Annotated in this window: 41 protein-coding genes and 3 tRNA genes (1 of these 44 only partly in view); 36 read left to right on the forward strand and 8 right to left on the reverse strand. The window is 39.5% G+C overall.

What is annotated here, in order from left to right:
• Positions 1–213: the beginning of an OPT family oligopeptide transporter gene (locus HMPREF3032_RS07255; RefSeq protein ID WP_062403600.1), read on the reverse strand. The gene continues 1,872 nt to the left of window position 1, outside the view; only the first 213 of its 2,085 coding nucleotides appear in the window; the start codon lies at positions 211–213; the stop codon falls past the left edge of the window.
• A gap of 194 nt (positions 214–407) precedes the next feature.
• Here HMPREF3032_RS07255 and HMPREF3032_RS07260 point away from each other — a divergent pair, with 194 nt between their 5' ends.
• Positions 408–1,187, forward strand: coding sequence for a polysaccharide deacetylase family protein (locus HMPREF3032_RS07260; protein ID WP_062403602.1), 780 nt, complete (start codon positions 408–410; stop codon positions 1,185–1,187).
• Positions 1,188–1,343: 156 nt separating this feature from the next.
• On the opposite strand, the gene HMPREF3032_RS07265 is transcribed toward HMPREF3032_RS07260, so the two are convergent.
• A complete protein-coding gene (locus HMPREF3032_RS07265) occupies positions 1,344–2,156 on the reverse strand; it encodes a transglycosylase domain-containing protein (RefSeq protein WP_062403605.1) in 813 nt (270 codons plus the stop codon).
• A gap of 366 nt (positions 2,157–2,522) precedes the next feature.
• On the opposite strand from HMPREF3032_RS07265, the gene HMPREF3032_RS07270 reads away from it, so the two are divergent.
• Together HMPREF3032_RS07270 and argH are read left to right on the forward strand one after the other, a co-directional pair.
• Positions 2,523–3,737, forward strand: a complete 1,215-nt coding sequence (locus HMPREF3032_RS07270) for an argininosuccinate synthase (protein WP_009353173.1) — start codon at positions 2,523–2,525, stop codon at positions 3,735–3,737.
• Complete coding sequence (gene argH, locus HMPREF3032_RS07275; RefSeq protein ID WP_062403608.1) at positions 3,737–5,158, forward strand: argininosuccinate lyase; 1,422 nt, start codon at positions 3,737–3,739, stop codon at positions 5,156–5,158. Before HMPREF3032_RS07270 ends, argH begins: the two co-directional genes overlap by 1 nt.
• Before the next feature lie 5 nt (positions 5,159–5,163).
• On the opposite strand, the gene HMPREF3032_RS07280 is transcribed toward argH, so the two are convergent.
• Entirely contained in the window at positions 5,164–6,222 is a 1,059-nt protein-coding gene (locus HMPREF3032_RS07280; RefSeq protein ID WP_062403611.1) for a TIGR00341 family protein, read from the reverse strand.
• 365 nt (positions 6,223–6,587) lie between these two features.
• Here HMPREF3032_RS07280 and HMPREF3032_RS07285 point away from each other — a divergent pair, with 365 nt between their 5' ends.
• A complete protein-coding gene (locus HMPREF3032_RS07285; protein ID WP_062403614.1) occupies positions 6,588–6,785 on the forward strand; it encodes a hypothetical protein in 198 nt (65 codons plus the stop codon).
• Positions 6,786–7,230: 445 nt separating this feature from the next.
• On the opposite strand, the gene HMPREF3032_RS07290 is transcribed toward HMPREF3032_RS07285, so the two are convergent.
• On the reverse strand, positions 7,231–8,241 hold the full coding sequence (locus HMPREF3032_RS07290) for a YeiH family protein (protein ID WP_062403617.1): 1,011 nt from the start codon (positions 8,239–8,241) through the stop codon (positions 7,231–7,233).
• Between the two features lie 338 nt (positions 8,242–8,579).
• On the opposite strand from HMPREF3032_RS07290, the gene HMPREF3032_RS07295 reads away from it, so the two are divergent.
• The 7 genes from HMPREF3032_RS07295 (at position 8,580) to HMPREF3032_RS07325 (ending at position 15,595) form a co-directional block, all read left to right on the forward strand.
• The gene (locus tag HMPREF3032_RS07295; RefSeq protein WP_062403619.1) at positions 8,580–9,335 is read left to right on the forward strand and encodes an exodeoxyribonuclease III; all 756 of its coding nucleotides are present in this window, start codon (positions 8,580–8,582) and stop codon (positions 9,333–9,335) included.
• 21 nt (positions 9,336–9,356) lie between these two features.
• Positions 9,357–10,022 (forward strand): ABC transporter ATP-binding protein, encoded by a 666-nt coding sequence (locus HMPREF3032_RS07300; RefSeq protein WP_062403622.1) that lies wholly within the window; start codon positions 9,357–9,359, stop codon positions 10,020–10,022.
• Positions 10,009–10,782: an ABC transporter permease gene (gene fetB, locus HMPREF3032_RS07305; RefSeq protein ID WP_062403625.1), complete on the forward strand. Its 774-nt coding sequence runs from the start codon at positions 10,009–10,011 to the stop codon at positions 10,780–10,782. The genes HMPREF3032_RS07300 and fetB overlap by 14 nt, the downstream gene beginning before the upstream one ends.
• A 419-nt stretch (positions 10,783–11,201) precedes the next feature.
• The gene (locus HMPREF3032_RS07310) at positions 11,202–12,374 is read left to right on the forward strand and encodes an ABC transporter substrate-binding protein (protein WP_062403628.1); all 1,173 of its coding nucleotides are present in this window, start codon (positions 11,202–11,204) and stop codon (positions 12,372–12,374) included.
• 15 nt (positions 12,375–12,389) lie between these two features.
• On the forward strand, positions 12,390–13,433 hold the full coding sequence (locus HMPREF3032_RS07315) for a FecCD family ABC transporter permease (protein ID WP_062403631.1): 1,044 nt from the start codon (positions 12,390–12,392) through the stop codon (positions 13,431–13,433).
• Positions 13,434–14,213, forward strand: coding sequence for an ABC transporter ATP-binding protein (locus tag HMPREF3032_RS07320; RefSeq protein ID WP_062403634.1), 780 nt, complete (start codon positions 13,434–13,436; stop codon positions 14,211–14,213).
• 125 nt (positions 14,214–14,338) lie between these two features.
• Positions 14,339–15,595 carry a Glu/Leu/Phe/Val family dehydrogenase gene (locus HMPREF3032_RS07325; RefSeq protein ID WP_062403637.1) on the forward strand — a complete coding sequence of 419 codons (1,257 nt, stop codon included), beginning with the start codon at positions 14,339–14,341 and terminating at the stop codon, positions 15,593–15,595.
• A 244-nt stretch (positions 15,596–15,839) separates the two neighbouring features.
• Here the strand turns inward: HMPREF3032_RS07325 and pyrE are convergent, their stop codons facing one another.
• Complete coding sequence (gene pyrE, locus HMPREF3032_RS07330; protein WP_062403640.1) at positions 15,840–16,427, reverse strand: orotate phosphoribosyltransferase; 588 nt, start codon at positions 16,425–16,427, stop codon at positions 15,840–15,842.
• Between the two features lie 2 nt (positions 16,428–16,429).
• On the reverse strand, positions 16,430–17,143 hold the full coding sequence (gene pyrF / locus HMPREF3032_RS07335) for an orotidine-5'-phosphate decarboxylase (RefSeq protein WP_009353169.1): 714 nt from the start codon (positions 17,141–17,143) through the stop codon (positions 16,430–16,432).
• A 143-nt stretch (positions 17,144–17,286) separates the two neighbouring features.
• Here pyrF and HMPREF3032_RS07340 point away from each other — a divergent pair, with 143 nt between their 5' ends.
• From HMPREF3032_RS07340 to HMPREF3032_RS07395, 13 genes are all read left to right on the forward strand, one after another.
• Positions 17,287–17,556, forward strand: coding sequence for an ACT domain-containing protein (locus tag HMPREF3032_RS07340; RefSeq protein WP_009353203.1), 270 nt, complete (start codon positions 17,287–17,289; stop codon positions 17,554–17,556).
• Positions 17,557–17,568: 12 nt separating this feature from the next.
• Positions 17,569–18,927, forward strand: coding sequence for a PFL family protein (locus tag HMPREF3032_RS07345; RefSeq protein ID WP_009353184.1), 1,359 nt, complete (start codon positions 17,569–17,571; stop codon positions 18,925–18,927).
• 35 nt (positions 18,928–18,962) lie between these two features.
• Positions 18,963–19,919 (forward strand): 2-hydroxyacid dehydrogenase, encoded by a 957-nt coding sequence (locus HMPREF3032_RS07350; RefSeq protein ID WP_062403643.1) that lies wholly within the window; start codon positions 18,963–18,965, stop codon positions 19,917–19,919.
• Positions 19,920–20,199: 280 nt separating this feature from the next.
• Positions 20,200–21,198: a DNA cytosine methyltransferase gene (locus tag HMPREF3032_RS07355; RefSeq protein ID WP_062403646.1), complete on the forward strand. Its 999-nt coding sequence runs from the start codon at positions 20,200–20,202 to the stop codon at positions 21,196–21,198.
• Between the two features lie 37 nt (positions 21,199–21,235).
• Positions 21,236–22,186, forward strand: coding sequence for a HaeIII family restriction endonuclease (locus tag HMPREF3032_RS07360; protein WP_062403650.1), 951 nt, complete (start codon positions 21,236–21,238; stop codon positions 22,184–22,186).
• A 109-nt stretch (positions 22,187–22,295) separates the two neighbouring features.
• Positions 22,296–24,464, forward strand: coding sequence for an AAA family ATPase (locus HMPREF3032_RS07655; protein ID WP_072270780.1), 2,169 nt, complete (start codon positions 22,296–22,298; stop codon positions 24,462–24,464).
• Between the two features lie 180 nt (positions 24,465–24,644).
• The gene (locus tag HMPREF3032_RS07370) at positions 24,645–25,718 is read left to right on the forward strand and encodes an iron-containing alcohol dehydrogenase family protein (RefSeq protein ID WP_062403653.1); all 1,074 of its coding nucleotides are present in this window, start codon (positions 24,645–24,647) and stop codon (positions 25,716–25,718) included.
• A 319-nt stretch (positions 25,719–26,037) separates the two neighbouring features.
• Entirely contained in the window at positions 26,038–27,141 is a 1,104-nt protein-coding gene (locus HMPREF3032_RS07375) for a P1 family peptidase (RefSeq protein ID WP_072270782.1), read from the forward strand.
• 59 nt (positions 27,142–27,200) lie between these two features.
• Positions 27,201–27,276, forward strand: a tRNA-Asn gene (locus HMPREF3032_RS07380).
• A gap of 5 nt (positions 27,277–27,281) precedes the next feature.
• Positions 27,282–27,356, forward strand: a tRNA-Glu gene (locus HMPREF3032_RS07385).
• Between the two features lie 3 nt (positions 27,357–27,359).
• Positions 27,360–27,435 (forward strand) — tRNA-Val (locus tag HMPREF3032_RS07390).
• A gap of 662 nt (positions 27,436–28,097) precedes the next feature.
• Positions 28,098–28,190, forward strand: coding sequence for a putative holin-like toxin (locus tag HMPREF3032_RS07705; protein ID WP_231723418.1), 93 nt, complete (start codon positions 28,098–28,100; stop codon positions 28,188–28,190).
• 409 nt (positions 28,191–28,599) lie between these two features.
• Entirely contained in the window at positions 28,600–29,541 is a 942-nt protein-coding gene (locus HMPREF3032_RS07395; protein ID WP_062403658.1) for a pseudouridine synthase, read from the forward strand.
• A gap of 209 nt (positions 29,542–29,750) precedes the next feature.
• On the opposite strand, the gene HMPREF3032_RS07400 is transcribed toward HMPREF3032_RS07395, so the two are convergent.
• Together HMPREF3032_RS07400 and HMPREF3032_RS07405 are read right to left on the reverse strand one after the other, a co-directional pair.
• Complete coding sequence (locus HMPREF3032_RS07400) at positions 29,751–30,686, reverse strand: 50S ribosomal protein L11 methyltransferase (protein ID WP_062403661.1); 936 nt, start codon at positions 30,684–30,686, stop codon at positions 29,751–29,753.
• A 462-nt stretch (positions 30,687–31,148) separates the two neighbouring features.
• The gene (locus HMPREF3032_RS07405; RefSeq protein ID WP_062403664.1) at positions 31,149–32,510 is read right to left on the reverse strand and encodes an amino acid permease; all 1,362 of its coding nucleotides are present in this window, start codon (positions 32,508–32,510) and stop codon (positions 31,149–31,151) included.
• Between the two features lie 267 nt (positions 32,511–32,777).
• On the opposite strand from HMPREF3032_RS07405, the gene fusA reads away from it, so the two are divergent.
• The 12 genes from fusA to HMPREF3032_RS07465 all read left to right on the forward strand — a co-directional run bounded on the left by fusA (position 32,778) and on the right by HMPREF3032_RS07465 (position 43,826).
• Positions 32,778–34,847, forward strand: coding sequence for an elongation factor G (fusA, locus tag HMPREF3032_RS07410; protein WP_062403703.1), 2,070 nt, complete (start codon positions 32,778–32,780; stop codon positions 34,845–34,847).
• Between the two features lie 650 nt (positions 34,848–35,497).
• Positions 35,498–35,971: a NanQ anomerase/TabA/YiaL family protein gene (locus tag HMPREF3032_RS07415; RefSeq protein WP_062403667.1), complete on the forward strand. Its 474-nt coding sequence runs from the start codon at positions 35,498–35,500 to the stop codon at positions 35,969–35,971.
• Positions 35,972–36,059: 88 nt separating this feature from the next.
• A complete protein-coding gene (locus HMPREF3032_RS07420) occupies positions 36,060–36,968 on the forward strand; it encodes a DMT family transporter (RefSeq protein WP_062403669.1) in 909 nt (302 codons plus the stop codon).
• A gap of 153 nt (positions 36,969–37,121) precedes the next feature.
• Positions 37,122–38,003: a prephenate dehydrogenase gene (locus HMPREF3032_RS07425; protein ID WP_062403672.1), complete on the forward strand. Its 882-nt coding sequence runs from the start codon at positions 37,122–37,124 to the stop codon at positions 38,001–38,003.
• 333 nt (positions 38,004–38,336) lie between these two features.
• Entirely contained in the window at positions 38,337–38,750 is a 414-nt protein-coding gene (locus tag HMPREF3032_RS07430) for a hypothetical protein (protein ID WP_062403676.1), read from the forward strand.
• A complete protein-coding gene (locus tag HMPREF3032_RS07435; RefSeq protein ID WP_062403679.1) occupies positions 38,747–40,090 on the forward strand; it encodes an MATE family efflux transporter in 1,344 nt (447 codons plus the stop codon). Before HMPREF3032_RS07430 ends, HMPREF3032_RS07435 begins: the two co-directional genes overlap by 4 nt.
• A gap of 224 nt (positions 40,091–40,314) precedes the next feature.
• Complete coding sequence (relB, locus tag HMPREF3032_RS07440; RefSeq protein WP_062403682.1) at positions 40,315–40,542, forward strand: type II toxin-antitoxin system RelB family antitoxin; 228 nt, start codon at positions 40,315–40,317, stop codon at positions 40,540–40,542.
• Entirely contained in the window at positions 40,539–40,811 is a 273-nt protein-coding gene (locus HMPREF3032_RS07445) for a type II toxin-antitoxin system RelE family toxin (RefSeq protein ID WP_231723420.1), read from the forward strand. Before relB ends, HMPREF3032_RS07445 begins: the two co-directional genes overlap by 4 nt.
• Before the next feature lie 263 nt (positions 40,812–41,074).
• Positions 41,075–42,121: a nicotinate-nucleotide--dimethylbenzimidazole phosphoribosyltransferase gene (cobT, locus tag HMPREF3032_RS07450; protein ID WP_062403690.1), complete on the forward strand. Its 1,047-nt coding sequence runs from the start codon at positions 41,075–41,077 to the stop codon at positions 42,119–42,121.
• A complete protein-coding gene (locus HMPREF3032_RS07455; RefSeq protein WP_062403693.1) occupies positions 42,114–43,178 on the forward strand; it encodes a nicotinate-nucleotide--dimethylbenzimidazole phosphoribosyltransferase in 1,065 nt (354 codons plus the stop codon). Before cobT ends, HMPREF3032_RS07455 begins: the two co-directional genes overlap by 8 nt.
• A 44-nt stretch (positions 43,179–43,222) precedes the next feature.
• Positions 43,223–43,546: a nucleotidyltransferase family protein gene (locus tag HMPREF3032_RS07460; protein WP_009352801.1), complete on the forward strand. Its 324-nt coding sequence runs from the start codon at positions 43,223–43,225 to the stop codon at positions 43,544–43,546.
• A complete protein-coding gene (locus HMPREF3032_RS07465; RefSeq protein ID WP_009352799.1) occupies positions 43,521–43,826 on the forward strand; it encodes a HepT-like ribonuclease domain-containing protein in 306 nt (101 codons plus the stop codon). The genes HMPREF3032_RS07460 and HMPREF3032_RS07465 overlap by 26 nt, the downstream gene beginning before the upstream one ends.
• Positions 43,827–44,093 lie beyond the last annotated feature (267 nt).

Raw genomic sequence — 44,093 nt, forward strand, 5'->3', positions numbered from 1 at the left:
GTTGTTTTCAAGAACATTGGAATCCTTGAAGAAGCGTAAGATTGCCATAGATATTACGGCAGCCGGAATGGAGGATGAGAACGTCAAACCTACTTTTAGCCCTAAGTATACGTTAGATGCAGTAAAGATTAATGTAATAATCGCACCTAGTAACATACCTCTGACTGTTAATTCCGGTAAGCTAATATCATGACTCATAAAATCATGCTTCATAGTTATACCTCCTTAAAATACACTACTATCTCATCCATTGTATCAGTATTCTCATAGACTTTCAATAAAAAATATAGTAAATATTGTATACATACGTCTTTTTGAGAGAATATAGTTAAAATATTCATATAAGGTTCATCTAGTTAGTGTATATATAAAGAAATAATTATTCCTATATCATAAGGAGACAGACTATGAAAAGAAAGATATTTGGCGCTCTATTCATGGCCGCTTGTTTACCGATGGCGTTACAGGCAGCAGATGTTACGGTGGTGAAAGAAACACCGATTGCTGTAGGTGAACGTATCTCTACGACAGCATCGCCAGAAACCAATCGCATCATCCGTGAGGAAACGATGAAAGCTAGACAAGATAAAAAACAAATCGTAGCACCAGCGGCAAAAGCGTTTACAGATCGTTTACAAGTAACAGTCAAACCAGAGACAGTGAAAGAGAATCATATGGATTTGACATACCCACGAGTGCAATCTGTCAGCCCTCACGTGACAAAAGCGATGAATAAGACGATTACAGAGTATGTAGAAAAACTTCGTAAGCAAGTCCACAAGATGAATGAAAAAGCAGTAGATGGAGAAAAACAAAATCTGTATATGAGTTATGATGTCAAAGCAGATGGGAATGGTATTTTTTCTGTCACTATCACATCCTATACAATAGAAGACAATGCGTCTCATGGGGTAAACGTGGAAAAGGGATTTACTTTTAATACCACCACAGGCCGTACGCTGTCCTTAAATGACTTTGGTGGGCTTCCACAAGAGAAGATTACAGCAGGAATACAACAATTACCGAAAGATGGTAAAAAAGCTATCTATGCAGATGCCACAGTAGGCAAGCCAAATAGTTTCTTTGCCCGTGAAAATCATGAGATTGTGTTGATTTACGACCAAGGGACTATTGCCCCTATGTCTAGTGGTAGCATTTATGTGCCAGTAGGAAACTTAGGGAAATAAGTTAAAAATCATAAGCCCACTCTGCAACTGTTAAGTAGTCATGCCTAGTGGTATCAAATATAGAAAGTATATGTACAGCTAGAGATTGTAAAAAATAAGTAGGAAATGAAATAGAGGAAAGTTGATAGGTTTTGTTCAACTTTCCTCTATTTTTATTTAGTGATTCTGTTGTTTCTTCGGAGCGTCAAGTCTCTTATAATAGGCTTTATCGATATCTGCATAGGAGATAATCCCTTGTTGTGCCATTAAGGTTAATACTGTCCGTTGTCGTTGTTTTGTAGCATCTATGTTGCTTACTGGGTTAAAGTAGGACGGCGCTTGTGGAATGCCTGCCAGCACAGCAGCTTGACTTAAGTTAAGGTCCTTTGGTTCTGTCTTAAAGTATCCTTCAGAGGCTGCTTTAATACCATAGTAATCGGTACCATAATAAATGGTGTTCAAATACATGGTGATGATTTCATCTTTGCTGTAATAATGCTCCATCAAATAGGCAAGAAATACTTCTTCCACCTTACGAGACATGATACGCTTGGAGGATAAGAATAAATTTTTTACTAATTGTTGGGTAATGGTACTACCACCTTCTACGGTTTGCCCGGCTATGGTATTTGTATACAAGGCGCGACCAATGCTAAAGAAGTCTACCGCTCCATGCTCATAAAAACGTTTATCTTCCGTAGCCACTAAAGCTTGTTTTACTATAGGGCTAATGTCTTCGCTGCGAACGCGATGCTCTAGTGGCACCCGTTTATCCATGGCCTCCTCTACAGCTTCTTTAAAATGAAAGAGACGTTTGATGCGGTCGATTCTGGAAAGTTGATCTTCCCCTTGTTCAATGGTTTGTTCTTTTATCGTATAAGCTACATGTTGCGTAGTCGTTTTAGCGTCCTCTGGGGTATACCCAGCGAACCAATATAAACCACCAGCAGCAATGGCAAGTACAAGAATGAGTTTAAAAAGTGTTTTCATGGGTTCATCATATCACATCTAGGGGGTATCAACAATAGGATGGATAGAATCTTATAGTAAAATGGTTTGTGCTTGTTATATACATATAAGATATTTGTAATGTAACAGAGTAGTGATGACGTTGAGATTGTTAGAGTTATAGTATTTTTATTAAAAAACAATAGACATTATGATTTAGCCCTTAGCAATTATGAAATGATAGGTTATAGGGAATGGCTATGGAATATCAATATATAGATTAAAAATGTATATAAAAGAATTTTTATAAAAAATACTTGCATTATTATGCAAGTAGTTGTATAATACGTTCATAAGATAGAAACAGGTACTGCATAGCAGTCATTTACACAAAGAAAGAGGTTTATTATGAGCAACATTAACAAAGTAGTATTAGCTTACTCCGGCGGTTTAGACACATCTGTTATTATTCCTTGGTTAAAAGAAAACTATGGCGCAGAAGTCATTGCAGTATGCGTAAACTTAGGCCAACCAGAAGATTATGACGCAGTAGAGAAAAAAGCCATCAAATCTGGCGCTACAAAAGCATACATTATTGATGCGCAAGAAGAATTTGTATCTGACTACATTTGGCCAGTGGTCAAAGCAGGTGCTGTATACGAAGGCAAATACCTATTAGGTACTTCTTTTGCAAGACCATTGATTGCTAAAAAATTAGTAGAAATTGCCGCACAGGAAGGTGCTGATGCCATTGCTCATGGTGCGACAGGTAAAGGGAATGACCAAGTTCGTTTTGAATTGACTATTAAAGCACTTTCACCAAATACAAAAATCATTGCACCATGGCGTGAATGGGAATTGAAATCTCGGGAAGATTGCATGGAATATGCAGCGAAACACGATATTCCAGTAGTGGCTACTAAAAAACACCCATACTCCATGGACCAAAACGTATGGCATTTATCCCATGAAGGTGGCGATTTAGAAGATCCTAAGAATGCACCTAAAAATGATGTATATTTAGTTAGCAAATCTCCAGAAGAAGCTCCAGATGTACCAACTATGGTGACCATCGACTTCAAAGAAGGTGTTCCAGTGGCAGTGAATGGTCAAGCCATGTCTCCACTTACCATCTTACAAACTTTAAATGAAATCGGCGCAGCTAATGGTATCGGCATCGTGGATATTGTAGAAAATCGGTTAGTAGGCATGAAATCTCGTGGTGTCTATGAAAATCCTGGTGGAGCTATCATCATGTATGCCCATAGAGAATTAGAATATCTTTGCCTAGACAGAGCCACATACCATTATAAAGAGTTGGTGGCAAACAAATACGGAGAACTTGTGTATGATGGCATGTGGTTTGCTCCATTGATGAGCGCTTTACAAGCTTTCGTGGATAGCACACAACAAACAGTAACCGGTCAAGTTACATTGAAATTGTACAAAGGTAATATTATCAGCGCAGGATCTACATCTCCATATTCCTTGTATAACCAAGAATTTGTAACATTTGAAGAAGATGATGTATATAACCAAGCTGATGCAGAAGGGTTCATCAATTTATTCGGATTGCCTTTGACAATTAATGCATTAATGAAAGAGAAAGCAGGTTTAAAATAATGGCGAAACTTTGGGGCGGACGGTTTACCAAAGGGACGGATAAGGCAGTAGAGGACTTCACGTCCTCTATTTCCTTTGATTCCCGCATGTATAAAGAAGATGTGGCAGGCAGTATTGCCCATGCCACAATGCTAGCAGCGCAACACATCATTTCTCAGGAAGATAAAAATGCCATCGTAGCAGGCTTACAGGCTATTGAAAAGCAGATCGATGCAGGAGATTTCGAGTTTTCTGTGGCCTTAGAAGACATCCATATGAATATAGAAAAACGCTTAACCGATACCATCGGTGAAGCGGGAGGACGCCTGCATACAGGGCGTAGCCGTAATGACCAAGTAGCAGTGGATTTGCATATGTATATTCGTAAAGCTGTGGTACACATGGGTGAGGAACTTGTGAATTTGCAACAAGCTTTCTTAGAAGTGGCAGAGAAGTATAAAGAGGTGATTATCCCTGGATATACCCATTTACAACGGGCGCAACCGGTGTTATTTAGTCACCACATGATGGCGTACTTCTCCATGATCAGTCGTGACTTTGATAATTTACTGTTAATCTTTAAACATGCTAATGTGATGCCATTAGGGGCAGGGGCTTTGGCAGGTACGACCTATCCTATCGATCAAAATATGACGAAGGAATTGTTGCATTTCGATGCCATCTATGAAAATAGTATGGATGCTGTCAGCGACCGTGACTATGTATTAGAGTTCCTCAGCTTTGGGGCAAAAGTGATGATGCATTTAAGTCGGTTAAGCGAAGAATTAATCCTATGGTCTAGCACAGAGTTTGGGTTCATCGAATTAGACGATGCCCATTGCACTGGTTCCAGCATTATGCCACAAAAGAAAAATCCAGACGTATGTGAACTCGTACGTGGTAAAACAGGTCGTATCTACGGTCATTTGATGGGACTTCTTACAACCATGAAAGGCCTGCCAATGACGTACAACAAGGATATGCAAGAAGATAAAGAAGGCGTTTTCGATACGATCGATACCTTGCATTTTGCTATCTCTATTACAGCTGACATGTTACGCCATATGAAAGTTAATGGAGACCATACAAAAGCAGTGTTGGACGATGATTTCTCCAATGCTACGGATATGGCGGACTACTTGGCGAAAAAAGGGGTACCGTTCCGTGAAGCTCATGCCATTGTAGGGGCAGCGGTACAACATTGCATTGAAAAAGGTTGTGTGTTGTTAGATTTGTCAGTGGAAGATTTCAAAGCTATTTCACACCACTTTGAAGCAGATATCTTGGATGCCATTACCATCGAAGCTTGCGTAGCAGGTCGCAGTAACTACAGTGGTACAGCGCCAGAGTGCGTAGCACGTCAAATCCGTATCGGCAAAGAAGTGCTTTCAGAAGAAATGGCACAAATTCAGGCGTGGAAAGAAAAAATCCATTTGCAATAATATCCTTAATCCTTGTCTGCTTCATTTTCTTTTAGAAGATCTTTTTGTGAATTTTTTTCAGAGAGTTTTTGATCGATATACTTATTAATATTTTCATAAAATTCTTTGGTCGTTTCACTATCCAATTTTGTCGAATTATGAATTTGATTCACTTGATTGACTTTTAAATGAACAGATTGAATACCGTAAGAGGCTTGTTTTTGGCGGAGCGTTTCTAATTGTTCTTCTGAAAGCGGATTGCCAACAATCGTCAAGACCAATTCATTTTTGTTTGACTTGTAGACTTGACTAATGACCGTATGATTGGTGAACTCTTTTCCTACAAACTGCTTGATTCCTTCTTTTCGTGCCTGATCTATCGTTAGCGTGACTGCTGAATAGGTGGCAGGAAGAATTAATAATACAATCAAGGATATCAACCCAATTCTCATTTTAATATTTAGTTCTTTAAATGAGCGTAAGGGCGATTTTCTCATCAAAATTCTTGTTCCAACAATATTGGTTAGCATGATAAAGACACAGTTAATTAAGAAAAGATAGAGAGCGCCATATATAAATTGTACATTTCCATTAGCTAAACCATAGCCTGCAGTACAGATAGGTGGCATCAGAGCTGTTGCAATGGCTACTCCTGGCACGATATTGTTCGCTTCTTTTTTTCTTGAACCAATGACACCTGCTATCCCACCTGCAATAGCAATGAGAACATCCCAAATGGTTGGAGAGGTTCGAGCAATCAACTCGCTACTTGCATAAGATATGGGAGAAATCCAGAAATACAGAGCTGAGACAAGCAAACTGACCACTACTTGAGTCAATAAAACATTTAGAGATTGTTTGATCAAACGGGTATCAAAAATAGCTAAGCCGAATCCCAGTCCAACAATCGGTGTCATAAGAGGGGAAATCAGCATGGCTCCAATAATAACAGCTGTTGAATTCATATTTAAACCTATAGAGGCAATAAAAATCGCGCACATCAAAATTACTGTATCGCTTAATCGAACATGAAGATCATCATATAATTTATCACGGTATTCACGTGCTGAATAGTTTCCTGTCATTGGTTACTCCTTTTATTTCATATAATCTTGTTTCCGCATGGGTGGTGGTAGAGCCTTCTGTCTAATCTTCTGTGTTTTAATTCTTACCGGTTATTCTATTGAAAGTTATCCATTACGTATCGCTCAGCCTAGCCTTAACATTATACCAAAATTTTATAGTATTTCTTTAAAGAAATTTATTAATTTAACAGATAGAAAAAGTAAGAAATTTTGCTTCATTTTCCAACAAAGATTTGCCACTGTCACCTAAAATATTGGGAAAGTAAATATCGAAAATATATGATAAAATGTAAGCGAATTCAAACAAAACGGTAATTTAGTGAATGCTGATTGCCGTTTTTCCATATGTTTAAGGAGGTAACAATATGCTTAAGGCAAAAATTTTTTATATATTTTTATTTTTGATCGTTGTCGAAACTATAGGCTTGTTGTTGTTGAAAAGAGGTCTAGAAATGGGCTATTTTGGCACAGAAGCTATTATCCTCGCAGTTTTTTCATTTGCTTTTTACAACCTATGTTCATTCGGTTGGGTCTACTTTACAATAAAAAACAATAAAAAATAAATAGAACAAATTGGAGGCTAACAACTCCGATTTTTTTGTATGCAGACCCCGAATTTTCGTTTTTTCATGCAAAAATAGCGCATTTTCGGTGCTGAGATGATGATTCTGGAGCTTTTTCAGATACTTTTGTGATGTATCTATCACTTGAAACGCCTACAGCACCAAGGACTTTGGGCACTTTTTAGATACTTTCCTAAAGGAGTACATTTTTCCGAAAAAGTACAATTTTTCGGAAAGTTGTATGTTGTACCAAAATTGTCTCTACCACAACATATAGAAAAATAAGTGAAATGGATAGGGAATATCCCTTTTTATTTTGCTTTAAATCAGATTTTTGGATGGAATAGTAGATGATAAGACAAAATATCTTTGAACATACAAAAAGACAAACGCCAAAAATGACGTCTGTCTACGTTCTGAGGTAGCCTTTAGGCTCCCTTTTTTCTTAGAAAATACCGATGTGTAATTGCATGCCAAGACTAGTCAGGATGATAGCAATCCAGCAAAGGGCTCCAAGAAGAATGGATTTTCCACTGGATTTGATCATAGCAATGAGGTTGGTTTTGAGACCAATAGCACTCATAGCCATGATGATGAGGAATTTGGAGAGTTGTTTGAGAGGTGAAAAGAAGCTATTGCTGACACCGAAAGATGTGAGAAGAGTAGTTAGCAGAGAAGCTAGGATAAAGTAGAGAATGAAAACGGGGAAGATTTTTTTAAGCTTTACTCCTTGGGTGTTTCCTTGTTGACGGCTTTGCCAATAGGAGAGGAAGAGAGTAATAGGGATAATAGCTAGAGTACGGGTCAGTTTGACAATAGTGGCAGACTCGAGAGTATTGCTTTGGTAAAGACTATCCCAAGCGCTAGCTGCGGCTGTTACAGAGGACGTATCGTTGACTGCAGTACCCGCAAAGAGAGCAAAACCTTCGTTGGAAAGATGGAGCCAAGAACCTAGAGTTGGAAAGATAAGAGCTGCCAAGACATTGAAGAAAAAGATAACAGAAATGGATTGGGCCACTTCTTTTTCCTTGGCGTGAATAACAGGAGCAGTCGCTGCAATGGCAGAACCGCCACAGATAGAAGAGCCTACACCAACCAGGATAGCTAGCTTTCTATCAAGGTTAAAAAATCGTTGGAAAAAGAAAGCTATAATCAGAGCAATTGAAATAGTTGAGAGGATGACAGGAAGGGAAGAATTTCCAACCTCGAAAACTTGAGAGATATTGAGTCCAAATCCCAGTAAGATAACAGCGTACTGAAGCAATTTTTTTGAGCTATAAGTCAAGCCGGCATCCAGTTGTTTATAGGAAGTGAGAAAGGGATGGAGAATCATTCCGATAAAAATGGCGAAAACAGGTGCTCCCACAACGGGCAGAAAGTCTCCTAAAACCCAAGAGATGATAGAAATGATCAGACAGGCTAACAGTCCTGCCCAATTTTTTGATAGAAATGACATAAAAACCTCCGAAAATAACTACTCCTTATTATAATCTTAATTTATCAGAAAAGTAAAATCGAAAATAGAAAGTAGGAATAAGGTAGTAAATTAACGGAATTTTGCGGTCAGAGAGCTTTTTGTAATATAATAGATAGATCAATTCATCATAAAAAAATGACCAATTTTTGACCTAAATTTATGGGTTAAATTTTTTTTGGCAAATAATATGGATTATACGGACAAAATCTATTGATTTTAAATAATAAATACCTATAAAAAAACTAAATAATACATAATAAGAGTTTATGATATAATCAATATATATTTTTGTTACTAAATACTATGAGGTACTAACAATGAAATTAATCTCTTGGAATGTGAATGGCTTGCGTGCAGCCATGACTAAAGGATTTATGGATGCATTCGATGCATTAGATGCAGATATGTTCTGCTTACAAGAAACAAAATTACAACCAGAGCAAATCGAAATGGTCTTGCCGAACCATGAACAATATTGGAATAGTGCAGTGAAAAAAGGCTATAGCGGTACGGCTATTTTCACAAAAGAAAAGCCAATTTCCGTAGTGAATGGCATTGGCATTGAGGAACATGACCAAGAAGGGCGTGTGATCACGGCGGAATATGAAAAGTTCTACTTAGTTACGTGCTATACACCGAATAGCCAACGTGAATTGGCTCGCTTGGAGTACCGCATGGAATGGGAAGTGGCATTCCGTGAGTATTTACTAGCATTAGATGCGAAAAAGCCGGTAATCCTGTGTGGTGACCTTAACGTAGCCCATCAAGAAATCGACTTAAAAAATCCTAAAGCTAACCGTAAAAATGCTGGTTTCAGTGATGAAGAACGTGAAAAAATGACAGAACTACTAGCGGCTGGATTTACAGATACATTCCGCTATTTATATCCTGATGCAGTAGATGCTTACAGCTGGTGGTCTTACATGGGCAAAGCTCGTGAACGAAACGTAGGATGGAGAATTGACTACTTCCTAGTATCCAACAGCATTGCTGATAAAATCCAAGAGGCAAAGATTCATGCGGATATTTTTGGATCTGACCATTGCCCGGTAGAACTAGTTATCGATTTATAATGTGTGGGGCGAGCGTATAGGATGTCAGTATTACATTTTGAACATATCTCTTTAGCGATTCATGGTCGTCCGATTTTACAAGATATTTCTTTTGAGGTTCAACAAGGTGAAAGTATTACCATTGTAGGTCCTTCTGGGAGCGGTAAGAGTACGATATTAAAATTGGCAAGTTCCTTGGTATCTCCTACGGAAGGTACGATTTTCTTTCATGGTAGGCCTATCGAAAGCTATGCACCGACAGAGTATCGCCAACGAGTGGCATACTGTTTCCAGCAACCCTATTTATTTGGACAAACAGTGCGAGGTAATCTAGCCTTTCCTTTTACCATGCGAGGTCGTTCTGTTGACGAAGCAAGAATCAAAGACCTATTCGATTTGTTTCATGTAGATCTACAGTTGTTAGAGAAGTCGAATACGGAGTTATCAGGTGGTGAAATGCAGCGAATTTGCTTGATTCGTAGTGTACTGTTTGCCCCTGAAGTGTTGCTATTAGATGAGGTGACGTCTGCTTTGGACACAGAAAATACGGAGTGGGTAGAACAAGGTCTTATGCAGTTGCATAAAGAAGGCTTAACCTTGTTACAGGTGACCCATAATCTAGACCAAAGTGTTCGTATGGGGCAACGTCGTATCACTGTGAAAGATGGACATATTGCAGATTGTGAGGGGCTACATGGGGAGTTTTAATGCCTTATCGAATGAATCCTTACTGATGGCAACAGGACTCATCGTCATGACTGTTATCGTGTCCTATCAACAACGGATGCGATTGGAACTAGAAATATTGCACAGCGCCTTACGAGCGGTCGTACAACTTGTAGTCGTAGGCTATCTATTGAATTTCATTTTTGGTGCGGACCATCCTTTGTTTACTAGCGGAGTATTGTTGGTGATGTTGATCAGTGCTGCTATCAATGGAGGTAAACGGGGACCGGGCATCAAACATGCCTCCTGGATTGCAGGTGTCAGCATTGGTATTGGTGCTGTTTTTACGTTAACAGTATTATTGAGTGCTAAGGTCTTGTCCTTTGCACCGTATCAAATGATTCCTGTAGGAGGCATGGTTATGTCGGGGTCCATGGTGGCAGTAGGATTGTGTTTCCGCCAAATTATAACGAGCTTTAAGCGACGCCAACAAGAGATTCAGATTAAGTTAGCCTTGGGAGCTACGCCTATGCAGTCCTGTAAAGCCATCTTGCGAGAAGCTCTGATATTTAGCTTAGAACCGACCATCGATAGTGCGAAAACATTGGGCATTGTGGCCTTGCCAGGGATGATGACAGGTTTAATTTTGGCAGGCATGAGTCCTATGGAGGCCATCAAATACCAGATTATCGTCATTTTCATGACTTTTTCAACCGTATCCATTGCCATTGCCATAGCAGGATACTTGAGTTGTCGACAATTTTTTAATACCAAAGAACAGCTGATTCTATCTGATTCGTGATAGAATCAGCTCTTTTGTGTATATGGCCTGTAAAAACATCATAAAAATAATCTAGTCATGAAAAATGGTAATCATAAGAATGTTTTATTTACAATACAAAACGAGTATAATTTACAGTAGATACTTCTATTTTCTTATGTATATTGGGCGATATACATGAGGAATTATGAACAACATATACGGTCTTTCATGAATAATTTTAATTATTACATATTATTATGAAATATACTTATTTAGAATAAGTATATGAATATGAATGAAGGGCTACTACGTATAATGCATGGTATATGTCGCGCATTTCTATATGAATAGTGCGTTACTTATAAGATATATATAGAAGGGAGGCCATGTAAGTATTTACATTAACGTCATATGTTAATGTTAGGTTGTGTAGTGAAATATGATGAAGGAGTAAATCAATGACTAAGAAAAAGAATTTCATAGCTTATTTGTCTTCAGTTTTCTTACTAATTGTCAGTCTTGTATTGACTGCATGCGGTGGTCCAAGCGATGGTAAAAAGGACGCCGCACAAAGTGGAAAAAATATTGAGATTACTGATGTAACAGGACAAACAGTAACACTTAAGAAACCTGCTGAACGTGTTGTTGTACAATGGAGTGCATCCGGTGGGGCTTTCTTAACTATGGCTGCATTAGAAGGGAAAGATGTGGCAAAGACTATTGTTGGGATTGATCCAATGTTATCAAAGTTCCGTACAGATATGTGGAATCAGTTTAAAAAAGATGTACCTGAATTAGAAAAAATACCTGTAATTGGTACTGTAAATGATAAAACATTTGATACAGAAAAAGTTATTTCTTTAAATCCAGATGTTATCTTTATTCCTCTTAATATGAAAGATCAATATGAATCTGACTATAAACCTAAACTTGATGCAGCAGGCATCACTACGATTTATATTGATTATCATGCTGAGAAATTAGAAAATCATCAAAAATCCATAGAAGCTATTGGTAAAGCCTTAGGAAAAGAAGAACGTGCTGAAGAAATTAAATCATTCTATACAGACCGATTAACCAAGGTGCTTGATCGTGTAAAAAATATCAATAAAACGAAACCAACTGTTTACATTGAAGCTGGAAATGAAGGCCCTGAAACATTTGGTGTATCATACAGCGAAAAAGTAGCTTGGGGCGCCTTAGCTACAAGAGTAGGTGGTGATTTAATTACTAAGGATGTAGTTAAATCTGCAGAACCAGTAAACCCTGAATTCGTGTTAGATAGAAACCCTGATATTATCATGATTACGGGATCTTACTGGCCAAAGAAAGCAAGTTCTATGCGTTTAGGTTTTGATACTGACGAAGCTCGTTCACAAGAGCTTTTAAAAGCTTTCACAACAGAACGTAAAGGATGGGATACGTTAAAAGCTGTAACGAATAAAAAAGTGTTCTCTGCTCACCATGGTTTACCACGTGAAGTGTATGATGTAGCTGTATTCGAATATTTAGCTAAAATATTCTATCCTGAAGAGTTCTCTGATGTAAACCCAGAAAATACACTTAAAGAGTTCTATGATAAATTCCTTCCATTCACTTATGGTGGTATTTGGTTCATGCAATTAAAATAAGAGAGGTCTTCCATAGTGACAGAAATCAAAAATCAGTACGACTACAAAAAGCAGACTTATTATAAGTCACTATACATTCTTATTGGATTAGTGATTTGTTTAGTTAGTTTTTTGACCGACATAGTAGTAGGCCCTGCAAATCTTACTCTTCATGATGTATGGCTTGCATTAATACAATCTCCCGATATTTCCAAGAATGCCTATGTTATCATATGGTCATTACGACTTCCAATGGCAATTATGGCATTATTAGTAGGTGCTGCACTAGGAATTGCTGGCGCAGGTATGCAGACTATTTTAGATAACTCATTATCTAGCCCCTATACATTAGGGATTTCTGCGGGTGCTGGTTTCGGGGCCTCTCTGATGGTAGTTGTAGGCGTGAGTGCACTAGAATTTTTAGGTGTGTTTATGGTTCCATTCGGAGCCTTTGTATTTGCGGCGCTCACAAGTTTTATTATCTATTCCATTAATAAAATAAAGAACTTTTCCTCTGAAACCATGATACTAGCGGGGATTGGAATGATGTTCTTATTTCAAGCCTTACAATCTCTAATGCAATATATGGCATCACCTGAAGCTTTACAAAATATTGTATTTTGGACAATGGGTAGCTTATCAAAAGCAAATTGGATTAATATTACTATTGTTTTAGTTGTATTAGTCATTATGCTACCGCTTATGATGAAAGAAGCATGGCATTTGACTGCCTTAAAATTAGGTGATGAAAAAGCTGCTGGACTAGGTGTAAATGTTGAAAAACTACGAGTAAAAGTGTTTGCTTTTATATCTATTATTACTGCAGTTGCAGTTTCCTTTGTTGGTACGATTGGATTTATCGGTATCGTAGGTCCACATATTGCACGTATGTTAGTCGGTGAAGATCAACGATTTTTCCTACCTTTATCGGCAGTATGCGGTATGGCTATCTTATCGCTTGCATCCATTGTAAGTAAAATGCTAGTACCTGGAGCTATGTTTCCAATCGGCATAGTAACTGCTATTATAGGTGTTCCTTTCTTCTTCTCATTGGTATTATCGAAAAAAAGGAGATTTTAAATGATTGAAGTTCAAAATTTAACATTTGGATATTCTTCTAAAGATGAATCTCAAATTTTGCGAGGCGTTGACTTTTCAGCTAAAACTGGAAAATTAACAGCTCTTATCGGTACTAATGGAGCAGGTAAATCCACATTATTAAAAGCAATAGTGGGACTTCTGAAATATAATGGAAATATTCTTATTAATGGAAATCCTACAACTCATTATTCGAATAAAGAATTCACTAATATGGTGAGCTATTTATCTCAAGATAATGATTGCAAGGTGAACTTAACTGTTTTTGAAGTAGTTATGTTGGGTCGCATGGGATCTATGTCTTTTAAGGTAAAAGATAGCGATATTGCGGCTACCAATGAAATTTTAGATCGACTGAATTTACAGAAGTTTGCTTCTAGAAATATAACAGAACTAAGTGGAGGGCAACGCCAACTTGTATTTATGGCACAAGCTTTAGTTAAAGAGCCACAAATTCTTATCCTAGATGAACCTACAAGTGCCCTTGACTTACACAAACAGTTCGATTTATTGACATTACTAAAAAATCTAACGGAAGAACATGGTTTTACTACATTAGTTACTTTGCATCATCTTGACCTAGCAGCAGCATTTGCTGATGAAATTATTGTTTTAAAAGAAGGTCGGGTGTATGCACAAGGCGCGCCTATAGACATTTTTACTGAGTCAATGATGGAAGATGTATACCAAGTTAAAACGAAGATTTACGTGGATAATAAAGGTTTTCCTCATGTAATACCTTTAGAAGCAATAAATTCATAATACAGAATAACCGCTTTTTCTAGTGTATGTAAAATGATATTGCATAATTTATAGTAATTTAATAGGAAATATGCTACTATAAGGGTAGATACTTACTATTATTATAAGTAAAACGAGGTGGTATTATGGCAAATTACAACCCTTATGAAAATATGCTGCAAACATTAGACTTAGCAGCGGACACATTGGGTATTACACGCAATGACTATGAAGTGTTGCGTCACCCTGAACGTGAAATGAACGTGGCTATTCCAGTACAAATGGATGATGGACATGTGGAAGTATTTACTGGCTACCGCTGCCAACATAGCTCCGTTCTTGGCGCATCTAAAGGTGGTCTTCGCTTTCATCCAGATGCAGATGAAAATGAAGTGCGCGCTTTAGGTGCGTGGATGACCATCAAAAATGCGATTGCTCATTTACCATATGGTGGTGGCAAAGGCGGCATCAAGGTAGATCCGAAAAAACTAAGTGCAAGAGAGTTGGAACGTTTAACACGTGGTTTCGTTCGTAAAATTGCTCCTATCATTGGAGTAGAACGAGATGTGCCAGCTCCTGATGTGAACACAAATCCGCAAATCATGTCTTGGATTGTCGATGAGTACAGTGCGTTAACTGGTCAATGGACACCAGGGATCGTAACAGGTAAACCATTAGCCATCGGTGGTTCTTTAGGTCGTAATGAAGCAACAGGTCGTGGCTGTATGTTTACATTACTTTCCTACTTGGAAAAACAAGGTAAATCTATTAAAGATTTGACGATTGCTGTACAAGGTTTTGGTAATGTAGGATCTGTTGGTGCTTTATTGATGCATCGTGAAGGTGCTAAAATCGTTGCCATCGGTGATGTACATGGATCTCTGTACAATGCAAACGGCATCGATGTAGAAAAAGCTTACGAATATGCAAATTCTCATGGCCGTTCTTTAGAAGGCTACGAAGAGCCAGGTATGACACGAATCCCTAATCCAGATTTATTGTTATTGGACGTAGACGTGCTATACTTAGCGGCCTTAGAAAACCAAGTGAACGAAGCCAATATGAAAGATGTAAAAGCGAAATTAATCTTGGAAGGTGCTAACGGACCATTAACGAAAGATGCAGACTTATACTTCTTTGAAAAAGGTATTCCTGTATTGCCAGATGTATTAGCGAATGGTGGTGGCGTGGTGGTATCCTATTATGAATGGGTACAAAATAAAGCTGGCTTCTACTGGTCTGAGGAAGAAGTAAACGAAAAATTAGCGAAGAATATGAAGAAAAGCTTTGAAGAAGTATGGGCTATGCAAGAAGAATTTAAAGTATACCCAAGGCTGGCTGCGTACATGGTGGCATTGCGTCGTTTAGTAGAAGCATTAAAAATTAAAGGATATAACGGTTAATATATCTGCCCTATCTGCTCATCTTAGATGATGTAATACTTACTAGAGAGCTAGATGTTGTTATCATAACTAGATAGTCAGATGGAAACATAGATTGTAACGGTATATGAGAAAAGGAACTATACAAGATCGAATGATCTTTGCATAGTTCCTTTTTTGTGCTTTGTATAGGTTTTACTAAAGAAGAAAGGTCCTCCGTCTATTTTACAATAGACGGGGACCTATTTAGGTATATATAAGAGTTTTATTTAATATGTTTACTACCACGTTCTGTCATCGGTGTGCCATTTTGGCAAAGTGGGCATGCATCAGCTTCAAATGTTGGTACTGTTAAGTTCAACAAGGCTTGTACTTTTTCTTTTGGCACACCAAAGTCTGCTTTACCACCGCTGCGGTTTACAAGAAGGCCTACGCCAACGATTTCACCGCCAGCTTCGTTTACAACATCTACTACTTCACGAACGGATCCGCCTGTGGTTACGATGTCTTCTACGATAAGAACACGTTGTCCTTTTTCAATGCGGAAACCACGACGCAATGTCATTTTACCTTTTTCTCGTTCTGTAAAGATAGCACGAGTGCCTAAGGCTTTACCTACTTCGTGAGCCAATAAGATGCCACCAGTCATAGGTCCGATCACAAGCTCTACATTTTGATTTTCAAAACGACGAGCTAACTCTTGGCATAATTGTTCTGTATATTTTGGATGAGATAAGACGTTAAATTTTTCTACATACATAGGGCTGTGAAGGCCAGATGTTAGCAAGAAATGTCCTTCTAAAATAGCTTGTGTGTCGATCAATAATTGTTTTACATTCTCTTCTGTCATCATTTTTAAACTGTCTCCATTTCCTCAACAATTAAACGAACTGCTTCTTGTGGATTTTCTGCTTGTGTAATTGGTCGTCCTACCACAATGCGAGAGGCCCCATCTTGTAAAGCGCTACTAGGGGTAGCAATACGTTTTTGGTCGTTAGTAGCGGCAAACGATGGACGGATACCTGGTGTGACGATTAAGAAATCTTCTCCGCAGGCTTCACGAATTAGTTTCGCTTCTAATGGGGAAGCCACAACGCCATCTACACCAGCCTCTTTAGCTAGTTTAGCTAGTTTTACTACATGGTCTGAAATTGGTAAAGAACCACCAATAGCGGACCAGTTTTCATCATCAAAGCTGGTTAGCGCTGTAATCGCCAATAGTTTAGGACGCTCAATGCCTAGTTCAGCAGCTTGTTCTTTGGCGGCGTTCATAGCCGCTTCCATCATCACTTTGCCACCTTGACTGTGGATAGTGATTAATTTTGCTCCCAAACGAGTTAATGATTTAATACCATGGGCTACCGTATTTGGAATATCATGTAACTTCAAGTCAAGAAATACGGATTTATTGTGGTCCCGTAAAAATGCTACAGTTTGTTCACCTGCTGCATAAAATAATTCCATACCAACTTTATAATAGCTGACGGAATCGCCTAAGGATGTTACGATGGATTTCATCTCCTCTAGTGAGGACACATCTAAGGCTACAATTAAACGATCATCTGCCATAGGAACCTCCTTGTTTCACAAATCGTACTATTATTTCATAGTTTATAGTGAAAGTCAAGAACTTTATATATTCGTTGAAATTTAAATGACTATAATTTATAATGAAACTACAATTGGATACGTATTTGATAGGAGATGAAACTATGAAATTAGTTGTGACAGTGGTAGGGCAAGACAGAGTAGGTATTATTGCGGGAGTGACTCGTGTGTTAGCGGACAATGAAGTAAATGTAGTATCCATTAACCAAACTATTTTGGATGGTATCTTTAATATGATCATGATGTGTGAGGTCAGTGACTCCGCTGATTTAAGTGGTATCCAAAAAGCGTTAGCAGCAGAAGGAGAACGATTAGGGGTTCAAATTTTAGCGCAAAATGCAGCCATCTTTTTAAGCATGCATCGTGTGGGATAAGCGAGGGTACCTATGTTAAGTATTGAAAATATTTTAGAAACGAATCGGATGATTCAAGATAATAAGTTAGATGTGCGGACCATCACGATGGGGATTAGCCTATTAGGATGTATCTCGGAAGATGGGGAGCGTATGTGCACTCGTATTTACGACCATATTACGAAGGAAGCAGAATATTTAGTGAAAACAGGGGAAGATTTAGAGCGTGAACTAGGAGTACCTATCATTAATAAACGTATTTCTGTGACACCAATTTCTTTAATTGGTGGTGCCTCCAACTTACCCAACTATGTGTCCATCGCTCGTGCCTTAGATCAAGCAGCAAAAGCAGTAGGTGTAAATTTCATTGGCGGGTTCTCTGCCTTAGTATCGAAAGGGTATACAGAGGGAGATCGCAAGCTCATAGCTTCCATTCCTGAAGCGTTAGCGACAACAGATATCGTGTGTAGCTCCGTAGGTATCGGTTCTACAAAGGCAGGCATCAATATGGATGCAGTGGCTGACATGGGGCACATTGTGAAAGAAACAGCCCGTCTCACAGCCGATAGAGATGCTTTGGGTTGTGCGAAGCTAGTGATTTTCTGCAATCCTGTAGAAGATAATCCGTTCATGGCAGGGGCTTTCCATGGGGTCACAGAAGGTCAGACAACAATTAGTGTTGGCGTCAGTGGTCCCGGAGTAGTAAAACATGCTTTGGAATCTGTAAAAGGTGAACCATTTGATGTAGTAGCGGAAACGATTAAACGGACAGCTTTCAAAATTACTCGTGTGGGACAATTAGTAGCACAAGAGGCATCACGTAGATTGAATAAACAATTTGGTATTATCGATATTTCTTTAGCACCCACACCTGCCGTAGGGGACTCTGTAGCACATGTGCTAGAAGAAATGGGGTTAGAAGCGTGCGGTACCCATGGTACTACGGCAGCTTTGGCCTTGTTGAACGATGCTGTGAAAAAAGGTGGCCTTATGGCATCTTCTCACGTAGGTGGATTAAGTGGTGCTTTCATTCCTGTCAGTGAAGATAAGGGCATGATTGATGCGGTTACATTAGGCAGTTTGTCCTTAGATAAATTAGAAGCTATGACTTGTGTTTGCTCTGTGGGACTAGATATGATTGCTGTCCCTGGGGATACGTCGGCAGCCACTATCTCAGCTATCATTGCAGACGAGGCAGCTATCGGTATGATTAATAATAAAACGACCGCTGTACGACTCATTCCTGTACCAAATAAGACGGTAGGGGATATTGTAGAGTTTGGTGGACTCTTGGGATATGCACCGATTATAAAAGTGCATCCATTTAGTTCGGAAGAGTTCATTCGCCGTGGTGGTCGTATTCCGGCGCCGGTACGTAGTTTGACTAACTAATACCTGTATACTAAGTATGAAAGTGAGGTTATCTCATGAAACAAATTGTTGTGATGGAACCATTAGGAGTATCCGAAACATTGTTACAATCCCTAGCGGAGCCTTTCAAGGCAGAAGGCTATGAACTAGTCGTATACGGCACAAAGGAAACCAATCAAATAAAATTATTGGACCGTGTTCGTCAGGCGTCTATCATTATCTTGGCGAATCAACCTTTGTCAGGTGAGATCATTCGCCAATGTCCAAACTTAGAATTCATATCTGTGGCTTTCACAGGAGTAGACCATATTGATTTGGCGGCATGTCGTGAAAAAGGTATCGTCGTGAGCAATGCGGCAGGCTATTCCACACAAGCCGTTACAGAATTGGTGTTTGGATTAGCTATTTCCGTACTTCGTCATGTATTGCCTTGCGATGGTCGCACACGGACAGGTGGTACAAAAGATGGATTACCTGGATTTGAGCTACACGGTAAAACTTTTGGCGTCGTAGGAACGGGTGCGATTGGTAGTGCTGTGGCTCGCATTGCGAAAGCTTTTGGCTGTAAGGTTATCGCCTATAACCGTTCAGAAAAACCTGAGTTAGTGGCAGAAGGGATTACTTTTACAGACCTAGACACAGTGGTACAAGAAGCAGATATTCTATCCTTACATGTACCATTAACAGAAGAGACACGCCATGTAATTGATGCAACACGCATTGATATGATGAAAGATACAGCCGTGTTAATCAATACGGCGCGTGGACCTGTGGTGGATAACGAAGCTTTGGCGAAAGCCTTGCATGCCCGTAAATTACGTGGCGCAGGCATCGATGTATTTGAAGTAGAACCGCCAATCCCGACAGATCATCCATTATGCGATGCACCTCGTACAGTATTAACGCCGCATATTGCCTTTGCTAGCCAAGAGGCCTTTGTCACACGAGCGCATATTGTGATGGATAATATTGTGGCATTTTTGAAAGGGGAGCCTGTGAATCGGGTGTGTTAAATAGAGGTATATAAACTATTTAGCTTTGTTGTTTCAATAAGAGTTATTGAATAGGTAGTTTAAAAGTTAGTGTCTAACTAAAATGAAAGAGACTATAATAATAGTTGAATGCTATTGTTATAGTCTCTTTTTATCATTAAAATAAATTCGAAAAATTGTTCGAAAAAAGTTTATTTAAATACGTATTTGTGTGTTATAATATAAATAAAAAAGTAGTATTAAAAACTTAAATCAATATATAATGGATGAAAGTTAAAGATTGATTGGAGGAAAATTTAGAGTGAATATAATAAGTTTGTTTGCAGGTGCTGGAGGATTAGATTTAGGGTTTGAAAAAGCTGGATTTAATGTAGTGGCAGCTAATGAATATGATAAAACAATTTGGGAAACCTATGAGAACAATCATGAGGCTGAACTCATAAAGGGGGATATTTGCAATATTTCTTCAGATATGTTTCCAGAATGTGATGGAATTATAGGCGGTCCACCATGTCAATCTTGGAGTGAGGCTGGGTCTTTAAAAGGCATTGATGATCCAAGAGGGCAGCTGTTTTATCAATATATACGTATTTTACAAGATAAGAGACCTAAATTTTTTCTTGCAGAAAATGTGAAAGGTATGATGGCAAAACGTCATAGTACCGCAGTAGAAAATATAATTTCTCAATTCGAAGAAGCTGGATATGATGTCTTTATTTGTTTGTTGAATGCCAGTGATTACAGTGTACCTCAAGACAGAAAACGAGTGTTTTATGTAGGCTTTAGAAAGGATTTAAATGTTAAGTTTGAGCCACCTACTCCACATGAAACTAAAAAAACATTCAAGGATGCAATTTTTGATTTAAAAGATTCGGCAATTCCAGCTTTAGAAAAAAACAAAACTAATGGTGATAACTGTAAAGTTTTAAATCATGAATATTTTACTGGAGCATATTCATCTATGTTTATGAGTAGAAATCGAGTTAGACAATGGGATGAACCAGCATTTACAGTTCAAGCGTCAGGGAGACAATGTCAATTACATCCTCAAGCACCGGTAATGCCTAAAGTAGAAAAAAATAAAAATATATTCGAGCCAGGAAAAGAAGAGCTTTACAGAAGATTAACGATTAGAGAGTGTGCTAGGGTTCAAGGATTTCCAGATGATTTTAAATTTTATTATACAAATCTTAATGATGCATACAAAATGATCGGTAATGCGGTACCAGTAAATCTAGCCTATGAGATGGCTAAGTCAATTTTAGTAGCATTAAATGGAGAAAATAAAGAAAAGAATTAACGTATAGGTAGAATAGTGTAATTATGGGAGGGCAAACATGAGCGTTAAAAGTAACAATCAAGGGAGAGCATATGAATTTGCATGTTTGAATACGTTACATGAAGAAATATCTAAGTATAGAGTTTCAAAGATTGAGAAAAATTCAACCTATGAAGCTGCAAAGAGGGCATGGAATACATTAGAGGAGTCTGAAAAAAATATATATAGAATTAGTGCATTAGCAGGAACCAATACAATTTTAGAACTTGAACCATTAATCTTGGATGATGGAGATGGGGAATTAGAGTTGAAACTGCAATCTGATGATAACGGTCAGGATGGAGATGTAAGGGATGTTCTAATTATTCGTAAAGATATTGAATGGGAAATTGGCATTAGTGTTAAACATAATCATTTTGCAGTTAAACACAGCAGGCTGTCAAAAGGGTTGGATTTTGGTAAAAAATGGTATGGAATAGAATGTTCTGATAAGTATTGGACTGATATTAAACCTATTTTTAATTATTTGGATGTAGAAAAATCTAAACAAACCTTATGGAAGGATTTACCGAATAAAGAAGATGATGTGTATATGCCTTTGTTATTAGCATTTAAAGAAGAACTAGATAGGCAGAACGAATTTGCAAATATTGCAAAAATGTTAGTAGAGTATCTTCTTGGAGAGTTTGACTTTTATAAGGTTATTAGTATAGATAGTAAAAGAACAACTCAGGTTCAGAGTTATAATTTAAGAGGCACTTTAAATCAAGAAGGCAAAAAACGTAAAAGAAGTATAAAATTACCTGTCGCATCATTACCTACACGGATTGTGAGTTTAGAATTTAAACCTGATAGTAAAAACACTTTAGAGTTATATTTAGATAGAGGGTGGCAATTTACATTTAGAATTCATAATGCATCGAGTAAGGTTGAGTCTAGCTTGAAATTTGATGTGCAAATCATTGGTGTGCCGACATCGATAGTTTCAATAGATTGTAAGTGGAAATAGGGCATAGATAATATTATTGGTGTATAGCAAATAATATGACAATAAAGAAAATAAAAGCGCAAGGAGTCAGCTAGTGTTTATAAAATTTTAGAGAAATAAAGGAGAGAAAATGAATAAGCTTATCTTTAAAAAGATAAAAAATGAAAATATTTTTGCGAAAGACTATGATAATTTTATAAAAAACAACGAAATAGAATTTTCCGATAGTGAAATTGCTGTTGTTTACGGTCCTAATGGAACTGGTAAAACTAGTTTGGTAAAAGCTTTGGCAAATGGTGAAAAAACTGCTATTCAATATTCATATAATGGCAAAGAGTATAATGACGACTCACAATTTATTATAATTAATGATCAAAATAATAGAAATATTATAAAAGGTGAGACTTCAGATTTTTTACTAGGTGATGATATTAAAAGAGAGCATGAATTATATGAGTATATTACTAATGAGTATGAAACCATTTGTACACAGAGTAATAAAATTCTAAAAGATAAATTTAAAATTACTTCAGGCAGTAGTAAATTAATAACGTATTTTTCGGAAAAGGATAATTTCCAAAAGAATATACAGGACTTAGCTAATAATAAATCTAAAGGTAAGAAAACAAAGATAGATGATTATATTGTTGGCTGGAGCAAATATAAACCATATGTGATTTCAGAATATGATGAAGCTAAATTAGAGTATTTTATGAATGATTTATCTACTTCGAAATCATTGATTCTTGAGATTGAAAGTATAGATACAACATTGGTAACCCAAAATACTCGAATTCGTGAGGTAGAAAAGAATACAGAAGCAATTAGGATACTATCACATTTTTGTGATACGGAAGAGTGTATAGTTTGTGATTCAATAAATATAGGTAGAGAAAATCTATTAGCTAAAAAAACAAAAAATAAAAATAACATTTTAGAGACACTAGAACCTAAAATAAAAGATATTTTGGAAAAATTATCCTCTAGTAGTACAGTTGAAGATCCTTTTAATATAAAAAATGTTTTGATAGCAGCTATTGAAACGGGCGAATTAGAGGGAATTTGTAACCTAAAAGATGATATTCAAGACTATAGGGATATATTCGTAAAGAAAGTGATAAATGAACTGCTAGAAATATTGAATCATTCAGATATTAGGGATAAAAATGAAGAGTATAAAAAATTGATAAATGAAAAGCCAGAAATTAATGATGAAGATTTCTTGTATATTGAAGAAATTATTAATAATAGCATGTTTAAAAAGATTCGAATTGGTAGAGATGATAAGAAGAATATTCAGATTTTTATAGAGGATAAAGAGTTTTTAGGAATAGATAGGGAAGAACTGCCTTTAAGCTCAGGTGAACAAAACTTTTTGTCACTGACGTTAGAGTTTTTAAAAGCGAAGAATTCTGATAAACCTATTGTAATTTTAGATGATCCTATCTCTAGTTTTGACTCTATTTATAAAAATAAAATTGTATATGCAATTATTAAAATTTTAGATAAAAAGAAAAGGGTTATCTTAACCCATAATGTCGACTTATTGAGATTGCTAGATGGACAACTAAAAAAATGCTTTAATCTTTTTCTATTTAATAATACTGAAAATGAGGAAAATGGTTTTATACCATTGAAACCTGATGAACGGGATATGCTCATAAGTTTAGATACATTGTTAAAAGCATTTAGAACTAAAATTTATAAATATGTAAAAAATAAAGAGTTATTTTTAATTTCTTTAATTCCGTTTATGCGTGGATATGCAACGATTATTAATAATGAAGATGTTAAAGAGAATCTGACGCAAGTTATGCATGGATTTAAAGATGAACTTGTAGATATTGGATCATGTTATCAAATATTATTTGGAAAGCATGATGGTATTCATAAACAATATGAAGTATCGGTTGATTCAATTTTGAATCAATCGATTGAGGAATGTGAAATAGTAGATAATGAAAAATACCCATTATTAAATCGTACATTAAGACACTCTTTTATATATTTATATTTGAGGTTATTGATAGAAAAAGTTTTGGTTTCGAAATATAAGATAAATACAGAGGGACGAAATGGAGCTAAGCAATTAGGGCAAATAATTTCTAAAGCATTTCCTGACAGCTCTGATAAGGATGCCATGAAGAAAAGAGTTTTCCTTACCACTAAGAAAACATTGCTTAATGAATTTAATCATTTTGAAGGAAATTTAAGTATTTTTCAACCGGCAATTGATATTACAAATCAGATATTAGAAGAAGAAGCTAAAAAAATAATAAATTTTCTGAAAAATTTGTAAGGATATTGAACTCTTAATGAAAGGTTGAGTTAAAGTAAATTATTATAAGATGGTTCATATTCTCAGGATATAGATATAATATAGTGATTGCAATTTCCTTTCAATCGTCCTATAATACTTTGTATTACGTTTTAACAAACAATGGTACGCCCTAAGTGGACTCATAGAAAGGATGATTGGATGAGACCTGTACATACATTACCAAGCTATAGCTTTGGGGGACACGAAATTTTTGACACCATAGGAGAGTATACGAAACAGTTAGGCAAGAAAACTGTCATTATCGGTGGAGATACATCGTTATCTGTGGCATTACCTTTCTTGCAACCAGCCCTAGAAACAGCTGGGGTTGAAGTACTAGAGGTGGTACATTTTGGCGGTGAATGCGCCTATGCAGTAACGAATGAATTAGCGAAAAAGGAATCTTTGCAGACGGCGGATTTCCTTATCGGTGTGGGCGGCGGTAAGGCCCTAGATACCACAAAATTGACGAGTATCGCATTAGGGGATATTCCTGTCATCACAGTACCTACCATTGCCGCCACTTGTGCGGCTACATCCGAGGCGATTGCCATTTATACTTTGGACCATACCTTTGATAGCGTAGCCTTCCTAAAACGTCCTGCAGTGCATACATTCATTGATGCAGACATTTTGGTGAAAGCCCCAAGTCAATATTTCTGGGCAGGTATGGGTGATACCATAGCGAAGCATTATGAAACGCATATGGCTACACGTGGTCGTGATTTGTCCTATAATGTACAAGTAGGCTTATCCTTGTCTAAGATGTGTGCGGAACCAATTTTCGCTCATGGTCGTGAAGCCCTTACGGCTAATGAAAAGGGAGAACGTAACCGCCTTTTTGATGAATTGGTGATGGCCGTTGTACTGACCACAGGTATTGTATCTGGTTGCATGCCAGGAGATTTCAATAGTACCATTGCTCATGCTGTGTGCTATGGCTGCGCCGAAGATCCTCATACGGAAGAACACCACCTTCACGGCGAAATGGTTGCCTATGGCTTATTGGTGTTGTTTGCAGCAGACAAGCAAGATGACGAGTTAAGTCGCTGGTTGCCAGTGTATCGTCAAATTGGGTGGCCTACGAAACTTTCAGATATGGGATTAACAAAAGAACATATCCCAATGATCGTGAAAAAAGCAGCCTCCGTTCGTGACGTGGTCATCAGCCCTTATGTAGTGACAGAAGAATTATTGACTGAAGCGATTTTGAAAGTAGAAGCCCATAACTAATCATCAACAGGTATCTCTAGTGGAAAGAGGTACCTGTTTGTGCTATGATGGGGGTATGTTTAGGATATACATTGGAATGGTATGGCGTATGTTAGAAACCTGAGTCAGATTTTGGTGCCTATGAAATACTGGTGGTAGATATACAGGTGATGCCTGTTAGTAGAAAGGTTTAAATTCCATGGGATTGATATCTAATGTAGGTAAATTGAAAAGCAGTCTAACAAGCAAATCTAATGAAATTACAATTCAAAGTAGACAGTTTGTACACATTTAGGATACTCAGTGCAAAAAAACGAGAAGAAAGGAGCAGTAAATGACGATGGAACGCATAACATGGAATGAAATAGATTTTGTAAAGGTAGGAAATGCTACAGATGCTGTAGGTAAAACGGGTTTGACCGTATTGCGCTTTCCTCAGGGTGCCCAAGGGGGACTGCATATCAGTGGTGGAGGTCCTGCGGCTCGTGAAAGTGGAGTCCTCGATCCGACGACAGCGCCAACTCCAGTGAATGCCTTGGTCCTAGGCGGAGGATCCGCCTTTGGGCTATGTGCCAGCGATGGGGTGATGCAATCTTTAGAAGCACGGAATATTGGATTTCCCACAGCTTATGGGGTGGTTCCAATTGTTTGCCAAAGTGATATTTACGATTTATCCTATGGCAATCCAAAATCACGCCCTACGGTAGAGATGGCCCGTGATGCTTGTGAAAGGACTTTCACAAGCACAGAACCTATGTCTGGCAATGTGGGGGCTGGTACAGGAGCTACCGTAGGTAAGGTATGTGGCATGGAACGGGCTATGAAGGGTGGCATTGGTTATGCGGCGGCGAAACTAGGGAACCTCGTAGTGGGCGCCGTCGTGGTGGTGAATGCCTTCGGCAATGTGTATGATCGTCATGGACATGCCTTAAGGGGCGTCATGGACGAAGGGCGCCAGAACATATTGGATGCTTGTCAGTTGATGTTTGACCAATATGAGGGACGTAGTGAAAGTAAACCTCTATTAGGTAAATTTGTGAAATCTAAGATGAGGAACGAAACTTTACAGGATGGTAACTCCCCGTGTGAAGCGGGCCTAGGTATGGAAAAAGGAAATACTACCATCGGTGCTATCGTGACGAATGCAGCCTTTCATAAAGGTGAACTAACCAAGATTGCCATGATGGCTACCAATGGCTATGCGCGGTCTATTCGACCGGTGGGGACCCTGTCCGATGGAGATACAATTTACGCCTTTTCTGTGAATGCAGAGTCTGAAAATCTGTGTGGGATAACTAAGCCTATAGTAGGCGATGTGAACGTGGTAGGCACTTTGGCTACGGAGTTAATGTGCGAAGCCATCGAAGATGCTATGCAATCTAGCAAGATAGATAATTCCGAGTTTTTAGCAAATATAATTGATTTACACGAAGTGAAAATTTAAGGTATATAAAAAATGCTTGCATTTTATATGAAAGTGCTATATAATAACTCTTGTATTATTCCTCGATAGCTCAGCAGGTAGAGCAATCGGCTGTTAACCGATCGGTCGTAGGTTCGAGTCCTACTCGAGGAGCCATACAAGGCCCGTTGGTCAAGCGGTTAAGACACCGCCCTTTCACGGCGGTATCGGGGGTTCGATTCCCCCACGGGTCACCATATGGACGATTAGCTCAGCTGGGAGAGCGCCTGCCTTACAAGCAGGATGTCGGCAGTTCGATCCTGTCATCGTCCACCATAGTAAGAACCATCCATTCGGATGGTTCTTTTTTTATGTCGTCATTTGTGTCGTCACTTATGATGCTATGTAGCCTGTGGCGTTCTTAACTTAATGGCAAAAGGGATGAGCACAGTATACTCCTCTCAAACGGCATTTCATGATGTTTGTTCGGGGCACACCGTGCTCTTCTTGTGCTTGTATGATTTAGGTAAAAAGGAACGCCATAAGGCTACTACTCGTAACGGCGTTCCTCAGTGGGAGGTTGTTTTGGACTAAGTTGTGATTTTCTGCGTGTAGGATATTGGTATGAATGCGATAAGGTGTAACTATATTATGGTACTGTTTCTATGAGAGTATTACAAGGTTATGTATGGTCATAAGTTGGGGAGTTGGTGTATACTTTAGGTAATATAATTAGAGAAAAAATCTAGGAGGGATAGCTATGAGCGGATTTGTGTAGCCAGATAAAGAGGCAGAAAAAGCATTTCGGAAGATGGTGAAGGATAGTATTCTATTGATGCTAGCATCGTTATAATAAAAAGCTGTAACACAATATACCATTGCGTTACAGCTTTTACATTTGCTTAATCAAATATATTACATATTACAAAGAACATATGTTACACTATTAATGAAGAGTAAAACGTGGTTTAGGTTCATCTCCGAAAGGGGGTGATGCTATGTCAGTATTTGAAATACTTTCCCTAGGGATTAATTTCTTAATGCTCATAGTAGCGATTATCACCTTATATGTAATGCTACGACGTAAGTAGTGTTCCTATAAAAGAAACCGTGCCTAATGTAAAGAGAAGTATCTCATCACGTTAGGCACAAAAGTCAAATTTTGATGAGCCTAACGCGCCACACGTTTTGCTCTTCTTTGTATATAGGATAGCATATTTTGTAAAAAAGGTAAATGCAATCGTCTATAAGTGCTATCATAAGAATGTATAAAAATGATGGCATGAAAATGTAATAGATCTGTTACGTAGAGACGTTTTATAAGGTTAAATATGATAAAATATAGGTAGAATAGCAGAGGAAAAGGTAGTATAAAGTGGGAAACCGTGAAAAAGTTTTTTGTTATATTTTGACCAAAGTATGGATAGACCCAATAGGAGTCAAAAGGTACGTATTGGAAGATGGCTTAGACACCAATAACGAAGATGAAATGGAAACTGTATGAAAGACAAACGAACGTTAACATATACAATTGAAAATACGATAGCACCGACGTTAGGGGAATGGCTAGATATTCATCAATTTCCTCGGAAAACGATGAAAGAACTCTTCGGGGCCAAGGCTGTTCGATTAGATGGACAGATTTGTACAGCTAAATCTGAACTTTCAAAGGGGATGGTATTAGAAATTATCCCCTTAAAAGAACGCATCGACCACGACCCAATAGAAATGCCCTTAACGATAGCCTATGAAGATGAAGATATTCTTATTGTAGATAAACCATCGGGAATCACGATGAATTCAAAAGGACAAGTCTCCTTAGCAAATGGGGTAGCTCACTATTTTAAAGTACATAACATCTGCGGAAAGGTACGGTTTTTAAATCGTTTAGATCGAGATACGTCTGGATTGGTGGTAGTAGCCAAGCATGGATTAGCACAACACTTTTACCAACAGCAGATGGATGATAATCGTTTGGAAAAGTGGTACCGAGCGACGTTGAAAGGGCGATTGGCACAACAGCATGAGGTACTAGAATTACCTATCCGCAAAAGTGCAGATGGCATCCATCAAGAGGTACACCCAGAGGGTGTGATGACAAAAACGGAATATGAAGTGCTACACTATGATGCGGCACAAGATACAACAGACCTGCGCATTCGCTTGTGGACGGGCAAGACTCACCAAATTCGAGTGACCATGGCACATATAGGACATCCTTTGGTACATGACCCGTTGTATGCTGATGAGGGAGTGTTGGAACCCAGACAGAGTGCATGGGGGATAGATGAGGCACAATGTTACAAAGGCTTACAACAAGAGGTAACAAATACATCGAAAGGACAGATAGAAGACATAGGCAAGACGTTTGCCCTTAGGGCCTATCGTTTAGTGTGCTATCAGATGCGAACAGGTGAGCAAATCGTAATAGAAGTACAATAGCCGTATATTGTTATAGCTGTAGTTACTAACCTAATTCTTACCAATGATATAAAAAACACAAAAAACACGAAAACTAAAATCGTGCGCGAAATCGCGGTTTTTGTGTGTGAAAATTTTAGAATCGTGCTTTTTTGTTCCATATTTAGTTTCTATGTGTGATATAAAAAGCTATCGCTATTATGTTGTAGGGATGACCATAGCACTCTCCACTATTTATGGCAGGTAATGCACACCCAGTTGTTTTCTGTAGTAGTAGATAAATTGATAAATCCAGCCTCTGAGGCTGCATCGATAAGTGTTTGTTCTTCTCCCTCTTGAATGCCACTCATAATGAATACGCCCTTAGGTTCTAGACAACGGTAGGCATCGTCTAATAAACGTAACAAGATAGGGGTAATAATGTTAGCCACGATGAGAGAGGCTGTTTCCGCCACGCCTTCTAATAAATTATTTGTTCGTACAGTCACAACGGATTCCAATTGATTCATTGCCACATGGTTACGAGCGTTGGCTGTGGCTGTTTCATCTAGGTCAAAGGCTGTCACAGACTGAGCGCCAAGGGCTCCTGCGGATAAGGCGATAATGCCAGACCCTGTGCCCACGTCGAAAACCGTACTTTTAGGGGTTAAATGCTGAGACATCGTTTGGATCGCCAATCGTGTAGTAGGATGGTCGCCAGTACCAAAGGCAATGCCTGGTTCGATGCGGATCACACGTTCATCATCGCGAGGACTATACTCCGCCCAATCGGGAATAATCGTCAAATGTTCCGTCATTGAAATCGGAGGATATTGTGTTTTCCAATCATCCCAACCAGACTCATCAGCCATAGTAATAGATAGATTGAGGGGGCCGAAATCCATGGTGAAAGTACTTTGTAACTGCTGAATCTCACTGTTGATGAGAGCTTCTAAGTCATCGACAGCATATAGGCCGGGATCGATATAAGCTTTCACAGTCACATCAGAGGAATCGTAGAGCTCCTCTCGGTCTGGTTTGATAATACCAAATCCATCATCTGTGAGTTGATCAAATTCATAGGGATCTTCCGTATAGCCCCCTTCTGCACCTAGTGCGAGCAATGTATCTGTTATAAGTTCAGACGCTTCATGTGTCGTGGTCAGTGTGATTTCTAGCCATGCCATAGTGGTACCTCGTAAATATAATATACATATAGTGTAATATAATATACACATAATGTAATCGTAATCATAAGCGGTTATATTATCATGTATACTAACGTATCTGTAGTTCGAAGTCGTGTTCACCGTTACTAATGACGACGTTAGTTATCACTAGTATACTATCATATCTGTCATACTTAGCGAAACCGCTTCTTGTAGGAAATTCTAAATATAGTACTATCCAATACAAAGGGAGTACTTTCATTTGCAAACATAGCGATGTTTTCCATTGAAGAAAAATTCATTTGCAAAAAGCACGAAAATTTCCATTGAAAGTTTGTCTTATTACTAAGGTGGAAAAGTATTGCATTTTAAATTAAATGTAGATAGACTCAAGTCATGCTAAAGTGTACAAATTCATACAGTAGTGACATAAAAAAAGGATAGCCGAGTCAATCTCAGCTATCCTTTTTGCGTTACATATTATTTTTTCTTAAGTCGGTACGCAATGTACAGAGCACCAATCCACACTGGGATGATGTAGATGGATGTGCGCATAGAATCCATTGTTAACATAACGCCTACTGCCATAGCGATGAAGGCAAAGCAGAAGTAATTTGTAAATGGATACAAGATGGATTTGAATTTCAATTCATCAAGGCGACCTTCGCGAGCAAAGCGTTTGCGGAATTTAAGGTGCGTCACTGGAATGATGAACCATGCAATGATGAGACCAGCTACGATGATAGCCAATAATTGTAGGAACACATCACTAGCACTTGGGAAGATGTATGTTAAGAATACAACGATCAAGGCTAAGGCTGCACAGAACAAGGTAGCGATCAATGGCACTCCTGTAGCTGTTAAATTCTTGAAGATTTTAGGTGCATCACCAGATAATGCCATGCTGTGCAAAATACGAGAATTACTGTATAGCAAGCTATTGTACACAGATAATGCGGCTACTACAACAACGAAGTTCAAGATATGTGCGGCTGCGGGAATGCCAATGTTCGTAAAGATTTGGACAAATGGACTCGCATGAGTACCTAATTCGTTCCATGGAGATAGTGCCATGATGATAGTCATCGTACCTACATAGAAAATCAGGATACGAGCTAACAACTCGTTAATCGCTTTTGGTAACGTTTTTTCAGGATTTTCAGCTTCCCCAGCAGTGATACCAATGAGTTCCACCCCACCAAAGGAGAACATCACCACAGCGATAGAGGCGATGAAACCATACGCACCATTTGGAAACAATCCGCCGTGAACCCAAAGATTAGAGAAGTTTTGCGGAAATGTACCCATATCTCCGAAGAAGATGAGGAAGATGCCGAAACCAATCATAGCAATGATGGCAACCACTTTAATGAGTGATGCAAAAAATTCCACTTCTCCATAGGCACGTACATTGATGAGATTAATCGCCGTCACTAATGTAATACAAGCTAGTGTAGTCATCCAATGGGGAATACCAGGTAACCAGAAATCTAAGTATACTGAAATAGCAGCAAGTTCCGCCATACTGGCAAGCATGTACACAATCCAGTAATTCCAACCAGATAAATAGCCAGCAAAGGAAGACCAATATTTACTTGCAAAATAAGTAAAAGAGCCAGACACAGGTTCACGAACTGACATTTCTCCTAGCATACGCATTAAAAAGAAAATAAAGATACCAGTTAATAAATAGGAGAAAATAACACCTGGTCCTACTAATTGGATTGTTGGGGCAGATCCGTAGAAGAGGCCGGTCCCCACAGAGGCGCCTAAGGCGATCATTTGCATGTGTCGACTTTTCAGTCCACGATGCAATGACGTCTTTGATTCATTATCTTTCATACTATATAACTCCCTTCCCATGTATGTTCTGAAATGATATATCTAATAGAATACCATAAACTATAGAATTAACCTAGTAAAATTTTAGTTTAGTAGAGAAGTAACGGATATATAGGTAACTATAAGTGATACTAGTTTTTTTATACATGACTCTATACTATGCGTAATTTGCATATATAAAATCCAGTATATTCAAAGGAGTTTATAAAAGTATGTAGAATTACTTAAACAATAGACTGTTTTCGGCTGTAAAGGAGGACGATGTTCATGAAAGAATATACTAGTGATTTGATCAGAAACGTGGCGGTGGTCTCCCATGACGGGGCGGGTAAAACAGCATTAGTAGAGGCATTATTATTGTCTTGTGGTGCTGTAGACTTTGTTGGTAAAGGTCAAGATAATAAACATATTATGGACTTTGAGCCAGAAGAAATCAAACGGAATGTCACTATCCAATTAGGCATGGCGCCTTGTGAATGGAAAGGTCATAAAATTAACTTCATCGATACTCCAGGTTATTCTGAGTTTCATGGGGAAGTGCGGTCTGCTTTGCGCGCAGCAGACGGTATGCTGATGGTATTATCTGCTGGTACAGGCGTAGAAATCGATACCATTCGTGCTTGGGAGTATGGCGTAGAATTGCAAATGCCTCGTATGGCTTTCATCAATAAAATGGACGTTGAAAAAGCAGACTTCTTTGGGACTTTGGAAAAAATGCGGGAATTATTTGGTAAAGCGATTATGCCATTGCAAATTCCAATCGGTGAAGGGCCTACTTTCAAAGGTGTCGTAGACGTAGCAAAACGAACTGCCTATGTCTATGAAAACGGTAATATGACAGAAGTGGAAGTGCCAGCTGAGCTATCCGATAAAGTAGAAGAAATTCGTGAAATGACTGTGGAAGCGGCTGCAGAGGGTAATGATACATTATTAGAAAAATATTTAGATGGACAAGAATTGACCTTAGAAGAAATTCGTCAAGGTTTGCGGGAAGGTATGTTGACGGGCCGTGTATGCCCTGTCATGTGTGGTACTGCTTTGAGCCGTATAGGTATGGACCAAGTCTTAGATCGTATGATTCGTTATATGCCAGATGCAACGAAAAAAGTGATGACTGCTATCGGTGTGGATTCCCAAGAGGAACATATCGTGGTGGCAGATAAACCATTTACTGGCTTCGTATTTAAAACAATTCTTGACCCATTTGCGGGAAAACAAAGTTTTATCCGCGTGTTCTCTGGGGAATTGAAAGTAGGAGATAAACTCTATAATGTGACCCGTGATGTAGAAGAAAAATGGGGCAAAATGATGACCTTAATTGGTAAACAACAAGTGCCAGTGGAAGTAGCGAAAGCCGGCGATATCGTGGTGATTCCTAAATTAGCAGAAACGAAAACAGGGGATACCTTTGGTACAGCTGAATTTAAAGTGAAATATGCACCAATCCGTTTCCCACAACCTTTATACCGCATAGCTATGGTACCTGAGAAAAAAGGGGAAGAGGAAAAATTAGCGAACGCTCTGGGACGTATTTCTGAAGAAGATCCAACTTGTGAAGTGGTGAAAGATGTGGAAGGTCGTCAAATGCAAGTGCGTTGTATGGGCGATGTTCATTTAGAACATATTTTACAAAAAATGGAACGCAAATATGGAGTACGTGCTAAATTAGAAACACCGTATATTCCATATCGTGAAACCATTCGTGGCACAGTGGAAGTAGAAGGTAAACATAAAAAACAAAGTGGTGGTCATGGTCAATATGGCCATGTGAAGCTTGGTATTGCGCCATTATATGAAGGTGAGTTCGAGTTTATCGACAAAATCTTTGGCGGTGCTGTGCCACGTCAATACATTCCAGCTGTAGAAAAAGGTGTTCGTGAAACGTTGGAAAAAGGTCTTTTGGCAGGATATCCGATGATCGGTATCCAAGTGACATTATTAGACGGTTCCTATCATACAGTGGACTCCTCGGAGTTGGCATTCAAAATGGCAGCAGCTCAAGCTTTGAAAAAAGGTGTGCCTGATGCGAAACCAATTTTGTTAGAACCAGTCTACAATGTGAATGTCATCGGACCAGAAGAATTTATGGGCGATATCATGGGTGATTTGAATAGCCGCCGTGGTCGCGTACTCGGTATGGACCAAGGTGTGCGTGAAGGAATCACTGTGGTGAAAGCCCAAGTTCCATTGGTGGAAATGCTAGATTATGTAACAGTATTGCGCTCCATGACGCAAGGACAAGGTGTGTTTAATATGGAGTTCAATGGATACGAAGAAGTGCCACATAAACAAGCAGAAACAATCATTGCGGGATTTGCGGGTCACGAAGAGTCGTAACTTGTGATGCTATGTAGCCTGTGGCGTTCTTAACTTAATGCAAAAGGGAAGAGCACGGTATACCCCTCACAAACGGTATTTCATAATGTATCGTCTCTTGTTAGGTTATGCAGCCTATGGCGTTCTTAACTGAATAGGGCAAAGGGAAGAGCACGACACATTCCTCCGCAAACTGATACAGTGGTTAGGTTTGCTCCGGAACATGCCGTGCTCTTCTTGCGTATGTGTAATTTAGTTAGTAAAGGGACGCCACAAGGCTACTACTCGTAACGGCGTTTCTCAATAATTCAACTCATTGATCTAGTAAAATAGACAATGAAAAAGCCTAACGTATAAGGTCTATCATACCTTAACACGTTAGGCAATTTCTGCTTCTATAGTTCTTGAGATGAGCCTAACGCTAGCTGCACGTTGGTGGCTCTTCCTTTGTTGTTTTTAGTATAGCATAGTTTGTGAGAGAATAAAAGTAGAGTTTCTTGTGTGGCATAATTTAGGGAATAATGGAATGCTGTAGGGTGGCTTTGTATTACTAGGATTCTCAGAATTTGTGTTTGACCTTATATGGTGTTGCTAGTATAGTAGATAGAGATAGATACGATTCATAGGGCGCTGTGGGGTGCCTTTTATATACGGAGATAAAGGAGTAAGTCATGATATATCAAAATATTGCTATAGATTATACACAGTTTCGATATCCTAAAGCGGTAGAGAGGGCTCTTGAGTTTTTGAAAGCGAATGATTTTACGAGGTTTGCAGGTGGTCGCTACCCGATTGAGGGTGACTTGATGTATGCCAATGTGGATATTGTGAACACAAGGGTCTATGAGGAGACGAAGATTGAAGGGCACAAGGATTACATGGATGTGCAATTTCTAGTGGCTGGGAAAGAAGAAATGGAAATTCTCATTCGTCAAACTTTTCCGGACGTGGTTGAGGCGTATGATGACAAGGATTGTTACTTTTACGATCCTACAGAAAGTGGCACGGTAAAAATTGATGTACGCCCAGGGGATTATTGTATTTTTTATCCTGGAGAATTGCATCGCACCTTGATTGCACCGAATGAGGTACAAGAAATTCGCAAGGTCGTGGTAAAGATTCATAAAAGTCTATTAGCCGAGTAAGATTAGGCGTTAATAGGGTGTAGCAATGATGATAATTAGATATTCCGTAGATCGGTAATAATTTGTAAGGGTAGTAAAAGGAGGGACTATGAACGCATATGTCATGAAAGGCATGTTGCTTATTGCATTAGGCGCCGTTCTATGGGGCTTTTCTGGAATGTGCTCACAATTTGTGCAACAACAGCGGATGATGTCGGCAGAATGGGTAGTAGCTATGCGCCTTGTCATTGCTGGTGTGATTACGGTAGTAGCGGCCTTTTACCAAGGAAGAGCTTCTATTTTTAAGGTTTTTTCTGACTGGAAAGATACATTGCGGTTGGTTATATTTGGGGTCCTTGGTATGTGGATGTGCCAATACACCTATTTTAAAGCGATTGCCTATGCAGGGGCAGGGATTGCGACGGTCTTACAATATGTAGGTCCTGCATTGATTATTTTATACATATCTATTACACGCTTAACGTTACCAAGGGTGGCAGAAGTAGTCAGTGTAGTACTAGCTACGGTGGGGACCGCGATTATTGCTTTACAAGGTGTGTGGGATATATCAGCGTTAGATGATACACTTCTGACCTGGGGGATGTTATCTGCTGTAGCAGTTGGTATTTATACGCTACAACCAGTGCCACTATTGAAAAAGTATGGTACGGCACCCATCGTGGGCTTTGGCATGCTTATCGGAGGGGCCTTTGCGTGGATAGCTACACAACCGAGTTCCGAAGGAATTGTATGGGACTTGTGGGCTCACGGAGGTTTCTGGAGTATCATTATTTTCGGTACCGTAGTATCCTTTAACGCCTATTTAGAAGGCGTACGCCGTGTAGGTGCGATTACGGGATCCATACTTTCCTCCATCGAGCCCATTTCGGCAGCAGTATTGGCGTGGTTGCTGTTGGGTAATCAGTTTTCCCAATGGGATGTGATCGGTATGACGTTAATCATCATTACAATTTTTATTTTGGCTTGGGATAAGCGTCGAGCTACAAATAAAAGTTGACCGAATCTATAATTCGTGGTAGAACTAATAAATACAGAATGAAGGGTACAGATACTTGTAAAAGTAGCTGTACCTTATTAGTAAGTGGGGGCATCTTAAAGCCTGTATAGGGTAGATAGATACGTTTCTCGAGGTTACGTGTAGGAGGAATAGATGGCACGAACGGTTGGTATTATTGGATTAGGATTGCTAGGGGCCTCTCTAGCAAAAGCATTACGAGCCTATACGACATATGATGTCATCGGTTACGCGCGGCGTCAGGAAATTTGCGACCTCGCCTTGGCTGATGGTTGTGTGTCACAGGCTTTCACAGCGGTGGAACCAGTTATCACCAGCGCAGACATCGTCGTGTTTGCCTTGCCGCCACAAACGAATAGCGAGCTCTTTGTGAAAGTAGCCTCACTGCTCCGACCAGGGCAGGTGGTGACCGATGTGTCCAGTGCGAAAGATGACTTTGCTCATGCCGTGTATGCTCACATCCCTGAGGGCGTTCACTTCGTGTCGGTGCATCCTATGGCAGGGTCTGAAAAAGGGGGCTATGGAGAAGCCCATAAAGACCTCTTTCAGAAAATGGGGTGGATTGTCCTAGAAGATGAAATGCAGCCAGCCTACGATGCCGCAGTGGCACAGGAGCTAGCCGATATGGGACGTGCCGTGGGGTCTCGCATCGAATACGTGGATATGAAACGCCACGATGGGTGCTTGGCCATGGTGAGTCACATGCCTCATATGTTGGCGTCCGTCATGATTACCGCCGTTGGCAATGATGAACTGGGAGATAAACGGATGAGCTTGTCGGCGGGAGGCTTACGAGACAGCACCCGTACCGCCAGTGGTCTGCCAAGTATGTGGCAAGAAATTATCTACGGAAATCGTATGAATGTGTTGAAAGCTATTGAACAAGTAGAACAAGAATTAGCGACTGTAAAACAGTTGCTCCATGCTGATGACAATGGAGATAGTTTAGGGCAGTACTTAGAACGAGCGAAAGAGATACGAGATCGCTTGCCGAGTTTGACCATAGATAAGAAGTAATTTTGGATGAACTAGGACAGTATTTGTTTCACGGTAAAGCAATTCGTGACGGCTTACTAGGTTTGACCATAGATGCGAAAAATTATGCTTGAAAGTACAACGATATTATTTATGCCTTTGCTTAGGAGTGAACTAGTATAAGGCATGTATTACAATACGAGGGAAAGCTTTCAACATAGGAGATAGGCAGAGCCTGTGATATAATAGGAATAGATGATTGAAAGAAATCGGCATAGCATATGCATGTGCATGTGAGAGCTTTCAAAAATATGTTACAAACAGGAAACATGATAGAGATAGATATAAAAGGCAAACATAGAAAGGAGCGATAGTATGACAGACGCAGCGCAAAACATTGTGGATCAAGTGCTAGAAGAAGTACAAAATACGCCAGGTGTAGGAGTAGACAATCCCTCGGAAGTGGCGAATCAAGCGTTGCAAGACACATTGGTAGCGAGTGTAATCCCTGAGGAGTATTGGCCTGAGATTGTATCTTGGGTATCCGAAACGGGTTTAGATACAGTCTATTTAGACAGTCGTGACCGTATAGGTGCATGGTGGGCGTCTAAAGAAGTGCGCTCCATGGGGTATACCTTGAATTTTACGAAATGTGGCAAGGTACCTAGTGAATGGTTCCCTGTGGGTGAACATTGGAAAGAAGCGGAAGTGGAGGCGCGCTATCGCCTGGTAGCGAGCTGGGAATCTTTAGTGGAGAACGGTGCCTTAGAGAAGGTTGAAGTAGAATGAAAGTAACAAAAAACATATCGTTATCTGTAGGGGCACTCAGTGTCCCTATCTTTATAGAATTATTTTTACTCATGTTATTGGGCAATGTGGACCAATTCATGCTCAGCCAGTATGCAGAAACGGCGGTGGCTGCTGTAGCCAATGCGAACCAGATTATCAACATTATCTTGTTTTTGCTCATTGTCATGAGTACAGCTACCACTATTTTAATTGCACAATATTTGGGAGCTAAGCGTCCCGATAAAATTGATGAAGTATATACGATTAGCGTTGCCTTTCATACGGTGTTCAGTGTCATCGCTGGGGCTGTGGTCATTATCTTTCATCAAACTCTCTGTGAATGGCTTGGGGTACCGTCGGAGATTATGGAAGAAACCGCACTCTATTTAAATATCACCGCTGCCAGCATTCCTATTACGGGTATCTACATGACCTATGTAGCAATGTTTCGGGGACACTCCATGCCTCGTATCACCATGTGGATTGCCCTTGTCATGAACGTGGTCCATATTATTCTGAACTACGTACTCATCTACGGTTGGGGGTCCATCCCAAGCATGGGTGTCTTAGGTACATCCGTATCAAGTGTGATTAGCAAAGCATTGGGACTAGGTCTTATCATCTGGTGCCATCAATCGCTGTTGACAGCCCGTCTGAAAGTAGATTATTTGCGCCCATTCCGGTGGGCTACATTACGACAATTGCTGTTTATCTCCGTACCATCAGGTGGGGAAACTTTGTCGTACCAACTGTCCCAGACAGTCATCATGAAAATGGTGAACCTTATGGGGCTTGTGGTAATCACTACAAAAGTGTATGTGTACATCATCGCTACCTTCTGTTATATGTATACGGTGGCCTTGGCCAATGCGGCACAAATTGTGGTGGGATTCCTAATGGGAGCTAAACGAGAAGAAGAAGTATCCCGCCGTGTGTGGCTCACAACGGCAGCAGGTGTTTCCATTGGCGTCGGATTGAGCACATTCTTTTACTTCGCTTGTGAACCTGTGATGCGCCTTGTGACGGATAATCAGGAGATTATCGATTTGGCGAAAGCGGTCTTGTTTGTTGAAATCTTCTTGGAAATTGGACGTGGCGCCAACATTGTGCTGGTTCAATGCTTGCAAGCAGCAGGAGACATTCGGATTCCGATGTTCGTCGGAGTCTTTGGCATGTGGGCCTTTGCGGTGACCTTGTCCTACTACTTCGGCATCGTTCTTGGCTGGGGACTCGTAGGCGTGTGGATCGCCATGGCTATCGATGAGATTATACGAGCGATTATATTTGTGTGGCGGTGGCAGTCAAACAAATGGAGAGGTCGTTCGCTCATATCGGTTTAAATTCCTGTGGTTGTTAAAGCCAGCATATGTCACATAAAAACTGCCCTACGCGAAAGTTTTTGACAGAACACATGGGGGCTCCTTTGCGTTTATCGAGGAGGAATTTAAAGCGCTCTGAGCGGGGGCGACCTAGGGGAGGGAAGAGTGTGGTTTTCTTGACGGGTAGCTTATATGTGATATACTGTAAGTAATGTATTACGTGTATTACAAAAGGAGTGACATCTATGGCGACTACTATTTCTTTGCGGTTATCTGAAGATGAAAGCCAAATGATTCAAGCGTATGTTGCTGCTAATAATTTGAATGTATCTTCCTTTATTCGTAATTTGGTGCTAGACACGATTGAGGACGAATTACAAATTAATGAGGAACGTATTTTAGCGGCAAGACGAGCACTTCGTGAGGAACCAGTATATGATCATGAAGAAGTGTGGAAGGAACTTGGTATTTGATGTTTAGGGTTAAATTTTCGGAGCATGCAAAAAAGCAAATAAAGAAGTTAGATCCCTCTATAGCAAGGATGATTAAACATTGGATAATAAAATATTTAGTAGGATCTTTAGATCCAAGAGTTCATGGAAAAATGCTAACAGGAAATCTTTCCGGGGTATGGAGATATAGAGTAGGTGATTATCGACTATTTGCTGAAATTAATGATAAAGAAGTTACTATTTTTATAGTAGAAGTAGCACATAGACGTGAGGTATATAAAAATAAGTAACATCTTTTCCTCACCAATTTTCCCCCGGTCTGTTTCAATTTTTATATCTTCATATCAAGCGCAATCCCTTGAGCCAACATATGTCTCCTAAAAACTTTCGCGAAGGGCAGTTTTTAGGAGACATATGTTGGCTCTTAAATGCACAAGGCGGAAAATATAAAAATTGAAACTGACCGAAAAATACTTTATAATGGAATCAACTTGGCATAGTCTAGGGCTATGCTTTTTTGTATTCTTATGATGGGTTTCACATAGGAGGACGTATGAGTTTATATGAAAGTACATTGGCACGGATTGTGCCACGGAATAAAGAGATTGAACGAGCAATTGGGGAACAGTGGAGTAAGGGGACTCCATACGGTTCATATGGTAAGTTAGCGACGATGGTAGAGCATTATGCGGCAGCTACGAATCAAGTAAATCCAGCAGCTCCTAAGCCTTGTATGATTATCGCCTCTGGTGACCATGGTGTGGCAAAAATCGGTGTCAGTGCCTACCCGCAAGAGGTAACGGTGCACATGACTATGAACTACTTGATTCCAAAAGGGGCCGCAGCCAATGCGCTAGCGAATTATTGTGGTGCTCAAATTGAAGTCATCGACGTAGGGGTAGCGGCAGATATGTCCGCTGTGCCAGGCTTACACCATCACAAGGTGATGCCGAATGGTACGAACAACATGTTAGAAGAACCAGCTATGCCTATGGATAAAGCTATTGAGGCCGTTGAGGTGGGCATTGCTTTCGTAGAAGAGAAGGTGAAAGAAGGATTCAATACTTTCCTAGTGGGTGAAATGGGCATTGGTAACACTACGTCCAGTGCAGTCATTACAGCGAAGTTCTCCGGACTTTCAGCGAACGAAGCAACGGGACGAGGTACGAATATTTCGGACGAACGGTTGAAAGTGAAACAAAAAGTCGTCTACGATGCACTAGTAAAATATGCAGATATTCCACCTACAGATGGATTGGGTGTTTTATCTGCCGTAGGGGGCTTGGAGTTTGCTTGCCTAGTAGGTGTTATCCTAGGAGCGGCGGCAAACCATGCGTTGGTGGTCATCGATGGATTCAACACCACAGCCTGCGCCCTCATTGCGCATGCTATGAACCCGCACACCATGGATTACGTGATGGCATCTCATTTGTCCGCTGAAAAAGCTCATAAAGATGCGCTGAAAACATTGGGCTTAGAGGCCTATGTGGACCTTGGATTCTGCTTGGGTGAGGCCACAGGCGGATCCATGCAAATGCAAATGTTGAACTTAGCCGTGGACATGTTCCGCGAAGTTGCAGGAGGTGAGCACCATGCGTAATTTTGTCATCGAACCATTGCACAAACCGTCCATGGAGGAATGCCGTTTGCGCATCGACAACCTAACAAAACCATTGTATTCCTTGGCACGTCTAGAGGGGATTACAGAGCGTATGGCAGGGATTCTGAAAGAGGAAAAACCTAATAATCTTCGTCATGCTGTTGTTATCGTAGGAGCTGATATCGCTGTAGATGGACCACAAAACCAAACACATGGCGTGGAAAGCTTGAAAGCTATGGAACGGTTAGCCTCTGGACATTCTGCTACCCACGGAGCAGCGAAGAAAATTGGCGCTCCTGTGTTCTTAGTGGATGCAGGCTTAGAATTAGATACAAGTCACATCGAAGGTGTGCGTCAACATAAATTAGCCAAAGGATCTAAATTTTTCCGCATGCATGCGGCGTTGACACCTAACATCGTAGAACAAGGTTTAGAAGTAGGCTTTGCCTTGGCAGATGAATTGAGCCACAAGGGGTACCAAACGATAGCTATCGGTACTGTCGGTGAAAGAAGCTTACTTTCAGCGTTGGCTGTTACAGCAGGAATCACAGGATATCCGATGGCAGAGTTGTTGACAGAAAATAATTGCACCTTGAGCATTCAAGAAAAAGCAAAACAGTTGACCGCCAGTTTGGCAGAACACGATTTGCCGAGCCAAGACGGCGTGCATGTATTAGCCACCGTAGGCTCTCCAGACGTGGTGGTCTTAACAGGACTCATCTTGGGGGCGGCTAGCCATCGTATGGCAGTGGTCTTCGACACGGCGGAAACAGGAGCAGCCGTACTAGCTGCAAAATGTATCAACGAAGCAGTCATGGACTACGTGTTCCCATCTGTTCATACAGGGGAACCAGTGCAAGCAGCACAAATGAAATACTTGGGAATCAAGCCGCATCTGTTCTATGGCTTTGAAATGGATGAAGCCTTAGGATCTACTATGGGGTTGTCTGTTCTTGATGCGGGTATGCACATGTTAAATGATATGAAAACATTCGGTGAAGCTAGTGTAAACGTGGCTGTCGATGGACCGGGATCTAAGCGTCAGGATGGACGGTAATAGTTACTAATTATGTGGTATAATATAGAAAAGGAGGAAGTAGTATGAAAACACTTGATGAGATTCGTAACTTAATTGCTCCGGTTCTAGAGCTATATCACGTGAAATCAGCCTATCTTTTTGGCTCTTATGCTCGTGGTGAGGCTACAGAAACTAGTGATGTAGATTTGTTTGTAGTTTTTGATAATGATAGTATTAGTTTGTTTGAAGTGGGCGGTCTTTTAGAAACTTTAAAAGAAGTGTTGCAAATGGATGTAGATTTGCTTACTGATGGAAATAAATTGACTAAACGATTTCAAGAAAATTTATATAGAGATATGATTCATATATATGGTGATATCTATGGAGAACAAAGATATATTAGTTGATGTATTGGATTTAATAGATAGGTTAGATGCGTCTGTTAAGCTATATAAAATTCAAGTAATTGCAGAGACATTAGGAAAGGTTTCTCAAGATTTTAAGGATAGCCATACTGAAATTCCTTGGAAAAATATTAAAGGCATGCGAAATCAGTTGTCTCATAATTATGGGCAAAATAACTATAGACTTATTTGGAGCACGTATAAAGAAAAGTTACCAGAATTGAGAGAACAATTGGTGGCCATATTGGACGACGAATATGGTTTTGAAAATGAGATGTTTTAAAAAAATAGTAAAGATTGTAGCAAGCTATATCCCTGATAGTGTGCTACAATCTTTTTTGTATCTTTTCTATCAAGGTTGTCTAATATATTGAAAATATAACAATATTATATGTTGATAGGATGAAGTTATCATATGCTGTTTAAGAAAAAATATTTGTTAAAAATATGTTGACAACTATCCAAATTTTTTGGTATTATAAATGAGCAGTCGCAAGAAAGAAAACCAGGATTGCATACATGCGGAAATAGCTCAGCGGTAGAGCACCGC

Source organism: Veillonella sp. DNF00869 (assembly GCF_001553345.1).
Taxonomy (GTDB): Bacteria; Bacillota; Negativicutes; order Veillonellales; family Veillonellaceae; genus F0422.

Bases quoted from the DNA above. Each gene is read 5' to 3' on its own strand.
- HMPREF3032_RS07260 (WP_062403602.1), top strand. From the start codon at position 408: ATGAAAAGAAAGATATTTGGCGCTCTATTCATGGCCGCTTGTTTACCG.
- HMPREF3032_RS07265 (WP_062403605.1), bottom strand. From the start codon at position 2,156: ATGAAAACACTTTTTAAACTCATTCTTGTACTTGCCATTGCTGCTGGT.
- HMPREF3032_RS07270 (WP_009353173.1), top strand. From the start codon at position 2,523: ATGAGCAACATTAACAAAGTAGTATTAGCTTACTCCGGCGGTTTAGAC.
- argH (WP_062403608.1), top strand. From the start codon at position 3,737: ATGGCGAAACTTTGGGGCGGACGGTTTACCAAAGGGACGGATAAGGCA.
- HMPREF3032_RS07280 (WP_062403611.1), bottom strand. From the start codon at position 6,222: ATGACAGGAAACTATTCAGCACGTGAATACCGTGATAAATTATATGAT.
- HMPREF3032_RS07285 (WP_062403614.1), top strand. From the start codon at position 6,588: ATGCTTAAGGCAAAAATTTTTTATATATTTTTATTTTTGATCGTTGTC.
- HMPREF3032_RS07290 (WP_062403617.1), bottom strand. From the start codon at position 8,241: ATGTCATTTCTATCAAAAAATTGGGCAGGACTGTTAGCCTGTCTGATC.
- HMPREF3032_RS07295 (WP_062403619.1), top strand. From the start codon at position 8,580: ATGAAATTAATCTCTTGGAATGTGAATGGCTTGCGTGCAGCCATGACT.
- HMPREF3032_RS07300 (WP_062403622.1), top strand. From the start codon at position 9,357: ATGTCAGTATTACATTTTGAACATATCTCTTTAGCGATTCATGGTCGT.
- fetB (WP_062403625.1), top strand. From the start codon at position 10,009: ATGGGGAGTTTTAATGCCTTATCGAATGAATCCTTACTGATGGCAACA.
- HMPREF3032_RS07310 (WP_062403628.1), top strand. From the start codon at position 11,202: ATGACTAAGAAAAAGAATTTCATAGCTTATTTGTCTTCAGTTTTCTTA.
- HMPREF3032_RS07320 (WP_062403634.1), top strand. From the start codon at position 13,434: ATGATTGAAGTTCAAAATTTAACATTTGGATATTCTTCTAAAGATGAA.
- HMPREF3032_RS07325 (WP_062403637.1), top strand. From the start codon at position 14,339: ATGGCAAATTACAACCCTTATGAAAATATGCTGCAAACATTAGACTTA.
- pyrE (WP_062403640.1), bottom strand. From the start codon at position 16,427: ATGATGACAGAAGAGAATGTAAAACAATTATTGATCGACACACAAGCT.
- pyrF (WP_009353169.1), bottom strand. From the start codon at position 17,143: ATGGCAGATGATCGTTTAATTGTAGCCTTAGATGTGTCCTCACTAGAG.
- HMPREF3032_RS07340 (WP_009353203.1), top strand. From the start codon at position 17,287: ATGAAATTAGTTGTGACAGTGGTAGGGCAAGACAGAGTAGGTATTATT.
- HMPREF3032_RS07345 (WP_009353184.1), top strand. From the start codon at position 17,569: ATGTTAAGTATTGAAAATATTTTAGAAACGAATCGGATGATTCAAGAT.
- HMPREF3032_RS07350 (WP_062403643.1), top strand. From the start codon at position 18,963: ATGAAACAAATTGTTGTGATGGAACCATTAGGAGTATCCGAAACATTG.
- HMPREF3032_RS07360 (WP_062403650.1), top strand. From the start codon at position 21,236: ATGAGCGTTAAAAGTAACAATCAAGGGAGAGCATATGAATTTGCATGT.
- HMPREF3032_RS07655 (WP_072270780.1), top strand. From the start codon at position 22,296: ATGAATAAGCTTATCTTTAAAAAGATAAAAAATGAAAATATTTTTGCG.
- HMPREF3032_RS07370 (WP_062403653.1), top strand. From the start codon at position 24,645: ATGAGACCTGTACATACATTACCAAGCTATAGCTTTGGGGGACACGAA.
- HMPREF3032_RS07375 (WP_072270782.1), top strand. From the start codon at position 26,038: ATGGAACGCATAACATGGAATGAAATAGATTTTGTAAAGGTAGGAAAT.
- HMPREF3032_RS07705 (WP_231723418.1), top strand. From the start codon at position 28,098: ATGTCAGTATTTGAAATACTTTCCCTAGGGATTAATTTCTTAATGCTC.
- HMPREF3032_RS07395 (WP_062403658.1), top strand. From the start codon at position 28,600: ATGAAAGACAAACGAACGTTAACATATACAATTGAAAATACGATAGCA.
- HMPREF3032_RS07400 (WP_062403661.1), bottom strand. From the start codon at position 30,686: ATGGCATGGCTAGAAATCACACTGACCACGACACATGAAGCGTCTGAA.
- HMPREF3032_RS07405 (WP_062403664.1), bottom strand. From the start codon at position 32,510: ATGAAAGATAATGAATCAAAGACGTCATTGCATCGTGGACTGAAAAGT.
- fusA (WP_062403703.1), top strand. From the start codon at position 32,778: ATGAAAGAATATACTAGTGATTTGATCAGAAACGTGGCGGTGGTCTCC.
- HMPREF3032_RS07415 (WP_062403667.1), top strand. From the start codon at position 35,498: ATGATATATCAAAATATTGCTATAGATTATACACAGTTTCGATATCCT.
- HMPREF3032_RS07420 (WP_062403669.1), top strand. From the start codon at position 36,060: ATGAACGCATATGTCATGAAAGGCATGTTGCTTATTGCATTAGGCGCC.
- HMPREF3032_RS07425 (WP_062403672.1), top strand. From the start codon at position 37,122: ATGGCACGAACGGTTGGTATTATTGGATTAGGATTGCTAGGGGCCTCT.
- HMPREF3032_RS07430 (WP_062403676.1), top strand. From the start codon at position 38,337: ATGACAGACGCAGCGCAAAACATTGTGGATCAAGTGCTAGAAGAAGTA.
- HMPREF3032_RS07435 (WP_062403679.1), top strand. From the start codon at position 38,747: ATGAAAGTAACAAAAAACATATCGTTATCTGTAGGGGCACTCAGTGTC.
- relB (WP_062403682.1), top strand. From the start codon at position 40,315: ATGGCGACTACTATTTCTTTGCGGTTATCTGAAGATGAAAGCCAAATG.
- cobT (WP_062403690.1), top strand. From the start codon at position 41,075: ATGAGTTTATATGAAAGTACATTGGCACGGATTGTGCCACGGAATAAA.
- HMPREF3032_RS07455 (WP_062403693.1), top strand. From the start codon at position 42,114: ATGCGTAATTTTGTCATCGAACCATTGCACAAACCGTCCATGGAGGAA.
- HMPREF3032_RS07460 (WP_009352801.1), top strand. From the start codon at position 43,223: ATGAAAACACTTGATGAGATTCGTAACTTAATTGCTCCGGTTCTAGAG.
- HMPREF3032_RS07465 (WP_009352799.1), top strand. From the start codon at position 43,521: ATGGAGAACAAAGATATATTAGTTGATGTATTGGATTTAATAGATAGG.